At 61.3% G+C, this 57,671-nt stretch carries 44 protein-coding genes and 5 pseudogenes (2 of these 49 cut by a window edge); 24 read left to right on the top strand and 25 right to left on the bottom strand.

The genetic code is table 11. The annotated features are described in order from the left end of the window. On the bottom strand, positions 1-216 hold the 5' portion of the coding sequence (locus tag QFZ94_RS39690; protein ID WP_429463398.1) for a hypothetical protein. The gene continues 54 nt to the left of window position 1, outside the view; the window shows 216 of its 270 coding nt (coding positions 1-216); the start codon lies at positions 214-216; its stop codon lies off the left edge, out of view. A gap of 317 nt (positions 217-533) precedes the next feature. On the opposite strand from QFZ94_RS39690, the gene QFZ94_RS39695 reads away from it, so the two are divergent. Next, positions 534-851 carry a hypothetical protein gene (locus QFZ94_RS39695; protein WP_429463400.1) on the top strand — a complete coding sequence of 106 codons (318 nt, stop codon included), beginning with the start codon at positions 534-536 and terminating at the stop codon, positions 849-851. Between the two features lie 118 nt (positions 852-969). Here the strand turns inward: QFZ94_RS39695 and QFZ94_RS39700 are convergent, their stop codons facing one another. The 4 genes from QFZ94_RS39700 to QFZ94_RS39715 all read right to left on the bottom strand — a co-directional run bounded on the left by QFZ94_RS39700 (position 970) and on the right by QFZ94_RS39715 (position 4,637). Continuing rightward, positions 970-1,467, bottom strand: coding sequence for a ferritin-like domain-containing protein (locus QFZ94_RS39700; RefSeq protein ID WP_429463402.1), 498 nt, complete (start codon positions 1,465-1,467; stop codon positions 970-972). A 110-nt stretch (positions 1,468-1,577) separates the two neighbouring features. Further along, a complete protein-coding gene (locus tag QFZ94_RS39705; protein ID WP_429463404.1) occupies positions 1,578-1,808 on the bottom strand; it encodes a hypothetical protein in 231 nt (76 codons plus the stop codon). 564 nt (positions 1,809-2,372) lie between these two features. Next, on the bottom strand, positions 2,373-2,990 hold the full coding sequence (locus QFZ94_RS39710) for a TetR/AcrR family transcriptional regulator (RefSeq protein WP_429463406.1): 618 nt from the start codon (positions 2,988-2,990) through the stop codon (positions 2,373-2,375). Positions 2,991-3,173: 183 nt separating this feature from the next. After that, complete coding sequence (locus QFZ94_RS39715) at positions 3,174-4,637, bottom strand: efflux transporter outer membrane subunit (protein ID WP_429463408.1); 1,464 nt, start codon at positions 4,635-4,637, stop codon at positions 3,174-3,176. A 96-nt stretch (positions 4,638-4,733) separates the two neighbouring features. Between QFZ94_RS39715 and QFZ94_RS39720 the strand changes: the two genes are divergently transcribed. The 5 genes from QFZ94_RS39720 (at position 4,734) to QFZ94_RS39740 (ending at position 12,875) form a co-directional block, all read left to right on the top strand. Further along, positions 4,734-5,351 carry a TetR/AcrR family transcriptional regulator gene (locus tag QFZ94_RS39720; protein ID WP_368581472.1) on the top strand — a complete coding sequence of 206 codons (618 nt, stop codon included), beginning with the start codon at positions 4,734-4,736 and terminating at the stop codon, positions 5,349-5,351. Positions 5,352-5,432: 81 nt separating this feature from the next. Further along, complete coding sequence (locus QFZ94_RS39725) at positions 5,433-6,548, top strand: efflux RND transporter periplasmic adaptor subunit (RefSeq protein ID WP_429463411.1); 1,116 nt, start codon at positions 5,433-5,435, stop codon at positions 6,546-6,548. Next, entirely contained in the window at positions 6,545-9,685 is a 3,141-nt protein-coding gene (locus tag QFZ94_RS39730) for an efflux RND transporter permease subunit (RefSeq protein WP_429463413.1), read from the top strand. Before QFZ94_RS39725 ends, QFZ94_RS39730 begins: the two co-directional genes overlap by 4 nt. Before the next feature lie 74 nt (positions 9,686-9,759). Then, entirely contained in the window at positions 9,760-10,566 is an 807-nt protein-coding gene (locus QFZ94_RS39735; protein WP_429463415.1) for an oxidoreductase, read from the top strand. Positions 10,567-11,120: 554 nt separating this feature from the next. Then, a complete protein-coding gene (locus QFZ94_RS39740) occupies positions 11,121-12,875 on the top strand; it encodes a methyl-accepting chemotaxis protein (RefSeq protein ID WP_429463417.1) in 1,755 nt (584 codons plus the stop codon). A 246-nt stretch (positions 12,876-13,121) separates the two neighbouring features. On the opposite strand, the gene QFZ94_RS39745 is transcribed toward QFZ94_RS39740, so the two are convergent. The 5 genes from QFZ94_RS39745 to QFZ94_RS39765 all read right to left on the bottom strand — a co-directional run bounded on the left by QFZ94_RS39745 (position 13,122) and on the right by QFZ94_RS39765 (position 19,005). Further along, positions 13,122-14,219, bottom strand: coding sequence for a LacI family DNA-binding transcriptional regulator (locus QFZ94_RS39745; protein WP_429463419.1), 1,098 nt, complete (start codon positions 14,217-14,219; stop codon positions 13,122-13,124). A 59-nt stretch (positions 14,220-14,278) separates the two neighbouring features. Then, the gene (locus tag QFZ94_RS39750; protein WP_368581478.1) at positions 14,279-15,238 is read right to left on the bottom strand and encodes a dihydrodipicolinate synthase family protein; all 960 of its coding nucleotides are present in this window, start codon (positions 15,236-15,238) and stop codon (positions 14,279-14,281) included. Between the two features lie 38 nt (positions 15,239-15,276). Further along, complete coding sequence (locus QFZ94_RS39755) at positions 15,277-16,596, bottom strand: MFS transporter (protein WP_429463421.1); 1,320 nt, start codon at positions 16,594-16,596, stop codon at positions 15,277-15,279. Positions 16,597-16,649: 53 nt separating this feature from the next. Continuing rightward, entirely contained in the window at positions 16,650-17,570 is a 921-nt protein-coding gene (gene rbsK, locus QFZ94_RS39760; protein WP_429463689.1) for a ribokinase, read from the bottom strand. 496 nt (positions 17,571-18,066) lie between these two features. Then, positions 18,067-19,005: an alpha/beta fold hydrolase gene (locus tag QFZ94_RS39765; protein WP_429463423.1), complete on the bottom strand. Its 939-nt coding sequence runs from the start codon at positions 19,003-19,005 to the stop codon at positions 18,067-18,069. 147 nt (positions 19,006-19,152) lie between these two features. On the opposite strand from QFZ94_RS39765, the gene QFZ94_RS39770 reads away from it, so the two are divergent. After that, positions 19,153-19,806, top strand: coding sequence for a TetR/AcrR family transcriptional regulator (locus QFZ94_RS39770; protein ID WP_410848394.1), 654 nt, complete (start codon positions 19,153-19,155; stop codon positions 19,804-19,806). A gap of 245 nt (positions 19,807-20,051) precedes the next feature. Here the strand turns inward: QFZ94_RS39770 and QFZ94_RS39775 are convergent. Further along, a pseudogene (locus QFZ94_RS39775) lies at positions 20,052-20,174 on the bottom strand (CopG family transcriptional regulator); the annotation flags it as partial. Here QFZ94_RS39775 and QFZ94_RS39780 point away from each other — a divergent pair. Together QFZ94_RS39780 and QFZ94_RS39785 are read left to right on the top strand one after the other, a co-directional pair. Then, positions 20,175-20,933 (top strand): annotated as a pseudogene (locus tag QFZ94_RS39780) (extracellular catalytic domain type 1 short-chain-length polyhydroxyalkanoate depolymerase); the annotation flags it as partial. 248 nt (positions 20,934-21,181) lie between these two features. Beyond that, a complete protein-coding gene (locus tag QFZ94_RS39785) occupies positions 21,182-21,949 on the top strand; it encodes a DUF72 domain-containing protein (protein ID WP_410842393.1) in 768 nt (255 codons plus the stop codon). 390 nt (positions 21,950-22,339) lie between these two features. Here the strand turns inward: QFZ94_RS39785 and QFZ94_RS39790 are convergent, their stop codons facing one another. Further along, positions 22,340-22,810, bottom strand: coding sequence for a PRC-barrel domain-containing protein (locus QFZ94_RS39790; protein WP_368581687.1), 471 nt, complete (start codon positions 22,808-22,810; stop codon positions 22,340-22,342). After that, positions 22,810-23,043: a hypothetical protein gene (locus QFZ94_RS39795; protein WP_429463426.1), complete on the bottom strand. Its 234-nt coding sequence runs from the start codon at positions 23,041-23,043 to the stop codon at positions 22,810-22,812. The genes QFZ94_RS39790 and QFZ94_RS39795 overlap by 1 nt, the downstream gene beginning before the upstream one ends. A gap of 1,706 nt (positions 23,044-24,749) precedes the next feature. Between QFZ94_RS39795 and QFZ94_RS39800 the strand changes: the two genes are divergently transcribed. Together QFZ94_RS39800 and QFZ94_RS39805 are read left to right on the top strand one after the other, a co-directional pair. Further along, a complete protein-coding gene (locus QFZ94_RS39800; RefSeq protein WP_429463428.1) occupies positions 24,750-25,328 on the top strand; it encodes a hypothetical protein in 579 nt (192 codons plus the stop codon). Continuing rightward, positions 25,325-25,861 carry a hypothetical protein gene (locus QFZ94_RS39805; RefSeq protein WP_429463430.1) on the top strand — a complete coding sequence of 179 codons (537 nt, stop codon included), beginning with the start codon at positions 25,325-25,327 and terminating at the stop codon, positions 25,859-25,861. Before QFZ94_RS39800 ends, QFZ94_RS39805 begins: the two co-directional genes overlap by 4 nt. A 302-nt stretch (positions 25,862-26,163) precedes the next feature. Here the strand turns inward: QFZ94_RS39805 and QFZ94_RS39810 are convergent, their stop codons facing one another. Further along, positions 26,164-26,541, bottom strand: coding sequence for a hypothetical protein (locus tag QFZ94_RS39810; protein WP_429463432.1), 378 nt, complete (start codon positions 26,539-26,541; stop codon positions 26,164-26,166). Between the two features lie 332 nt (positions 26,542-26,873). On the opposite strand from QFZ94_RS39810, the gene QFZ94_RS39815 reads away from it, so the two are divergent. Then, positions 26,874-28,139, top strand: a complete 1,266-nt coding sequence (locus QFZ94_RS39815; RefSeq protein ID WP_429455097.1) for an IS256 family transposase — start codon at positions 26,874-26,876, stop codon at positions 28,137-28,139. Here the strand turns inward: QFZ94_RS39815 and QFZ94_RS39820 are convergent, their stop codons facing one another. Both QFZ94_RS39820 and QFZ94_RS39825 read right to left on the bottom strand, forming a co-directional pair. Further along, positions 28,140-28,835 (bottom strand): hypothetical protein, encoded by a 696-nt coding sequence (locus QFZ94_RS39820; RefSeq protein ID WP_429463434.1) that lies wholly within the window; start codon positions 28,833-28,835, stop codon positions 28,140-28,142. It abuts the gene before it with no gap. A 740-nt stretch (positions 28,836-29,575) separates the two neighbouring features. Further along, positions 29,576-29,957: pseudogene (locus tag QFZ94_RS39825) on the bottom strand (integrase); the annotation flags it as partial. A 32-nt stretch (positions 29,958-29,989) separates the two neighbouring features. Between QFZ94_RS39825 and QFZ94_RS39830 the strand changes: the two are divergent. Continuing rightward, positions 29,990-30,329: pseudogene (locus QFZ94_RS39830) on the top strand (3'-5' exonuclease); the annotation flags it as partial. A 36-nt stretch (positions 30,330-30,365) separates the two neighbouring features. Here QFZ94_RS39830 and QFZ94_RS39835 read toward each other — a convergent pair. Beyond that, on the bottom strand, positions 30,366-31,322 hold the full coding sequence (locus tag QFZ94_RS39835) for an EamA family transporter (RefSeq protein WP_429463436.1): 957 nt from the start codon (positions 31,320-31,322) through the stop codon (positions 30,366-30,368). Positions 31,323-31,392: 70 nt separating this feature from the next. Here QFZ94_RS39835 and QFZ94_RS39840 point away from each other — a divergent pair, with 70 nt between their 5' ends. After that, the gene (locus QFZ94_RS39840) at positions 31,393-32,025 is read left to right on the top strand and encodes a CGNR zinc finger domain-containing protein (protein ID WP_429463438.1); all 633 of its coding nucleotides are present in this window, start codon (positions 31,393-31,395) and stop codon (positions 32,023-32,025) included. 685 nt (positions 32,026-32,710) lie between these two features. Here the strand turns inward: QFZ94_RS39840 and QFZ94_RS39845 are convergent. Then, complete coding sequence (locus QFZ94_RS39845; protein ID WP_410848400.1) at positions 32,711-33,259, bottom strand: aspartate carbamoyltransferase; 549 nt, start codon at positions 33,257-33,259, stop codon at positions 32,711-32,713. A 764-nt stretch (positions 33,260-34,023) separates the two neighbouring features. Here QFZ94_RS39845 and QFZ94_RS39850 point away from each other — a divergent pair. Beyond that, entirely contained in the window at positions 34,024-36,516 is a 2,493-nt protein-coding gene (locus QFZ94_RS39850; RefSeq protein WP_429463441.1) for a glycogen/starch/alpha-glucan phosphorylase, read from the top strand. A 189-nt stretch (positions 36,517-36,705) separates the two neighbouring features. Here QFZ94_RS39850 and QFZ94_RS39855 read toward each other — a convergent pair whose 3' ends face one another. Beyond that, on the bottom strand, positions 36,706-37,410 hold the full coding sequence (locus QFZ94_RS39855; RefSeq protein ID WP_368581489.1) for a GntR family transcriptional regulator: 705 nt from the start codon (positions 37,408-37,410) through the stop codon (positions 36,706-36,708). 302 nt (positions 37,411-37,712) lie between these two features. Here QFZ94_RS39855 and QFZ94_RS39860 point away from each other — a divergent pair, with 302 nt between their 5' ends. From QFZ94_RS39860 to QFZ94_RS39870, 3 genes are all read left to right on the top strand, one after another. Next, entirely contained in the window at positions 37,713-38,174 is a 462-nt protein-coding gene (locus QFZ94_RS39860; protein ID WP_410848503.1) for a hypothetical protein, read from the top strand. Then, a complete protein-coding gene (locus tag QFZ94_RS39865; protein ID WP_368581491.1) occupies positions 38,164-38,529 on the top strand; it encodes a hypothetical protein in 366 nt (121 codons plus the stop codon). The genes QFZ94_RS39860 and QFZ94_RS39865 overlap by 11 nt, the downstream gene beginning before the upstream one ends. 247 nt (positions 38,530-38,776) lie before the next feature. Further along, a complete protein-coding gene (locus tag QFZ94_RS39870) occupies positions 38,777-39,898 on the top strand; it encodes a porin (protein ID WP_429463444.1) in 1,122 nt (373 codons plus the stop codon). A 235-nt stretch (positions 39,899-40,133) separates the two neighbouring features. Here the strand turns inward: QFZ94_RS39870 and QFZ94_RS39875 are convergent. Next, positions 40,134-41,503, bottom strand: a protein-coding gene (locus QFZ94_RS39875) for an IS3 family transposase (RefSeq protein WP_429463446.1) whose coding sequence is annotated in 2 segments (ribosomal slippage) — positions 40,134-41,035 and positions 41,035-41,503 — 1,371 coding nt in all. Because the reading frame shifts where the segments join, the coding sequence is not laid out codon by codon here. A 68-nt stretch (positions 41,504-41,571) separates the two neighbouring features. On the opposite strand from QFZ94_RS39875, the gene QFZ94_RS39880 reads away from it, so the two are divergent. The 6 genes and pseudogenes from QFZ94_RS39880 to QFZ94_RS39905 all read left to right on the top strand — a co-directional run bounded on the left by QFZ94_RS39880 (position 41,572) and on the right by QFZ94_RS39905 (position 50,426). Further along, positions 41,572-42,762 carry an MFS transporter gene (locus QFZ94_RS39880; protein WP_429463448.1) on the top strand — a complete coding sequence of 397 codons (1,191 nt, stop codon included), beginning with the start codon at positions 41,572-41,574 and terminating at the stop codon, positions 42,760-42,762. 616 nt (positions 42,763-43,378) lie between these two features. Then, positions 43,379-44,890: an aldehyde dehydrogenase family protein gene (locus QFZ94_RS39885; protein WP_429463450.1), complete on the top strand. Its 1,512-nt coding sequence runs from the start codon at positions 43,379-43,381 to the stop codon at positions 44,888-44,890. Between the two features lie 28 nt (positions 44,891-44,918). Beyond that, positions 44,919-46,559, top strand: a complete 1,641-nt coding sequence (locus QFZ94_RS39890; RefSeq protein ID WP_368581495.1) for a GMC family oxidoreductase — start codon at positions 44,919-44,921, stop codon at positions 46,557-46,559. A gap of 167 nt (positions 46,560-46,726) precedes the next feature. Next, positions 46,727-47,989: an MFS transporter gene (locus QFZ94_RS39895; RefSeq protein WP_368581496.1), complete on the top strand. Its 1,263-nt coding sequence runs from the start codon at positions 46,727-46,729 to the stop codon at positions 47,987-47,989. 73 nt (positions 47,990-48,062) lie between these two features. Further along, positions 48,063-49,351, top strand: a pseudogene (locus tag QFZ94_RS39900) (DUF3422 family protein). A gap of 175 nt (positions 49,352-49,526) precedes the next feature. After that, a complete protein-coding gene (locus tag QFZ94_RS39905) occupies positions 49,527-50,426 on the top strand; it encodes a LysR family transcriptional regulator (protein WP_368581498.1) in 900 nt (299 codons plus the stop codon). Between the two features lie 125 nt (positions 50,427-50,551). Here the strand turns inward: QFZ94_RS39905 and QFZ94_RS39910 are convergent, their stop codons facing one another. The 5 genes from QFZ94_RS39910 to QFZ94_RS39930 all read right to left on the bottom strand — a co-directional run. Beyond that, positions 50,552-51,877 (bottom strand): MFS transporter, encoded by a 1,326-nt coding sequence (locus QFZ94_RS39910; protein ID WP_410848408.1) that lies wholly within the window; start codon positions 51,875-51,877, stop codon positions 50,552-50,554. A 124-nt stretch (positions 51,878-52,001) separates the two neighbouring features. Further along, the gene (locus QFZ94_RS39915) at positions 52,002-55,583 is read right to left on the bottom strand and encodes an indolepyruvate ferredoxin oxidoreductase family protein (RefSeq protein WP_429463452.1); all 3,582 of its coding nucleotides are present in this window, start codon (positions 55,581-55,583) and stop codon (positions 52,002-52,004) included. A gap of 40 nt (positions 55,584-55,623) precedes the next feature. Further along, complete coding sequence (locus QFZ94_RS39920; protein ID WP_429463454.1) at positions 55,624-56,634, bottom strand: Ldh family oxidoreductase; 1,011 nt, start codon at positions 56,632-56,634, stop codon at positions 55,624-55,626. Beyond that, positions 56,631-57,335: a GntR family transcriptional regulator gene (locus QFZ94_RS39925; protein ID WP_429463456.1), complete on the bottom strand. Its 705-nt coding sequence runs from the start codon at positions 57,333-57,335 to the stop codon at positions 56,631-56,633. The genes QFZ94_RS39920 and QFZ94_RS39925 overlap by 4 nt, the downstream gene beginning before the upstream one ends. 6 nt (positions 57,336-57,341) lie before the next feature. Next, positions 57,342-57,671, bottom strand: the 3' portion of a protein-coding gene (locus QFZ94_RS39930) for a UxaA family hydrolase (protein ID WP_368581502.1). Its footprint extends 825 nt past the window's final position; only the last 330 of its 1,155 coding nucleotides appear in the window; its start codon lies beyond the right edge, outside the window — the gene reads right to left on this strand; its stop codon occupies positions 57,342-57,344.

The raw sequence follows: 57,671 nt of genomic DNA on the forward strand, positions 1-57,671 counted from the left end.
AAGCTGTCTGTTGACGAGTTCTCCGCATAACCATGTCACGTCGGACGAGCATGTGGCGAAAATGCACAGTTCAACGGTCTGGTCGTCGAACTGCCTGACGTCCCCCGCAAGTTGCGCATCGCCGTCGTGCAACGCCCGGAATAGCAGCAGAAGGCCTGACCTGTCCGCGAGGCGAATCGTCATGTGGATTAGCAGGTTCACCTGTTCGCTTGCCACGGGGAAGGGGCTCCCTTCCTCCCGGCGGCATCGGCCGGTCGATCTTTCCAATGCTCGCGCAGTGAGCAATCCGCGACATGACTCGTTCAATGCCGACGAATGTATCGCGATCGCGCATTCGGCATGCCACGGCACGACACAAGGGCATACCCCATTCGGATTTCTTTGCTGCAATCCCGGGAATAACCCCTGCTCATTCCAGTTGATGCTGCCGCGGGACTGACCTTCGGCAGTAGCGGGCTGTCGAAAGTGACGAAGCGACTACGGCGTTGCGCCCGACAGCTGGCGACATCGATCCAATGGAATGGAGGCGAACCATGAAGTTCATGACTAAAGCGATGCTGGTTTCTGCGCTGGTGACGGCACTGTCGGGCGGCGCCTACGCGCAGGGTGGCGGCGGAGGCGGAGCGGGCGGGGCCGGTGGCGGCGGCGGAACCGGTAACGGTGTGGCCGCTGACGGCGGCAATGCTGGGGGCGCTGGAGGGATGGCAACGGGTGCGACAGGAACCGGAACTGGCGCTGCGCCTGACAACCCGTCGAGGGATCGGTCGAGCGGGATGAACAATAGCACCCGTCCCAACACCGGCCACGGCACGAACGACAATACGGATGGCAAGCAGCAAAACGGCCAGTGATGCATGGAAGCATCACACCCACGGACGAATGTGGTTGGCATAAATCGAAGGTAAATCACAAGATGGCAAGCGCAGGCAGACCATTTCGACCGGTACGCCTGCGCTGTGTCCTCATGGTTTACTGTTGCGTCGCCTTCTTGTTACCGGCCCTTTCCGCAAACTCGGTAAGCTTGAGGTCCGTCGCCTTTTCTTCGTCCAGCGTCTTTGTCAGCAGTTTCACGGCTTCGGTGAAACCTAGTTGCTTGCCGATGGCGCAGAGACTACCGTAGGTGGCGATCTCGTAGTGTTCGACCTTCTGCGCGGCAGCCACGAGGCCCGCATCCAGGACCGGCCCTTTTTCAATCTCGTCGATCAGTTCCTGTCCTTCTTCTATCAATCCCTCCATCGCGATGCACTTCATTCTCTTCAGGCGGATGTCACAGGTTTCCACCACCTTGTCGATCCGTTCAACCTGTCCTTGCGTTTCTTCAAGATGAGTCTTGAATGCGTCGCTTAGCGCCGGGTCGGAAGCGGCGCGGGAGAGTTTCGCCAGCGCTCGTGTCAGTTGCTTCTCCGCGCTATAGATATCGGAAAGCATGTGCACGAACAGATCATCGACCGTCTTTCGCTGTGACATTTGTGAGCTCCTAAAAGGTTGTTCGGAGCCCTCACTGGCGCAACGAATATGCCCGAGACCGAGCGGCACGCATCCAGAGACTTGCGTGATGTGAGGGGAATCGCCAACGCTTAGAAGTTGACGTCGAGCCATGCCTTCGCCCAGGCCACACCGCGCTCATTTGCGGAGGCCTCGGTGTCGAAATAGCCGATGTCGATGAAGCGAAAGACCTGGCGATTGTCCACGTAGTCCTGAGGGCGGCGCTCAACCTCCACGCGAGCGTGGTAGTGAAAGCCTCTCTTGTCCGGTGACGAACGAATCACCCACTCCCGATGCGTCACCTGCAATGATACGTCGGTCATTCTGAGTTATATGGACGCCTCCCCGTTTGCCGGGTGCGACCAATCTCCGTAGTAAGTGGGTCTTCTACGCGGCGCAAACCGCGTAACCGGGTTGATACGTTCGACCATGAGCCATTAGCGCCCAGACGGTGCACTCGATCCTCTCTGGCTTCTACGCTTCGATGCATGTTTCCCAAGCAGTCCATGTGCCTCGGAGGTTTGCCTATGCCTGTCCGAAAGACGCGGTTAACGGCCCACACGCGTGCGCGGATTCGCTGCCTGCCTCGAAAATGGGGACGTTTGCGCGGGAGGCTTTTGCTGGCTACGGGGCGCAAAGATCTTTGCGCTTTCCACCTTGCGCCGCCACGTGCTAAATCGGCGCGTCTCTGCGATGAACGGGTAGTGGCCACAAGACACGTCGTTATGGGGCCGACGAACGCATCGACGATGCGATTCGCACCCAACGTGCGGAAGAGGTTACTGAAATCCAACTCGATCTCGTACGCGTAGACCGCTGCTTCGCGTCGTCGTCGGGTACGGATTGATCAGCCCGCTAGAACGGACCTTGCGCCAAGCAAGGTTCACTCAGGGTGATGAACTTGTGAACATTCTCGTCAGGATCTTGCTCACGACCGCTTCGGCTGAAGTCTTCGGCAGCTCGTTGGGCATGGTAATGGTGAAATAGAGGACGCCGTCCATCAATGCGATCGTGGCAAGTGCCTGGGCGGCACACGCGCCTGGGACTTGCATATTGACGTGCTTGCAGAACTGCTCGATGAGGGAGGCGATCATATCGCGCTCTTCTAGCCAAAGGACGTTCATCTGTTGTCGAAACTTCGCATCACGTATGGCATGCAGGCGGGCCTCGGCCCACATGACATAGTTGTCGTCGTCGCGATAGCGCTGCGCGTACAACATGGTGAGCTGCTTTCGCAGGTCCTGGCTGGACGAGCCGTCCTCTAACAGCTTCCGCAAGTTTTCCCGGGTGTTCTGGTGATCGCGACGGAGCAGTTCGACGAACAGGTCGCTTTTGCTGTCGAAGTTCGAGTAGAACGCACCACGGGTATAGCCGGCCCGGGCGGCGATATCCTCTACGCTCGTTGCGGCCAGCCCCTTCCTGGCAATGCTCGAGGCCGCTGCGTCGAGCAGGCGCCTGCGGGTCTGCTTGCGGGTTTCTTCCCGGCTCAATCGTTTGCGTGACATGCGATAAAGCGGCGCAGACGAAACGCTGCGCGTCCAATTCCTGATGGCAAGTGACTGCAGGGACTTTTCGACAGGTAGTCGCTCCGCTGCGAGGGCGAAGCGGAATCCTCGGCAACGGCCATCGACCAACAAAGATTGCGAGCTTCCCGACGCCGCTTTGCGTGCTTTCGGCGCGTGCGCCAGCTACCTGGTGGCTACCGTCGCCGCGGATTCGCCGGCTTGCCAACCACCCCCGAGCGCCTTGAAAGCAGCAACTGCTGCCCGGGCTGACTCCGTTTGTGCCTGCACTCGCGCATCGGAGGTGCGTAGCAGGCTGTCGTCGGCTTGCAGGACTTCGATCAGGCTGACCACGCCTTTTTGATAGGCTGCAAAAGAGGCAGCTCTTGCGCGGCCGAGCGAGTCCACGCCCTGGTTGAGCACAGCGGCCTGTTCCTCGCGCTTGACCAGTGCCGAAAAAGCGTTCTCCACGTCCTCAGTTGCATGTAGTGCGGCAAGCCGGTACGCAGCCAGCATCTCGGACTGCTGGCCCTTGGCCTGGTTGATCTGCGCATCGATCCGGCCGAAGTCGAACAGACGCCAGCGCAGACCGAGCACGCCGGCGGCCTGGCTGGCGCCGCTCGAGAACAGATTGCCGCTAGCCACGGATGTCGCGCTGCCGATCAGTCCGCTGAGGGAGACCTTGGGGTAGTACTCGGCGATCGCCACTCCAATACGTGCATTCGATGCGGCGAGGTGTCGCTCGGCCACGATCAGGTCGGGCCGGCGTCTGAGCAGCGCGCGGGGGGATCCGGTGGCTCCGATCTGTGGGGGGACGGGGATGTCGCCGGCTTCGAGCAACTCGGCCCGGTGTACGCCGGGCTGGGCGCCGAGCATCACATCCAGTGCATTCATGGCCGCGTCGAGGCCCGTCTCGAGGACCGGGACGGAGGCCCGGACCTGGGCAAGTGCCCCCTCCGCCTGTCTGACCTGAAGCTCGGCTGCCAACCCCTTGCCATACAGAAGGTTGATGGTGGAGAGCAGATCCTGCTGCGTCTGCACCTGCCGCCGCGCAACGTTCAGACGGGCTTGCAATCCGCGGATGCTGATGTAGATGTCGGCGGTCTGTGCCGCCACGGCCAGGCGTGTGGCCGCGGCGCCGGCTTCCGAAGCCTCGTACTCGGCGAGCGCCGCTTCCCGTCCACGACGCAGGCCTCCGAACACATCCAGTTCCCAGCTCGCGCTGAGATTGGCTTCGTAATCGTTGCCGTAGCGGTCGAAACTGGGCGTCGAGTTCAAAACTCGCCCGAGGGGCGTTTCAACCGACTGGTAGACCCTGGCTGCCTGGCCGCTGACATTGCCGGAAGGCAGCAGCGCGGCATTCGCCGCCCCAAGTGCCGCACGTGCCTGGGCGACACGAGCAGAAGCTTGCGCGAGGTCAAGGTTCTGCTCCAGCGCAAGCGCGACGAATCGCGTCAGTTGCGGATCGCCGAACCCCGTCCACCAGGTGTCGAGGTCCGCAGTGGCCGTCGCATGCCGCTGATCGACCGCGGCCTGGCCGATGAACCGCTCCGGCATCGGTACATCGGGCCGAACGTATTCGGGACCTACCGCGCAGCCTGCCGATAGGCTGGCGGCGATAAGCATGGCAAGGGTGCGTTTGGGCAGCATGAGCTTCTTCCGGGGCGAGGAGGGCGGATGAAAGTGACTATAATACAATTTAGTCACTTGTTGTCGATTTTCGCGAGCGGCGGTAAGCTAGGAACCATGAAAAATGCAGCCACCTATCCCATTTCGGCCCGCGGCCCAGCCGACCATGAGGTGCGCGATCAGATCGTTGCGGCGGCCACCGAGCACTTCAGCCGGTATGGCTACGAGAAAACGACCGTCTCTGATCTCGCCAAGTCCATCGGCTTTTCCAAGGCGTATATCTACAAGTTCTTCGAGTCCAAGCAGGCGATTGGCGAGATGATCTGCGCGAACTGCCTGCGTGAGATCGAAAGCGAGGTCAAAGCTGCCGTCGAAGAGGTCGACCGGCCGCCAGAGAAACTGCGGCGGATGTTCAAGGCGATCGTCGAGGCGAGCCTTCGCCTGTTCTCCCAGGACCGCAAGCTTTACGAGATTGCCGCGTCGGCCGCCACCGAGCAGTGGCAGGCGACGCTCGCCTATGAAGAGCGCATCCAGAAGCTGCTTCAGGACATCCTCCAGGAGGGGCGGCAAAGCGGGGACTTCGAGCGCAAGACGCCGCTGGATGAGACCGCGATGGCGATCTACCTGGTTTTGCGCCCGTACCTCAACCCTCTGATCCTGCAACACAGCTTCGATTACACCGATGAGGCGCCGGCGAAGCTGTCCAGTCTGGTGCTCCGAAGCCTCTCACCTTAACGCGCACGAATGGTGACTGTTGACTATATTGGTCACTAGAACCATAATCGGATCCATCATCTTTTCGTCGATGGGTCTTTCATGCTTGCGCGTCGCCTCGCCACCTCAGCCGTCGTCTTCTCCTTGCCGCTTGCGCTGGCCGCTTGCGGCGCAAAAGCACCGCCCGATCCGCGCACGGAGGCGCCGCTGGTGCGCTCCGCCGTCGTTCGGGACGCACCGCCTGCCTCGCGCTCATTTACCGGTACGGTAGCCGCCCGGGTGCAGAGCGACTTGGGGTTTCGGGTCTCCGGCAAGGTGCTGGAGCGGCTGGTCAATGCCGGGCAGAGCGTCAGGCGCGGCCAGCCGCTCATGCGCATCGATCCCGTCGATCTGAAGCTGGCCGCGCAGGCGCAGCAGCAGGCCGTCGCTGCCGCGCGGGCACGGGCGCAGCAGACTGCGGAAGATGAAGCGCGCTACCGCGATCTGCGCGGCACGGGCGCGATTTCCGCGTCGGCCTACGACCAGGTCAAGGCTGCGGCGGATGCTGCCAAAGCCCAGCTCAGCGCAGCCGAAGCCGAAGCCGACGTCGCGCTGAATGCGAGTCGCTATACGGAGCTGGTGGCCGACGCCGATGGTGTCGTCATGGAAACGCTGGCCGAGCCCGGCCAGGTCGTCAACGCCGGGCAGACCGTAGTGCGCCTGGCTCACGCCGGACGTCGCGAGGCCGTCATCCAGTTGCCGGAAACCCTGCGCCCTGAGGTCGGTTCCGTCGCGCAGGCAACGCTCTTCGGCAAGCAGGACGTCACGGTTCCCGCCGAATTGCGGCAACTGTCCGATGCTGCGGACCCGCTCACCCGCACCTTCGAGGCTCGATACGTGCTCGACGGCACGCTGTCCGATGCACCGCTAGGAGCAACGGTCACCATCCAGATCCCGGATGCGCATCGTTCCGCGCAAAGCGCGCTGAAGGTGCCGCTTGGCGCCCTTTTCGATGCGGGCAAGGGACCGGGAGTATGGGTCGTCGACGGTGAGCCGCCGAAGGTCTCATGGCGGCCGGTCACGGTCCAGCATGTGGATGACGACGACGTCCGCATCATCGGCCAGATCAAGCAAGGCGACCGGATCGTCGCGCTCGGCGCGCATCTGCTACGCGAAGGTGAACTGGTCCGTGTGGCGGGGCAGGCTCCCGTGACCGCGACCGAGGGAGCCCGTCCGTGAGCGAAGGTCGTTTCAACCTCTCCGCGCTCGCCGTGCGCGAGCGCTCCATTACCCTGTTCCTGATCTGCCTGATCTCGCTGGCCGGACTCGTTTCATTCTTCACGCTCGGCCGTGCCGAAGATCCCGCCTTCACGGTCAAAGTGATGACCATCATCACTGCCTGGCCGGGAGCCACCGCGCAGGAAATGCAGGACCAGGTCGCCGAAAAGATCGAAAAGCGCATGCAGGAACTGCGCTGGTATGACCGTACGGAGACCTACACGAGACCGGGCCTCGCCTTCACGACCTTGACCCTGCTCGACAGCACACCGCCTTCGGAAGTGCAGGAACAGTTCTACCAGGCCCGCAAGAAAATCAGCGACGAGGCAGGCAACCTGCCGCCTGGTGTGATCGGGCCGATGGTCAACGACGAATACGCGGATGTGACGTTTGCGCTTTTCGCGCTCAAGGCGAAGGGCGAACCGCAGCGCCTGCTGGTACGCGACGCCGAGACTCTGCGCCAGCGGCTGCTGCACGTGCCGGGGGTGAAGAAGGTCAACATCATTGGCGAGCAGGCGGAGCGGATCTATGTCGAGTTTTCGCATGATCGTCTGGCGACGCTGGGCGTCAGTCCGCAGGACGTGTTCGCCGCGCTGAACGGCCAGAATGCCCTGACGCCCGCCGGCTCTGTGCAGACGAGAGGCCCGGAGGTGTTCATACGCCTCGACGGCGCGTTCGACGCGTTGCAGAAGATCCGCGATACGCCCGTCGTGGCGCAGGGACGCACGCTGAAGCTATCGGACATTGCCACCGTCACGCGTGGCTATGAAGATCCGGCGACGTTCCTGATCCGCAACAACGGCGAACCTGCGCTGCTGCTGGGCGTCGTGATGCGCGACGGCTGGAACGGGCTCGATCTCGGTCACGCGCTCGACCGTGAGGTGGGCGCGATCAACGGCGGGCTGCCGCTCGGCATGAGCCTGACGAAGGTCACCGACCAGGCCGTCAACATCAGTTCGGCGGTCGATGAGTTCATGGTGAAGTTTTTCGCTGCCCTGCTGGTGGTCATGCTGGTGAGCTTCGTGAGCATGGGCTGGCGCGTGGGCCTGGTGGTTGCCGCGGCCGTGCCGCTAACACTGGCGGTGGTCTTCCTGGTGATGCTCGCGACCGGCAAGAACTTCGACCGCATCACGCTGGGGTCGCTGATCCTGGCGCTGGGCCTGCTGGTGGACGACGCCATCATCGCTATCGAAATGATGGTGGTGAAGATGGAAGAGGGCTACAGCCGCGTTGCCGCCTCCGCTTATGCGTGGAGTCATACCGCGGCGCCCATGCTCTCCGGCACGCTGGTCACGGCGGTCGGCTTCATGCCCAATGGCTTCGCCCGATCCACTGCGGGCGAGTACACCAGCAACATGTTCTGGATCGTTGGAATCGCGCTGATCGCATCGTGGGTGGTCGCCGTGGTGTTCACCCCCTACCTCGGCGTCAAGATGCTGCCCGACTTCAGGAAAGTCGAAGGTGGCCACGACGCGCTTTATGACACGCCGCGATACAACCGTTTCCGTCAGGTGCTGGAGCGCGTCATTGCGCGCAAGTGGCTGGTCGCCGGGTCGGTCGTGGGCCTCTTCGTGCTGGCCGTCCTCGGCATGGCGGTAGTCAAGAAACAGTTCTTCCCGATCTCCGACCGCCCTGAAGTGCTGATCGAGGTGCAGATGCCGTATGGCACGTCGATCGCCCAGACCAGCGCCGCCACAGCGAAGGTCGAAGGCTGGCTGGCCAGACAGAAGGAAGCGAGAATCGTCACAGCCTATGTCGGTCAGGGCGCCCCGCGGTTCTACTTCTCGATGGGACCGGAACTGCCCGATCCGTCATTTGCCAAGATCGTGGTGCGCACGGATAACCAGGACGAGCGCGAGGCACTCAAACAGCGGCTGCGCCAGGCCATTGCCGATGGGCTTGCGCCCGAGGCGCGCCTGCGCGTCACGCAGCTCATATTCGGCCCTTACTCGCCGTTCCCGGTCGCTTACCGGGTCACGGGTCCGGACCCGGACAAGCTCCGCGGTATCGCGGAGCAAGTTCAGCAGGTGATGGATGCGAGTCCGATGATGCGCACCGTCAACACCGACTGGGGCACGCGCACGCCCACGCTGCACTTCACCCTGCAGCAGGACCGGCTGCAGGCCGTGGGGCTGACATCGAGCGCGGTCGCACAACAACTGCAATTCCTGCTCACCGGTGTGCCTGTCACCGTCGTCCGCGAGGACATTCGCACGGTGCAGGTCATCGCGCGCTCGGCTGGCGAGGTCCGGCTCGACCCGGCGCGGATCGGCGACTTCACGCTCGCTGGCGCAAACGGCCAGCGCATCCCGCTGTCGCAGGTGGGCAAGGTCGATGTGCGCATGGAGGAACCGATCATGCGCCGGCGCGACCGGGTGCCGACGATTACCGTGCGCGGCGACATCGCGGAGAGTCTGCAGCCCCCAGACGTGTCAACGGCGATCACGAGGCGGCTTCAGCCCATCATGGACAAGCTGCCGGACGGCTACCGTATCGAGCAGGCCGGCTCGATCGAAGAATCAGGCAAGGCGACCACAGCCATGTTGCCGCTCTTTCCGATCATGCTCGCAGTCACGCTGCTCATCATCATCCTGCAGGTGCGCTCGATCTCCGCGATGGTCATGGTCTTTCTGACCAGCCCGCTGGGACTGATCGGTGTCGTGCCAACCTTGATCCTTTTCCGGCAGCCGTTCGGTATCAATGCGCTGGTCGGCCTCATTGCGCTATCGGGAATAGTGATGCGCAACACGCTGATTCTGATTGGCCAGATTCATCAGAACGAACAGGCCGGGCTGGATCCGTTCAATGCCGTGATCGAGGCAACCGTGCAGCGTGCGCGCCCCGTGATCCTGACCGCGCTGGCGGCGATCCTGGCGTTCATCCCGCTGACTCATTCGGTGTTCTGGGGGACGCTCGCTTATACGCTGATCGGTGGCACTTTTGCAGGGACGATCCTGACCCTGGTGTTCCTGCCGGCCATGTATTCCATCTGGTTCAGGATCCGGCCGGGCGATACCACTGAACTGCACGGAGGCAGGCATAAGCAGGCGCAGGCTGCGAAAGACCTGCCGCAAGACGTACTCGCTGCCAGGCAATGAACCTTGGCTGCAAGATCAATCGGAGCGGCTGATCCGCCTTTTATTCCCATTCACGTGCATTGAAGGAAACTGTCATGTCCAATTCCAAAGTCGTCGTGGTTACCGGTGTGTCGTCGGGGATCGGACGAGCCACCGCGGAGAAGTTTGCCAGGCAGGGTTGCCGGGTATTCGGCACCGTACGCAACGCTACAACCACACAATCGATCCCCGGTGTGGTGCTGGTCGAGATGGATGTCTGTAACGACGCCTCAGTGCAACGGGCAGTCCAGAGCGTCATCGCAGAAGCCGGGCGCATCGACGTGCTTGTCAATAGCGCGGGCGTGACGCTGCTCGGCGCGACGGAAGAAACGTCGATTGCCGAGGCTCAGTCGCTATTCGATACCAACGTTTTTGGTATCTTGCGCACAACACAAGCGGTACTGCCGCACATGCGCTCGCAACGTTCGGGAAGAATCGTCAATGTGAGCTCAGTGCTCGGCTTCCTTCCGGCTCCGTACATGGGGCTCTATTCAGCATCCAAGCATGCCGTCGAGGGAATGTCTGAAACCTTGGATCATGAGGTGCGCAAGTTAGGAATCCGCGTGGTGCTTGTCGAGCCTTCCTATACCAGAACCAATCTGGATCTCAATGCACCGCATGCGGCTTCCAGAATCGCAGCTTATGACGATGAGCGCGCCATCGTGTCCCGCGCGATTCAAAAGAACGTCGATGAGGCGCCAGCGCCTGATGGCGTTGCAACCACGATTGTCGATGCCGCGTTGGGCGCATGGAGAATGAGGCGCACTCCTAAAGGCCAGGCTTCTCTGCTAAGCAAATTGCGTCGCTTCATGCCTGCCGGACCCGTCGACGCAAACCTGAGAAAGACATTTGGACTCTCGTGATGTTGCCTACCGACTTCACGTCACAACCAGAATTTAAATGAGCTTTCTGCGAAAAGATCCGGCGCACCTAATTGCCGGACGAGCCCTATGACCGTAATTCCGATCACTGACTGGAACGCTCGGTAAGAACCTTCGCGGGAACGGTTTGGTTGCACGGGGCGGTAAGCGTGGTCTCGCGCGAATGGCGCCGTTCCCTCGCAAACTCATGTCGGGACTGCCAACCGAATTTAAAAATCGCTTTCGCGAAGATCACGATTTATTTGCAACGCCAGAGAAAATTGGTGTGATCTCCTATATTAGCCGATCCTATTTCGTCTGATAAAAACGCGCTTAAACAATACCTAAACCGCGATAGTACAAATCAATGCCGCGCCAACGTTTGCGCAATTGATCGGCGGGTCAATCCTGGCTTCAGTTCATTAAGTCCGCCGCCGTAAATACATATGCGAGGCGCATCAGTTTCCACGGGCGCGGCCGCATACCGGTGCGTGACTCGGGCATCAACAACGGTCGCCCGCATTTACGTATCTTTCCGTCGAAAATGGAAGCGAAAAATGATCCTGAATAACTTGTCCGTGAAGACAAAGCTTACGGTTGCTTTCGGAGCATTGGCCGTTGTTGTACTGATTGTTTCAGGACTCGCCTTGAAGGAGCTGAACGACGCGAATGACCGCTTTTCCGGCTACATCAATGGTATTAACGCACGAGCCACAGTGGCTGAAGCTGTCCGCACTGCAGTGGATGATCGGGCCGTGGCGGTGCGCAATCTGGTGCTGGTCACCACGCCTGCCGACATCGAACTTGAAAAGGCCGCCGTCATCGACGCTGAACGCAGAGTCGAGGCTAACCTGGAAAAGTTCAATACCATGGTAGCGGGCGCTTCCGACATGACCGACAAGGCACGCGGACTCGCGGCTGAACTTCCCAGGATCGAGGCGCTTTACCGTCCCGTGGCCCTGGAAATCAACAGGCTGGCGGTGAGCAATCAGCGCGACGCGGCGATTGCGGCAATCGATACCCAATGCAGGCCACTGCTTTCGGCCCTGATCAAGGCGTCCAACGAGTACGAGAACTTCACCCGTGAACGCGCCCAACAACTGGTCCGCGAATCGAGCGATCAATTCGCGACTCAGCGGAATCTGTTGATTGCAATCTGTCTGGTTGCGCTCGTGCTGGCGGTCGTGGCAGGCGCAGTCATCACCCGCAGCCTGCTACGCGCTTTGGGCGCCGAGCCCACGGCACTGGTCGAAGTGACGCAGCGCGTGGCCGGCGGCGACCTGAGCCCGGTGCCGGGGGCGAACAGTGCGCCGACCGGAAGCGTGCTCGCCTCGATGGGCAAGATGCAGGTCAGCCTCGTTCACCTGATCGGTCAGGTTCGTACTTCGGCTGACAATATCGCGACGGGTTCGAGCCAAATCGCGTCGGGCAACGTGGATCTTTCCACGCGTACGGAACAGCAGGCTGCGTCACTGCAGGAAACCGCCGCAAGCATGGAGGAGCTGACGTCGACGGTGAAGCAGAATGCCGAAAACGCGCAGCAGGCGAGCTCGCTCTCGGCCAACGCATCCGAAGTGGCGGGACGGGGCAATCAGGTCGTTGGCGAGGTGGTCGATACGATGAGCGAAATCAGGACGAGTTCTACCAGGATCGCGGATATCACCGGGATCATCGAGGGGATCGCCTTCCAGACCAACATCCTCGCGCTGAATGCCGCGGTGGAGGCCGCCCGTGCAGGCGAGCAGGGACGTGGGTTCGCGGTGGTCGCGAGCGAAGTGCGCAACCTCGCTCAGCGCTCGTCCAGTGCCGCGAAGGAGATCAAGGATCTGATCAACGCGTCCGTGCAGAAGATCCAGAATGGGTCGTCGCTTGCCAACGAGGCGGGGAAGACGATGGCGGAGGTGACACAGGCCGTGGCGCGGGTGACCGACATCATGGGGGAAATCGCAGCCGCGTCGACCGAGCAGAGCCGCGGGATCGAGCAGGTCAATCAGGCGATTACGCAGATGGACGAAGTGACGCAGCAGAATGCCGCGCTGGTGGAAGAAGCGGCGGCGGCGTCGAAATCGCTCGAGGATCAGGGCCGGCAGCTGAACCAGGCCGTGTCGTTCTTCCGTCTGGATTCCCAGGCCGCTGCGCACGCACCGGGCAGACCCGTTGCCCCGGCAAGCGTCCCGGTGGCACGGGTGCGGACTGCGCCGCGAGCACCCCGGAATACCTCAGCCAACACGAGGCCGGTCGCGCTGACGGCTAATGCGACACGCGCCGCTGCAGCCACCACAGTCAACGGAGAAAGCTGGGACACGTTCTGACGCGCGCAGTGGCGACACCCCAGGCCGCGTGGATCGCCCGCGCCGGCGTCAGGCCATTTGATCGCGTGTATTGCGAAAGCGCATGAGCAAGAGTGCGAACAGCACGCTGCCGATCGCTGCGGGCCTCAGTGGGATGTTGCCGCCCGAGCGCATCGGCGGCGGCAATAGATGTTGGCTAGATGCGGCGCGCGTGCGCAACCTTCGAAGGGCAGACCTTCGTGCCCCAGGCAGCAACATCAACAACGGTCATCCCACGCACGGCCCGGTTGACCCGCGCACTTTCAATTCCGCCGGCACGGCGTACCCTTGCCGCGTCGGTCGTCCATCCAGCGCATCGAGCAGATGCTTCGCGGCGACCGTGCCGATCTCGCGCGTGTCCACGTGCATCGTCGTCAGAGGCGGCCGCGCTTCGCGCGCGATCGCGAGATCGTCGAAGCCGGTGACCGAAAGCTGCTCAGGAATCGCGATGCCGAGTTCTTCCGCCTCGCGCAAGACGCCCAGCGCAATATGATCGTTGCCGCAGATCACCGCGGTTGGACGCGGCCCCGGTTGTTGCCAGAGCGCACGCAACGCCCGCCTTCCAAAATCGAGTGTGGATTCGCCTTCGATCAGATGCTCAGGCCGAACCGCGAGACCATGACGTTCGAGCGCGACGCGAATTCCCGCGAGTCGCGCCTGCACGCGGTCGTTATCCCGCGTCGGCTGGATGCAGACCGCGAATGACCGGTGTCCGAGCCCGACGAGATGTTCGGTGATCTGCTCATAGGCCGCACGGTTGTCGAAGCCGATGCAATCGTGGGTGCTTCCCTCGCGCCACGCATAGAGCACGACGTAAGGCACGCGCCACACGCGCAGCGCTTCGAAGAGTTCCGGCGGATGCGCTTCGCCCACGACCGCGATCGCCTCCACGCCACGCGCGAGCATCGCGTGAACCTGCGAGAGCGCTTCATTGGGGTTGTAGTTCGAACAGCCGAGAAAAAGCGTGATGCCGCGCGCGGCGAACTCCGCCTGCATGCCGCTCACCTGCGAGGCGAACACCTGATCGTCGAGCGTCGGAATCACGATGCCCGCGATGTGACTGCGGGTGGACGCGAGCGCGCGCCCGGCCGCATTCGGAAACCAGTTCAGCTCCAGTGCGGCCTGTTCGACGCGCTCGCGCACGCTGTCGGACACCTTGCTGGGCTCGTTGTAGACGCGCGATACCGTCGCCGTTGACACGCCCGCGCGTTTTGCGACATCCGACAGGACAGGGCGGCCCGCGCCGCGGCGGGCGCGCCCGCCGGCCGAACGTCCGGTCGGCGACGGTTCTTCGAGAGTGGAGGCGGAGTCAGAGGAGCGAGCCATCAACGGTGTGATTCGAAAAGAACGCCCGTCATCTTACCCGCGGCGGGGTGACTGATGGGTCAAATCCCCGCGGCGATGCGCGAACGGAAATGCTCGGTGCCTTCGACGATCCTGTCGAGCACCGCGTCGAGCGCCCAGAAGCGCTCGCGCACGTCGTAGTCGATCGCGCGGCAACGAATCGACTGAAACGTGCCGATCCGCTGGTGATACATCTTCGCGAGCGCCGGATAGCCGAGCGCCTCCGATACCGCCGCGAGTACGAGAAAGATCGAAAGCTCCTGTGCGAGCGCCGGGTTCTCGTCGGCGCGGTTGCGCAACCAGTTGTACAGGTCCGGATGAAAGTTCGTGAACACACCGTTGAAACCTGCCGAGCCGGCTTTCATCGCGTCCCAAGCGATCGCGGCATTCGCGTTCAGGATCTTCATCGGCGAGCCCTTCGCCAGCGCGACGCGGCGCTTCACGGTGTCGAGATCGCAGCTGACGTCCTTCAGCATCACGAAGCGGCCGGTATCGATGCACATCTTGAGTTCGTCGTCGGACAGCAGGCGCCGATAAGGGGCGGGGCACTCGTACAGCCCCAGCGGGATGTCCGAGGGCAGGCGGCTCATCAGGCGGTGAAGGTTCGCCGAGAACGCTTCGGTGCCTTCGCGGCGCGGATCGAGCCGGTTCGTCACCAGCACGATGCCGTCCGCGCCCGTCGCGGCGGCCGCGTTCAGCTCCTCGGCTTGCGCGTCCGGATCGTCGCTGATATGGCCTGAGACCACGACCGGCACGCGGCCGGCCACGCGCTCGACCACGAAGCGGCCGAGCGCGGCGCGTTCGGCGAGGCTCAGGAATTGCATTTCGCTCGACTGGGCGACCGCGAAGAGCGCGTCCGAGCCATGCGCGAGATACCACTCGATCAATCGTTCGAGCCCGGCATAGTCGATGGTCCCGGCGTCGTCGAAAGGCGTCAGCATGACGGGAACGATGCCTTCGATCGAGGGCGTCGAGCGCGGCAGGGAAGTGGGGAGGGTCATGTCGGTGTTGTCCTCTTGAGAATTGAATATGACGCTTCTCAGGCGTGAGCGCGCGCCGGCGTACCCGGTTCGACCTCGACCTCGATCGGCTTGCGCACGAGGAAGAGATAGCTCATTGCGCCGACGAAGGCGATTCCCGCAGCCGTCAGCAATGCCGGCACGAAGGACCACGCCTGCGCGATATAGCCCGTGAGAATGGGCGCGAGTGCGCCGCCGAGAAAGCCGCCGAAGTTCTGGATGGCGCCGAGCGAGCCGACGCGGTTGGCGGGTGCTGCCGCGGTTGCCAGTGCCCATGAGCAGGCTGATGCCGCATTGGCGAGAAAGATTACGACCGAGATGCAGACGATGGCGATCGTGTTGCTTTCGACGAGTGCAGCCGGCACGGTGAACGCCACCATGCCGAGCATCGCGATGACGACCGCGTTGCGTCGGCTAGCCACCGGCGAGGCGCTCTTCTTGGTGATGAAGTCCGAGAACCAGCCTGCGCAAAGCGCGCCGAGAAAGCCGCAGAAGAAGGGTATCGAGGCCGCGATCCCCGTGTGCATCAGGGTCATGTGGCGCTCTGTCGTCAGGTAGCCGGGCAGCCAGGTCAGATAAACCCAGTTCAGATAGACCGAGCCGAAGAAGCCGATCAGCATCCCCCAAGTCGTGACGTTCGAGAACAGCGCGCGCCAGTCGGCGAAGCTGAGCTGCTCGGCAGGCTTCGTCTCCACGGCGTCGCCTTTGAGGTAGCGCAGTTCCTCCGCAGTGAGCGCAGCGGGGTTCGGGTCACGATAGATGGCGAGCCAGATCACCGCGACCACGAGACCGAGCGCGCCGGTAACGATGAAGGCCCAGCGCCAGTGAAATTCGACGACGAGCACCGACAGGCACAGCGGTGCGAGCGCCGTGCCGAGCGGCGACGCGGAATTGAAGATGCCGGTCGGCTTGCCTCGCGCGCGCAGCGGAAACCAGTTGCTCACGACGCGCGCCGCCGACGGAAACTGCGGCGACTCGCCGATGCCGAGCACGATGCGCGCGACGACGAACCAGCCGAAGGTGGACACGATGCCGCCCGCGGCTTGCGCGAGCGACCAGATGATCAGGCCGACGCCGAGCAGCCTGCGCGGTCCGATGCGATCGACGAGGCCGCCGACCGGCAGTTGAAAGAGCGCGTAGCTCCAGGAGAACGCCGACAGCAGCAACCCCATTTCGCCGAGCGACAGACCAAGATCCTTGCGGATCAGCGGATTCGCGACCGCGAGCGTGCCGCGATCGAGATAGTTCACGATGCCACTCACCATCAGCAGCGTCAGCGCCACGATCTGGGCGCGGCGCACGCGCGGCGGTGCCTGCTCGGACACGGGGGTTGGGTTCATGCTGTCGTCTCCATGTTGTGTTGTGGATCGGCTGCGATCTCGCGTAGCCGGGTCTATCGAACCGTTGCCGGGAAGGCGGGTTGTGCCCGCACTTCGGCCTGCGTCGGAATGGATGCCTGCGCGCCTTGACGCGTGACGCTGAGCGCTGCGGCCCGCTGTCCGAAGTCGATCGCATCGCGGATGCTGGCGCCGCGCACGCGCTCGGCTGCGAAGCCGCCGACGAAGGTGTCGCCGGCCGCGGTGGTGTCGATCGCATCGACGCGCGGCGCGGGCAGGTGACCTTCTTCTCCGCTTGTCGCGTACCAGACGCCCTCGGCGCCGAGGGTGACGATCACCGTCTCCACGCCTTTCGCGCGCAGGTGTGCTGCGGCTTCGCGCGCGGACGCCGGGCCATCGACGGGCACGTCCGTCAGCAAGTGGGCCTCGGTCTCGTTGAGCACGATAAAAGCCACCTGGCGATACAGCGTGTCCGGAAGCGGCTGCGCCGGAGCCGGGTTCAATAGCACGGGCGTGCCGAGCCTTGCTGCGACCGAAATTGCGTGCCGCACCGTGTCGAGCGGCACCTCGAGTTGGCAAATCAGCATGCCGGCGGCCCCGATGGCGTCTTGCGCCGCATCGACGTGGGCGGGCGTAAGCGCGGCGTTGGCGCCCGGCGAGACGACGATCGTATTCGCACCGTCCGCGGCCACCGTGATGGCGGCGATGCCGGTCGACATGTCGTCCACCGTGTGCAGCTGCGCCGTATCGATGTGCTCGCCGTCCATACGCGCGCGGAGATGCGCGCCGAAGTCGTCGTCTCCGATGCAGCCGAGCATCGCCACGGAAGCGCCGAGACGCGCCGCCGCGACGGCCTGATTGGCGCCCTTGCCGCCGGCGAATGTAGCGAACGCGCCGCCGAGCAAGGTTTCCCCCCGCGCGGGCAGACGCTCCGCGTGCACCACCAGATCCATGTTCGCGCTACCTGCGACGATGATCCGGACCGAAGAGGATGCTTCGGTAGAACGCGTGTTAGCGCTTACATTTTCGGCTGTTTTTAGGGATGACATGCAATGAGGACCGGTGAACGTTGCAATAGGGAACGTGTTAGCGCTTACATTACTCGCCAAGGCACGCCGACGCAATCGAAAAGGCGCGACCTTCGGGAAGTCCCTTAAAAGCTGATGAAGCGCTGTGTCACCACCGGCCAGTCGGCAGTGTGTACTGCCGACCCACTTCTGTCGTTGACAAGTTCCCCGCTCGAACGGCCGCAAGCTGGAGGCGGACATTCAAAGGGGCAAGCAACACGTCTAGTTCGTCAGCTGTTCACCTTAGTGACGAAATCCGGGGCGGAAGAAGATGACGGACCATCGGCGTCATCAGATTCTTAACGAGAAGTCTCGTCGACAAGCAAAGGTAACACTTGAAGCAAGCGCAGATCAGAACTGCGCCACGTAAGTGAAGAACTGCTGACGCACATACGGAAAATATCTTTCAGACTGCCGGCCGGACGTTCCAAGGCTCTGCAGATGGGTCTCGTAATCGCGCTATCCGAGCGGCCAGAAAAGCGTCGATCGCTGCATTGACGGCCACGGGGTTCTCCCGCGCAGCAAGATGGCCAGTCTCCGGCAGCAGCACGAATTCGCTGCCGGCGATCGCATCGACCAGCCTTTGCGTCTGAGCGACATCGAAAATTCGATCCTCACTGCCCGCGATGACGAGGACCGGCACGTCACGAATCCGCCGCATCGTGGCGTGCAAATCTTCGCGGGCGAGCAATATGCCTTTGATGGCGAACGCGATCGACACGGGATCTTCCTGCATTATTCGGCCGAGGTAGGCCAGAAATTCAGGGTGACGAGCCTCGGCCGTTTGCCCGCCGAACCCTTGCCGTACGGCGGGCAGCAGCCAGTCAGGGGCGGTCTCGCAGTCTTCTAGCGCGTCGGCTATGCTGCTCATCTGCTCGATGAGTTCCGGCGTCGATGCAGAAGCGGTGCCATTGGTGATGACTGCTGCCTCTACGCGCTCCCGCAGATCTGCAGCTGCAACGCCTGCGACCAAAGATCCCCAAGAATTGCCGACGAGGATGCAGCATTTCACTTTGAGTGCGTCGAGTATCTCTTTCAGACACGCAACGGAATCCTCAACGGTAATCGGACGGCGCAACGCATCCGATCCGCCGATCCCCGGCGGATCGATAAGCACAATGCGATAGTCGGCCGCGAAGTGATCGAACTGATAACTCCACATGGAGGCGTCTAGCATAAGGCTCGGCCAGAAAACCATCGTGCGGCCGTCCTGACTGCCACCGGTACGAACGTTGATCTTGCCAAACGCAGTCAGGACTTTCCGCTCCTGTGTCTGTGTTTTCGAGTTATCGGTCGGTGGTAAGTACGTTAAATGACTTGTACTACTTATCGTTGAATTCAGCATTTGCAAATCTCACTCGGTCGCGACGACGTTGGCGAAAGCCGTTCAGACTTCCAAGGTTCGCAGCCCGCATAAAACACCAAAGACCTAGCGATTCCATCTGAACGACGGTAAGATGGAATCTTATGCACCCATCTTAACCCCGTCAAGATGCTTTCCGATCAAAATTCATCCGCTCCGACCAAATCGTCATATCACCACGGCGATCTGCGCTCTGCCCTGATCAAAACGGGCGAAGCGCTGCTTGAGGAGCAAGGTGTGGCCGGCTTTACGCTGGCCGAATGTGCGCGGCGAGCCGGCGTTTCTAAAGCCGCGCCCGCGCATCATTTTTCGAATATGAACGGCCTGTTGGCCGCGATTGCCAAGAAAGGCGTGGAAGAATTGGCAGAGCGCTTGGAAACGGCGCTGGCCAGGATCGAGGGCGGCCCTGCAGAGCGCTTACGCTGTGTCGCGCGTGTCTATGTCGATTTCGCATTGGACCGGCCGGAGCGCTTTCGTGTCATGTTCGGGCCGCCGCTGCCGGCCGACCAGCACGGCAAAACGCCGTCAGCCCCCAACGACTGCGCGCTGTATGTTCTGGAACGTGAAATCGCCGCTATTCAACTCGATGGGGCGAGCCAGCGCTCGATCGCGGTCTTCGTCTGGTCTTTCGTGCATGGCCTGTCGATGCTGCTTCTCGATCATCGACTCGTACGGCTGATGAAAAACGGAGAGTCCGACCGCAATAGCCTGATCGAGGACACAGTGCGGCTGCTGTCGTTTTCGCCTCTGGGCCAAAACTTGAATACTGCCAAAGCATCGTGAGGATTTACGGGGCAGTCGAGCTCTCTAAGATTCGGATCGCGTTGCATGTGAGTCCAGCGTCGAGCCGCTGAAAATGCGGCGTCACGAGGTCCAAGTGATTTTCAGCTTCTGTGGCACGAAGTTCGGCGTTTTCCAAGAATGCTGGCATCGCCGAATGCCGTGGATTGCCTGACCAACCGGCCGGTCCTCCACTTCAGGTTTCATTCTGTTGGTCCGTTAGCGATTGAGTGCCAGACGTTGCGCTGCTAGCGGATTCTGTCGGCGAGCGCCGTCTTGACCGCAGTCGAGGCGTGAAAGGCCCCCAACTCCACGACGCTTTCGATGGTCGCGAGTGCGAGTTCCGGGGTGACGTCGCCGGCGATGCTGGCGTGATGCTGCACGGCTGCACACAGAACGCCGACGATTTCGCAGCAGGCACGCAGATGAATGCGCTGGCCGAGCGGCACCGATTTCTTGTCGCCTATCCGGAGCAACCGCAGCAGACGAATCCGTCGAAGTGCTGGAACTGGTTCAAACCCGATGATCAGCATTGCGAACGCGGTGAACCGTCATTGATCGCAGGCATAACACGGGAAATTATCGCAGCCCACAACGTCGATCCTGAACGCGTGTACGTCGCAGGTCTGTCCGCGGGTGGCGCAACGGCGGCGATCATGATTGACACGTATCCCGAACTGTATGCGGCGGCGGGGGTGCATTCCGGTCTTCCGGCTCGATGCGCTCACGATCTTCCATCCGCGCTCGCGGCGATGAAGGGCGGCAGGCGTTCCAGACAGGCGCGGCATGCCATGGACGCTGTCACTTCATCGCCGAAACGGCCAGTCATCGTCTTCCACGGATATGCGGACGCCACTGTTCACGTACAAAATGCCATGCAGCTTGTTCATGGTTTCGTCGCACGACCGCATGGCGGCCGCGAACAGCGTCGGAACGATACAGGTCGACGTGCCTGCACCGTATCCCAGCTGGTTTCAGCGGACGGTATCGATGCCGAACTGTGGACTATTCACGGAGGGCCGCACGCGTGGGCAGGCGGCAATGCGAGGGGCAGCTACACCGACCCCGTCGGTCCTGACGCAAGTGCGGAAATGCTGCGATTCTTTCTTGCGCACCCTCAGCGGCGATGAGCCGATGACGCGGGCAGCGAAATGGACCCGGGCTGTTATTGTCACCACGCCGATTGCTGAGCAAACCCGCCTCTGAACCGCTAAACGTGCAGACCGATCAAAAACTCACCGCGAGGATGCCCGGGCATGGCCCCCACGGCAGGGGCAGCGAGAACGGCAGGTTCGCCGCGATCAGTAGAATCTGTCGGTAACGCTGCGGACCGACGAACCCAACATTGGCGCCGACCTTGCTGAATCGAAACCCCCCGATCCATGTGAAGCATTGCGAGAGTCCTTCCACTGCATCGCCGATACGAATCGGATGTGCCGGATGGGGACTGTCAGCCAACGTGGCGGCCCGCTTTCCCGCGCGGGGTAGCCATCTCGAACGATATGCGCAAATCTTTTCTTCGGTTGAAATCAATTCGTCGTTCTATCGTTCGCACCGGCCGGAAACCTATGCCCGATGGGCTGCAAGCGTACCCGATGCATTCCGGTTCTCTGTCAAGGTTCCGCGGAGGATTACGCACGAGCTCAGGTTGCGCGACGCGGATGCGCCCGTCAGCGATTTCGTGCAGGAGGTCACACCGTTGGGCAGAAAATTGGGGTGCCTGTTGCTGCAACTGCCACCCAGCCTGGCGTTCGATGAAGTCGCGACACGAGATTTTTTTACCCTGATGCGTAGCCTCACGGCAGCGCATATCGTCTGCGAACCGCGCCATGCCACATGGTTTACCGAGGAGGGCGCGCAAACACTGAAAAGCGCTGGGATCGCCTGCGTGCGCGCGCATCCTTCGCCGATCGCCGGCGTCGAACCGGTGGGTGATCCGGGGACGCTGTACGTCCGTCTGCATGGCTCGCCAGAGATCTATTATTCGGCATACGACGAGGCGTTCATCGAAGCGGTGGCTGCGCGGCTCTTGGAGGCTCGATCCTCTGCGTCCGAGGTCTGGTGTATTTTCGACAATACCGCGCGCGGCCAGGCGGTTCCTAACGCTCTAACACTGATGGAGAAGCTGGAGGGGGCCGCTTGCTGAGATAGCCCGTCGAAGAGATCCTGGCGCCCACGTCTCTTCAAGAGTCCATCAGGATGCCAAAGGTCGGTTGATAGACGACTGGGCCAAAAATGCCCGTGCGATCAGCCACGAGAGCGCGCGGGATTTAGCCCGCGTATCGATCCAGTCGCGCACAGCCACCCCGGTCGCGGCACCGCCATTAGAAAATATCTGCCGCGGTCGAACCGTTCGCCAAGCTCGGCGAAGCAGCGAAGGGAGGCAGCGAAACCATCCTGGTTGCAGGGGACGTTTTTCCGCGCGTCTGGTACTTCAAGCAATGCGCCTAGGCCACCAAAGCAGGTCACGGCGGCATAGGCGCTGAGTGGCAGATAAGGCATTTACCGCGGACGGCTAACGCCATAGTCTTTTAATTTAATGCTCGCTCGGCCGGAACGTTGGGTCGCTTTCTACGACCTCCTGGGTTGCGGACCAGTACGGCTTCCTGTTGTAGTAGCTGTAGGTTGTCTCTCCCCACTTCGCATCTGCCATCGCCGGCCAGTGGTCCTTGTCGAAGCCGGGATCGTCCTTGAGGCGCTGCGCCGCAATATCAACAAAAAAGCACTTCTGGTCCGTATCGAGAGTGAGCGCGCTCCACGGGATGGCGTGAAGGTTCGAACCCATGCCAAGGAAGCCGCCCTCGGAGAGCACCGCGTAGGCGATGCGACCGTTGCGGACATCGAGCATGATGTCTGAAATCTTCCCGACGTGTTCGCCGTCAGAAGACATCACCTTGGTGCCGTCGAGCGTCGCTGCAGCCATGACCTCCGGCCCCGGGCCTTCGCCGACGCCTCCGCCGACGATGTTGGCTCCGCTTTGAGTGCCTTGCGGGTTGATTGAGCCCATCATTCACCTCCATCAAAAAATAGTGCTCTGTTGGTGCGCAAGGCGCGTGCCCAAAGGAAGTTAGTATCTGTTTCGCAACCGAAGAAACGGTCGTCGAGGGGCTGGGACGAACGGTGAGATTTGTGCAGTTCAGGTCGTGCCAGCAGGCTCAGAATGCCTATCACTTCAGAATGTGAACGCGGCAAACGTTCGCGGCAACGACCAAGCCTGAGACCTCTATTGAGGTTTGTCATGTGTTGTACAGGGGAATGGACCCGCGGAAATGACGAAGCAGTTCTTACGAAGCACACGCCAATCCATGCCAAAGAGCCGCGAGAAACGGGAGTCCACGAGCGGCCCGCTGCAAGGCAGGACGCTGCCCAGCGCCGGCCATTGCGACGGACAGACGTCATAGTGGCATTCTCGAGACATTACGCGCTGCCTACGGTCTGCTGTTGATTTCATGGCCAACTTGCATTGGCAACGGCGACTAGTCAGCGACAGAAGGCACGCGGCTTGCGGCGCCTCATTCACGGGAACCGCAGACGCTGACATGAGATATCTTCTTTTGAGTGAGCCATGAAACATCCAGCTAACACGTTTTTCGCTTCGGCTCTAGTGATGGCACTGTCGGCAACTACATATGCACAAGGCGGCAGAGCAGAAGCGGCGGCAACATCCCATGGCGGCGCCGGTTGGATGAAGACCCCCAGTGGGAGGGAATCCGATTCACCGAATGTCATGGGCAGTGGAGCGGCCAGTGGCCCTGCGACGGTGCCTTCCAGGCGCGGCAAGGCCAATGGTCTGAATATGGGTACCCGTGACGGCGCGAACAGCGACGTCAATAAACCACGGAACAGCCCAAGGCAAGATGGCCGGTAGCGATAACAGCGGGTTGCACGCGGCGTCAACATCGCGCGAGGCTGACGTCCACGCGACACAGCCCGCCTTTCGACTACGCAGCTAGCGATTCGCTGCCGCAATGCAAACTGACAGACTTGCCCCGACACCGGTCGCCGTACGTTGTTGCGCGGTCCATGTCGACCGCGTGATCGGGCCAAGCGAAAAGCTAACAGCCCGTGGGAATTGATGCGTTGGCGGATCGCCAGCTACGCGACACAGCGCAATGACTGATGCGACGCTCCAAGAAAGCAGAAGAAATGTCTACTCTCCTAAATATCCCGATGCATGGCGGTGATGCTCGACTGAACGTCAAAGTGGCGACCGTCCTCGTCGGCCATTCGCCGCGACCGTGATCGTAGGCAAGCACTGGCGCAACGAGTACGGCATCGCTCTCCGCTTCGCCCATCACTCGATAACTGCCCATCTCTATCTGGTATGGCACGCCCGACGCTTGCCGAACGCAGCCAGGTGAGAGCACCGTCTTACAGTCGCCGTTCCAGGTCCCAAGTTCGCCGTCGACATCATAGCGCTCCTGTCGCAACCATCTTGTTTGCAACGGGCGGTGAGGCGACGTAGCCGGCAATCAGGCAGCAGCCCGGCATCGGAGCGCGCGGTTGGCATTTGTGCGCGCCGTTTCCAGTAGTCGCGATCGAGCAGCGCACGTGATGAAGACGGTGTTGAATCCCGAAGTGACAGGAGCAGAGGATGGCGAGAGGTAATTGTAGCGACACCGTTCCATGCCAGCGCAAGATTAGTGCGGTGCGCACAGAAGCCGCCGAAAAGGCGGACTCCGTTTGCATTGTCGGTTCGGTTGTCGGGATTCGATAGTTCCGTCTCAGCGACCGGAGGCCGACGAGCACAGATCACTCTCCGAGAATGGGAACATTGTTTGCTCAAGTGTCTCCGTCGGCGGTGGCACACTGCGCTCGCGCGTGGAAAGCCTCGAGTGCACGGGTCGATCTTCTGTCGTGGACGCGATCGCATATGAGCCTCATCGCCGCAGACTGTTACGCGTGTGGCCTTGATCGACGGCACTGGTAGGGCAGGGACGGTAGAAATGCAGAAGAACTTGGTGTGGGCTGACAACGCGAAGTCCGTTGTCACAGGCAAACGCCCCCACGTAGCAGCGCTGATCGCGCTGGCGCTGGCCGTGTCGTCGGCATTGAGCGGCTGCAGCTCGTTGTACTCGGAAGGCGCGGTCGCGGGCGCCGGTATCGCGGGTGCCGCGGTCGCGGGCAAGGTCACCAGCAATGCGGCGGTCGCGACCGGTATCGGTCTTGGCGCGGTCGCCGCCGCGCGCGCCGGCGTGCAGTATTCGGAGCGCGTGGTCCACACGAATACGCAGAACAGCATCGCGCAGGCGGCCGGTCCGCTCGAAGTCGGGGCGGTCGCTCCCTGGAGCATCATCCACTCTTTCCCGATCGAAGACGACGAGCACGGTCGCGTGACCGTCAGCCGCCTGATCAGCACCGGCGCGCTCGACTGCAAGGAAATCGTTTTTTCCGTCGATCAGACCGCAACGCGCGACAAGCCCGCGAGCAGCGCGTTCTATATCGCATCGGTTTGCCGTGACGGTAAGGACTGGCGTTGGGCGTCGGCCGAACCCGCCACAGAGCGCTGGGGTGCGCTGCAATGAAATTGCGTTCGCCAGGCGTTCCGTGGGGTGATCGGCTTCGGCTCATCGCGGCCGGCGCGCTATGCGTCGGCGCGAGCCTGCTGGCGAGCGGCTGCGCGTCGATCGGCGCCGCGAGCGGCGCGGCGGCGGGTGTCGCTTCGGGCATCGTGACCAGCAATCCGGCCGTCGCGCTCGGCGTCGGCGTGGCGGTGCAGGCCGCCACCGACGAAGCGGTCGCGCGCTACATGCGCAGCATGCACAAGGACCAGCAGGATCTGATGGCGGCGCTGGTCGGCACGATGCCGGTCGGTGAAACGAAACCATGGTCGGTCAAGCACACGTTGCCGATCGAGAACGGTCACGGCCAGGTGCGCGTGACGCGCGCGGTCAACTCGGCGCTCGCGCTGTGCAAAGACTTCGTGTTCTCGGTGCAGGACGGAGACGGCCCGAACGCGCCCGAGAGGTGGTTCACGGCCAGCGCGTGCCAGCAGGACAAGGGCTGGAAGTGGGCGACGGCCGAGCCGGCAGTCGCACGCTGGGGCAACCTGCAATAAAAAAGCGGCGAGTGTTTCTCGCTGCTTCTCGCCTCCGTCATTAACGACGGCAGGCCCCATCGTAAGCCGTTCCCGGAGGACGCAGTCCACCTTGCGCGCGCAGGGCAGCCCCCGATGACCAGGATGCAGTCCTGATGGGGCTGCATCGTTGAGCACAGCCCCGCGTGATAGATCGCACGCTAGCAGGAGTGATTTAACGTCGCTCTGTACATCCGAGAAGCGGCGACGTCTTCCAATCAATGGTCACGCTAGAGCACACGGGTCGACAGGTCCCGCAAAGCGGAAGCGGGTGTGGATCGACGCTACCTTGCGGCGAACACCGAGACCCCGCCATTGACGAATCCATTTGCGGCGCAACTCGGGCATCCTGCTGGCGATGTCGCCGAAGAGTAGGGAACGAAAATCAGCCCTGTCGCCGGGTCGATTGCAACCGAATGCGCATTGTTACCAGTGTTCAGGCGAGTGACAACGCTGCGGGAACCGGCGTCGACAATGGTCAGTACTGGCGTACACGGCGATGCTGCCGAGCAGGCGCCATTCGTCGAGGCATTGCCGGAAGAAGTCCAACGGCTTGCCGCGTTGTAGTAGCGATTGGTGGACACATCGTATTCAAGCTGATCACCTCCACCCGCGTTGAGGGACGCCAGGAGGGCGCCGTTTGAACGATCGATAATCTGCATGAGCAACGGCGCGCCAGTCGTCCCTTCTCGGCAACCGACCGCAATATCGTTCCCAGGCCCGAGCGCCAACCCAGTAGGATCGCAGTTACCTTCCCCATACATCGCGACGCCCGCAAGGGTTGTATAGTTCTGCGTGCCGCCGTTTGGTATTGCCCGAACAGATGCTCCCGGCAGTTTTACGAGTTCACCATGAGGATTCGTCGTGCTGAGCTATTGTCGAATCTGGTGTACAGCGGGAGCGGCGGGAATTTGAGAAGGCGGTGGCGGTCTAGCGAGAATGTTGCTTGTCAAAGGCACAACCAGCGAACCCGAGAAGGCCGGACCCGACCACCATGAAGAAGATTACGCAAGAAGCGAACAGCAGTAAAGCGCAAACGAAAAGCGTGCTAGATGAGCTGATCCAGCAAGGCGCGCGGCAGATCATTCAGCAGGCAGTCGAGGTGGAACTGGCGACCATGCTCGAACAGTACAGCAACGTGAAGTCGATCGACGGCCGGCGTGCCGTGGTGCGCAACGGCTACCTGCCCGAGCGCGAGGTCGTCACAGCGATCGGTCCGGTGACGGTTCAGGTGCCGAAGGTGCGGGATCGTTCGGGCTCGGGCATCCGGTTCAATTCGACGATCGTGCCGCCGTACGTGCGCAAGTCCGCGCGCGTGTCGGCAGCGCTGCCGTGGCTGTACCTGCGAGGCATCTCGACGGGCGACATGAGCGAAGCCATGGGCATCATGCTGGGCGGCCAGGTCAGCGGCATGTCGCCGAACGTCGTGAGCCGGCTGAAGGCCCAATGGGCCGATGAGCATGAGCAGTGGAATCGGCGTGAGCTGTCGTCGGCGCGCTGGGTCTACTGGTGGGCCGACGGCATTCACACCGGTGTGCGCAGCGACGATTCCGACGGCCAGTGCCTGCTGGTGATCGTTGGCGTCAAACCGGACGGGACGAAGGAACGTGTGGCCATCGGTGACGGCTACCGGGAATCGAAGGCATCGTGGAGCGAACTGCTGCTCGATCTGAAGAAGCGCGGCCTGCCGTCGGGGCCACTGCTGGCCTGCGGCGATGGCGCGATGGGATTCTGGGCCGCGATGGAGGAAGTGTTCCCGCAGACGAAGCATCAGCGCTGCTGGTTTCACAAGATGGGTAACGTGCTCAATGCGCTGCCGAAATCGCAGCAGGCTCGAGGCAAGAAGGCGATGCAGGACATCTGGATGGCGGCCACGCGCGCTGATGCACTGGCCGCATTCAATCACTTCGTCGACGCGTACTCGGCAAAGTACCCGAAGGTCGCCGAAAAGCTGACGGAAGATCGTGACGAGCTGCTCGCGTTTTACGATTTCCCGGCTGAACACTGGCAGCATCTGCGCACCACGAACCCGATTGAATCGACCTTTGCGACGGTGCGCCATCGCACGAAACGCACGCGCAACTGTGTATCGCGCGCGACGTTCCTCGGGCTGGCGTTCAAGCTGATCGAGTCGGCCGAAGAATCGTGGCGGCGCATCCGCGCCCCGGAAAAGCTCACTTCGATGCTTGACGGGATGACGTTCAAGGATGGAGAACCGGTGACCGACAGCACACCGGCTCAGCAATCGCTAGCCGCCTGATTACGCCGAGACCGCATACACCAGATTTGACTTTAACTCCGTCGTGCTGCCGTCTACGTTCACGTAGAAGTTGTCGCTCGTGGCGTCGTACCGGCAGGCTTCGAGTCCGGCAGTGGGTTTACCCGCGTTGTCAGTGAATGTGACCTTTGCCACGACGGTCTGAGTTGCCGTGTTGATGAATGTCGCGAAGGGCGGGTTCTCTTCCGGACTCGAGATCATGAAGATGCCATGGGTCGAATCGAGACAACCTTCATCTGCGCGCACGCCGGTTGTGCTGACCACTATCTTGCTTATCACTGCCCCTGCTGCAGGGTCGACGATCTTCACGGAATTCACGTCCCCCGCATAGATGAGGCTGCCGACAGGCGTCGCGCCGTCCGGACCGGCCTGCGAATTTGGACCGGGTCCAAGTCCCGTAAACGCGAGCGGACCGCTCCCCTGGATTGCCTTGACGAACGACTTCGACGGAATGTCGATCTGATCCAGCGAAGCGTTATTTCTGTCGGTAAAAAAGTAATGGCTACCGGAAACGACGCCGATATCAAACGAAAAGTTGACGCCGGTCTTGATGTTCGGCACGGCAATGTCCGATACATAATGCGGCCCGCTTGTAAGGTTGTCCCCGCCGCCACAGCCCGCAATAACGACCGCCACCGACGCAACCGCCATTGCAATTGCCAAAATGTACCTTCGCATCGCCCACCTCCTCTGATCGTTGAAATATGTCGAGCTTCGTCAATGCGTCCGCAACAGTGGAATCCGCCGCTACAGCATACGCTTTCCATTAAGTAGTCGTCCGTATCGTATTCACCAGGTATCAAACGTGATTTGCTTCAGTTTTTCATAAGGTTTCCGTCGAGCGTTGCCGCTGCCGCTACCCTGAACAAGGCGACTCCGCAATGCAGAGCGGAACTTTTAGCCATTCAATGTCGCGAAGTTCGCCATACCACCATGCTCGGGCTTCGCGTCAAAAACAGCTGACGAAAGGGTGCCCGTCGCGGCGAGATGCAATCGGTTAGCACCGGTTTGCACTTGAACACGTCGCTCAGCTAACTGCAGACTGATAAGACGCGCGCCGTCGGAGTCGATTCTGGAATGTGAGCTGAAGGATGCACCGGGCCATTGTCCGGATCAAATCTTATGGGACGACGCCGCACGGGACGTAGCACAGCTGGCGACCATGGTTGACGGATGTCGGGTGGTGTTTTCGATGAACAAACTCCAGCCGTCGGTCGGTGCACTGCTTGGGGCTCAATTGTGCGGCATCTTCGCACTACTGGCCGTCGGCATCGGGTGTGCGAGCTAAAAGCGCTCCACGCGACGCGTCGGCCGACGCGCCACGAAGTCGAGTGAGGCATCAGGGCTGATGCTCCTTCTTCACGCGTGGTTGCATGCAGCATACCGCGGCGCTGGAAGTGCGCCTGTTTGTTCCGCCTTTCAAGTGCGTCATCTACCTCGATGCCAAGGTAGCGGACTGTACTTTCAAGTTTCGTGTTGCCGAGCAACAACTGGACAGCGCGGAGATTCTTCGTGCGACGATAGATCAACGACGCCTTGGTCCGGTGCATCGTATGCGCACCGTCAGCGGTGTCGTCGAGGCCCCAGCCGCGCATATTGTCGCGTTGACAAGTGAGGAGACTCGTGAATTCGGCTCGGGAACAGGAAGCCGGTTCCATGCAGCCCCGCGTGCCGTATCTATGCCATCACGCTGTCGCGGGTTTGCTCGGTAATCTCAAACTGTACCGGCCGTTGTGTCTTCTGCTGCATGATCGTCGCCCGGCTGGCGATGTGCTCCTCATGACAGACGTCTCGCACCCGGGATGCTCAAGCACACCAAAAAGGAAAACGGCATCCGCACCATCCAGGCGACGTGTGACGTCATCTCACGCTTGAACGACACCTTTGCCGAGCGGCTGCTGTCCTTTCGCCAGGACAACAACGAGCCGGCACCGACGTGCTCATGCTCACGACGATGAACAGTTCGAAGGAGCTTGAGTGGGACCAAGTCTGGATCACACGCTCCGAAGAGACCATCGTTCCGGTCCCAAATCAACCGAGCCAGAAGAGCGGCGACTGTTCTACGTAGCAATGACCCGCGCGCGACGCTGATGTTTTCCGGCACCTCAAAAGAACTTCGCTTCGCGATTCGTAACTGAGGCACAGGTCGAGCAGCCGGCGCGAGCCGCCTGAAGGTGGAAATGCCCATCTGCTCGGCGGTCGCGACGATTAGCGATCGCAGTCCTGCCCGCCTTGCGAAAGTGACGATGCGACAAGATCGCGGCGCTTCTGCGTCCGCCGGGTGGGGTTTCTTTGTTCCAGCCGCCATGCGACACATACCGCGCCGATCGTCAACGGCGCGCCAATGAGCATCCCCATGCTCGGCTGCTCGTCCAGAAAAAGCCACCCTAGCACGACCGCCACCACAGGATTGACAAACGTGTACGTTGCGACCAACGTCGGTTGAACACGGTCGAGCAGCCACACGTACACCGAAAATGCAACGACAGTACCCGCTATCGTCAGGTAAGCCAACGCGACGAGCGAGGATCCTGAGATTCGATCCGGTCGGAAAAGCTGCGCTTCGCCGGCTCCTGCGCTCAGCGCTGCAAGCACGACGCCGCCTGAGAGCAGTTCAATCCCCGAAAGTCTCAGGCCTTGTTTCGTGCCGCCGAAGTTTTGCACGGCGACGGTTGCGAGCGCCCACGAAAGACTCGAGCCTAACAGCGCGGCGAGCCAAAACGCGTCGATAGCCCCCGACGAAGAGGGAGCCCAGGCAATGACGCCTACCCCCGCAAAGCCCGCGCCGAGCGCGAGCCATACGGACCGCGAAGGCGCGCGTCGACCCGGTAGCAGGAGGCGCAGCAGGGCGATCCAGAACGGGATCGTGGCGAGCATGACCGCGGCAAGTCCGGACGGCACATGCCGCTGCGCGAGCGCCAATACCCCATGGCAACCTACGAAAAACAGGAGTCCGCAAACAATTGCCAGCAGCAGCGTTCGCGGCGTCAGTGGGTCGCGTTCGCGCAAGGCACCCCAAAGGAGCAGTATGGTCCCGCCGGCCAGACAGCGGATGCACATCAGCATCAGTGGCGGGAACGAGCGCAACGCGATGGCGACGCAAAGATACGTCGACCCCCAGACGACGTAGATGATTGAAAACGCGATGAGCAAGCGTACACGCATTGGCGCTTTCCACTAATACATAACCGGTTAACAGGTTAGACTACGGTCGGTATTTTGCAAGGAGTCGGCTATGAGCATGGTCAACACCGCGTCACAGGCGAGCAGCGCATTCATCGTCACCGAGGACCCTTGCATACCGTTCGTGAATACGGTCGCATGGAGACTAACCGGGGAGCCTCAGGAGCGGCTCGAGTCCGCCCGCTCATTGCTGGTTGTGCTGAGGGAGCAGCGGCTGGTCGACGATGGCCTGCTGCGTGCGTACCGCGCCCATTGGAAGAGCGATCCCAGGGCGGCTGACAACGCATACCGGCTTGCGATCGAAGCCCGCGAGGCGATGTATGCCGCCCTCTACGGAGCCGCGAGGGAAAAGAAGACGCCCGCGGACCTGTCGTTGCTGTTTCGATTGCTCAGCGTCGAGACGCCGGGCGCAACGCTGCTGCACAGAAACGGTAGGTACGTCTGGTCATGGGACGCGAACGCGTTGCGCGCCGCGGCGTTGATAAGGCCATTCGTCGTCTCGGCGTTGGGGCTCCTGACGGGGCCACGCGCGAAACGGATCAAGCAGTGCGAAGACGCGCGCGGCTGCGGATGGCTTTTCGTCGATGAGAGCCGTGCGCAAAACAGGCGCTGGTGTTCGATGGGGGATTGCGGCAATTGCGCGAAAGCAAGGCGTAACTATGCGCGGGGGCGTGAATCCTCCTGAGCGTCTACAACGATGGCATGCGTCGCAGGTATCTGTGAAGAAATGTGTTGCTCAAAACAATCGGCGGCTAGGGCGAAGCGATTCCGGTGTGACGTGTCGTCTGGCATCGTCTGCCGGTTGATGAAGCGGCCGTCGCTGAGCATGCAGAAGCAGAGTCCGTTGAAGGCGGCTGGGCGAAGGTGACAAGAACGCGGTGAACAGCTTCTTCGAAAGGCAGAGTGTCCGTTCGCTTCCGCGAGAAGAAGGAGGCTGAGCTTCGCTAGGCCGGCGAGTTCGAATTCCACCTTCGATCCCGTTGCCGGCGCTGGATATCAACGTCGAAGTCTATACACGGTTTTCCATGCGTGTCGTGTCGGTGATCATCAAGTTCGACAAGGTGATGGATCAGTCGACCTCATGGTCTGGAACGGTATTCGTGACCAGATAACCTTGTCGGCGTAGGCGTCGTCACCGGACTTTCCAACGCAACGCGAGCGCAGTTCTGCCAACTTGTTTCCAGAGCTGACTATGGAATTTTCAATGGTTGCTTTCCGGCGACGGGGATGAATGCGTGCTGCCGGCCACGAGCGGCCCTTCGGCGCTTACTTCTGACTTCGTAACAAGTCAAAGGTCCGGCGCTGACCCGCCACTGACCGAGCGGGAAATCGGACCGGCCAATCATTGGCATCCTGATCGTGTGCGCTATCTATTCCGCTGTCGAGGCGTCTGCCGGATGATGGTGCGTCATGCTTGGATCGTGCCCTGCCATCGCGTCGTGGCCATGATCGAACAACTGGGCGTCGAACCATTCGTGCAGCGCCATGACGAGGCGAGGCTCGTCCGCGTGATATACGATTTTGCCTCCATCGGGCAAGTCGTGATAGTGGATCGTCAGTTCGCCCGGCTTCGCGGTACGTAGCACGGCTAGGCCCGGCATGTCGTTGCCGTGGATTAGCTCCGGCGCATTGAAATCTCCCTCCGAAAAATGCCGGGCGATCATGGCCAAGTGTCCGCGGATCATGGCGGCCTGCTTCGGATCATGATGCTTCGTGACGACCTGCTGGATTCCGCCGTCGGCCGTCTTCGTAAAGATGTGTGTGGTGGCCGCAAGGGAGAACGGCATCACCTCCGTGCCGTGTTGCTCCACTTCCCTCTGGCGTGCCGTAACGTCGGCGATAGCGGGCGACGAAAGAACAGCTATTCCGAGAAGGACCGCGGTTGAGAGCGCGACAACAGCCGCCGACGGGCGTGACATGAGTTGCTCCAATCGAAATAGAGAACGCATAGTCTAGCGTTCAATGTCCGTTTCCGGTATTGGCGAACGTCCCTTCGGGCTTGCAACCGGCCATAGCCCTTGCATTGGCGCGAAAGGCGGCGGTGGGTCGACATGACCCCGACGTATCCGGCAGGGAGCGACGCCTGTCCGCAGGCGCCGCGACACGCTCACAGCAATGTGAATGAAGGCAGGCGTCGAATAACCCTAAACGTTAGCAGCCCTTGAGTGGGGCGACCGTACGATTCGCCGTAGTGGGTGGACTTGAAGCACCGCAGTGACGCGCGTACGCATACCAAATGTCGCGGCTGATCGCGCCATCGACTGATCGGCCTTGTTTTGGATCGACTCAACCAAGACTCGCGATCGCGAGTGCATGTGCCATACGCGTGAACGTAAAATACCGTTGATACCTATGAGCGGATAAGTTGAACCGAACCACAGCGCGCTCCGGCGCTGCGCACTGGACTTTGGGCGTTCGCCATACACGTTTGGCCTCCTCTGCCAGGCAGAAGCGAAGGTCGAAACTCAAATCCGCGCACTAGATTTGGCGGTAATAGGCCGCTGGTCTGGACTTCTGGGACTGTCGCTAGCGACCGCTGCACGCGGGCTCTCGTTTTCAGGTCAGAAACGCCGTCCGGTTACCTGACCCACTGCGTGAGTTAAATGGGACGCCATTGAAATGCCCGTGCGGCTGATGCAGCTTCGCAGATCGCGAACCGACCGCAACTCGCGGAGGAAGCAACATGAGCACTCTTGAAGGATTCGGCATAAAAGAGAGAGCTGGCGACGCGCGCAGTGGGCTGGATGTCGATGCGCTGCGGCATGGCGTTGTCGAGAACGTCATCTGTCTGCAAGGCCGCCATCCTGCCTTGGCCACCGCGCATGATTGGTATATGGCCCTTGCACATACCGTGCGCGACCGCATGTTGGGGCGCTGGGCGGCAACCGTCGAGGGCTACACCGCCCGGGAACTAAGGGTTGCCTGTTATCTTTCCGCTGAATTCCTGATTGGACCGCAACTCGGCAATAACCTCGTCAACCTCGGGATCGAAGCCAACACGCGCGCCGCCATGCAGGCGCTCGGCCAGGAGCTTGATACGCTGCTGGCGATCGAGGAAGAGCCCGGGCTCGGCAATGGGGGGCTTGGGCGGCTGGCTGCCTGCTATCTGGATTCGCTCGCGACGCTCGAAATTCCGGCAATCGGATATGGCATTCGATACGAGTTTGGCATCTTCAAACAGGAAATCTGTGATGGATGGCAGGCAGAAGTGACCGACAAGTGGCTTCAGCGTGGCAATCCATGGGAGTTCGTGCGCCCCGACGTCAACTTTTATGTCTCTTTCGGCGGCCATACAGAATATGAGTTCGATGCGCAGGGCGGCTTTCGCGTGCGCTGGATACCGGCGCACCAGGTGAAGGGCGTGGCCTGCGATATGCCAATGCTTGGATACCGGGTCAACACGTGCAACGCGTTGCGGCTTTGGAAGAGTGAGGCTGTCGAGTCCTTCGACCTGCACGACTTCAATGCTGGCGACTATTACCAGGCCGTGCAGGAAAAGGTAAATTCCGAAACGCTGTCCAAGGTGCTTTATCCCAACGACGAACCCGACGCCGGCAAGCGCCTGCGCCTTGCACAGCAATACTTTTTCGTTTCGTGCTCGCTGCAGGACATGCTGCGCCTGCTCGACCGCAGGCGCGAGCCGGTCGAACGCTTCGCGGAAATGTTCACCGTGCAGTTGAACGATACGCATCCGTCGATCGCGGTCGCCGAACTGATGCGTCTGCTCGTGGACGAGCGACGCCTGCCCTGGGAGCAGGCGTGGAACATCACACAGCGCACGTTTGCCTACACCAACCATACGCTGCTGCCCGAGGCCCTGGAAACATGGGGTTTGCCGCTCTTTCGCAACCTGTTGCCGCGCCCGCTCGAGATCATTTTCGAGATCAATAGTCGGTTTCTCGCTGAGGTCCGGCAACGCTATCCCGGCGACGAAGCGCGTATTGCGAGAATGTCGCTGATCGACGAAACCGGCGAGAAGAAGATCCGCATGGCCCATCTGGCGACAATCGGCAGTCACGCGATCAACGGTGTGGCCGCACTGCATTCGACGCTCCTGAGACAGACAGTGCTGCGCGACTTTGCCGAATTGTGGCCTGAGAGGTTCGACAACGTAACCAACGGCGTCACACCGCGCCGGTTCATGCTGCTGGGCAATCCGCGTCTCGCGCGCCTGCTCGACCAGACGGTGGGCGAGGGATGGGTAACCGACCTGGCGCGTCTTCGCACACTCGAGTCCCACGTCGACGACACGGCTTTCCAGGACGACTGGCGTCGCGTCAGGCGATGCAATAAGGCGGATCTTGCGCAGCTCGTACGGAACAGCACGGGCATCGTTGTCGATCCCGATGCATTGTTTGACATCCAGGTCAAGCGCATCCATGAATACAAGCGGCAACACCTGAATCTGCTTTACATCATTACGCTCTATCAGCGTATTCGCCGCCACCGGGAGCAAGACGTGGTGCCGCGTTGTTTCATCTTTGGCGGCAAGGCGGCACCGAGCTACACGATGGCCAAGCTGATGATTCGTCTGATGACAGGTCTGGCCGAAGTAGTCAACAACGACCCGGCAATGGAGGGGCGGCTCAAGGTCGTGTTTTTCCCAAATTTCAACGTCAAAAATGCCCATTTCATCTATCCGGCTGCCGACCTGTCAGAGCAGATTTCACTGGCTGGCAAGGAGGCATCCGGAACCGGCAACATGAAGTTCATGATGAATGGCGCAATCACGATCGGAACATTGGACGGTGCGAATATCGAGATCCGTGAGGAGGTGGGCGAGGAAAACTTCTTCCTTTTCGGTTTGTCCGCTGAAGAGGTGACGAGTATCAAACGCGAGGGCTATCACCCTCAAGTTCACGTTGAGGGCAATGCGGAGTTGCGCGAAGCGCTGGACCTGATCTCGTCAGGATACTTCTCGCGCGGCGACCGGGAGGTGTTCCGTCCGCTCGTGGACAACCTGCGCAACTTCGATCCGTTTTTGGTGTTGGCCGACTACGCTGGATATGTGGCGTGCCAGGAACTTGTAAGCGTCGCCTGGCAGAATCCGGGACGTTGGACGCGGATGTCGATCCTCAACACAGCACGCTCGGGGAAATTTTCGTCCGATCGCGCGATCGGCGAGTATTGTGAGCGGATCTGGAATATTTCTCCGGTCAGGATCGCGCTTGACTAACCTTAATTGCGACCGGCTCATGCCGCCATCAAGCATTTCCGCAGGGCCTTCGCCGGGCGCTCCGACAAAATGCCGGGCCATGATGCAATCATTCGATATTTCGGCGCGTTCTCATCGCGAACTTCATTTGCGAGGCGGCCGAGGGCAATTCCCCTGGTTCGGTCGAACTCGCGCCAAAACCAAGCGGGCTCATTGGCCGCTCTCCCGCATAACGACCAGCCGGTCGGAGAACGGTCCTGAATAGACTGTCTGGAAATAAAGCGGACGGTTACGCAGCGTATATCCGCGCAATTCCATGATGAACCCTGGCTGGCCACTTGCAATTTTCAACTCTTTCGCGGCAACGTCAGGCAGCGGATCAAACCTGATCCACTGGTCGACATGCTGCGTCGGCAATGACAGACGCTGGGCGACCAGTTCTCGCAAGTTTCGTTCGAGCGCAGCGCGATCGAGTCCGCCCAGTTCCGAGAAATCCTCATCACGCATCCAGAACTCGGTATACAGATCGAACCGGCCAGCCACGCTGATGACACGATCGATGCGGACGTAGCCTTCGCCTCCGAGGAAGTCGGACCAGGGCCCCTTGCGCTTAAGGCGTTTCACTGAACGCGGATGAACATAGGAGGGCAAGTCATTACCGTCGGCATCGCGAAAGCGGAGATAGCGAACGTCCGCGGGTGCCACGCGCGCGCCCGACACGAATGTTCCGCGGCCCTGTTCGCGTGTAATGAGTCCCGAATGCACGAGTTGCATGAGCGCCTTCTGGACGGTGCCCACGCTCACGCCGTGCGTGGCCGCCAGTTCGCCCTCTGAGGGCAGCCGGTCGCCCTCGCGAAGGTCGCCAGTTTCGATGTGCCGGATGATCGATTCCGACACCATGGATAGTTTTGTCATTTTTTTCCAAACACTGCGTTGAAATCCCCGTGAACGAACTCCCTAACCGCGGGAAATGTACTCGGGGACCTGCCGCTGGAGCATCGAACTCCTCACGCGCCGTATCAGGCGCCAGTCCTATGCATGAATGTAATGCTTAATTTTATCTAAATCAAGAGTTTTTGCCGTCTGATCATAATGTCCTATATAGGAGTTTCCCTTAACTCCTATATAGAAGTGTTGACTCGCCTGTGCGACGCGCCGTATCTTGCAGACATTGGAGACGCAATGTGCTGGGCCACGCGGAAGGAGGTTTTGAGCAAATGAATGTGAAGTCCCACCTGGAGAAGATCGCGAGACTGGAGTTGCTGCGCAATCGCTTTGACCCGCTCGTCGACTTCGAACTTTGGTTTTGGGCCGGCATGACCGCAGGCACCCATGCGGTCAATGCCGCGCTCCATTGCGCGGGGGTTACCGCGAGCGACGACATCCATCCGACACAACCGGGGGTTTATCTCGTGCCTCGCGCCGACGGCTCGCTGACGACCGAATTTCGACCGCTCGGCGACATCCTGCATGTAGGTCGCCCGGTAATCGAGGCTGCGATACCGGAAGACATCGAATCGATGATGCACCTGATGGAGACTGTAGAACGATACCGCGATCCATGCGTGCGTGAAGGCGTGGTACCGACGGCAGCCATCGTCGCCGAATGCGACGCAGCGCTTGCGCGGTGCCAGCGGCTTTTGAATGAGCGCCTGCAAGGAGACGCGCATGGACATTGAAAAACATCTCGAAGCTGCGCGGCGCATCGAGCGATCCCTGAAGAAGTGCGCCGACGACGACTGCGAAATGAAGATCGAGGGGGCGATGCTGGCAGGCACGCATTGGCTGAACGCAGTTCTGCATGGAACGGGTGCGACGGGTCCTGGCGCCGACGTATTTCATACTTATCTGCTGACGGTGAACGAGTACCGGCGTCTATGTGTTGCTGACGAAGAGATGGTCAAGGCGCTTTCCGAAATCGAAGATCTGCGTCCGCCATACGTGCGCGGAAACCGGCCGGGCGCCAAGGCTGCGGCGGATCGAGCGCTCGAATTGCTGTCGGTCATTCGTCGCAAGGCAGAAAACGTCGTTTGATGCGTCATTTTCGCGGCCACACGCGATGGAGAAAACGCCATCGACACGGGTGGTCCCGTTATCGCTGGACGTAGTTCAGCCGCGAGGTAAATCAGTAAATACCAATCAATTGATTCGGCGTACTACGGATGCGTTAGGAGGGCATCGCGATGTATGGACTCCGTTCCGTACGCGTGATCCCCGGCGCACCCGCAAATTCATGATCATTGGTGAAAGGTGATTTGCCTTCCACAGAAAAGGAGATGAAATGAGGAAGACAAAGATAGCCGCCCTTGCGGCTTGCGCGATGACATCGGTACCGGTGTTTGCTCAAAACTCGGTCACGTTGTACGGGCTTGTCGATACCGGTGTCGAATACATCACGCATGCAACGCCGACCGGAGGGACTGTTGTGCGTATGCCGGTGATTGGCGGTGGTGACGCGGCGTCGCGCTGGGGCATCAAAGGTTCGGAGGACCTCGGCAACGGGTTGAAGGCCATTTTCACCTTGGAGAGCGGATTCTCGATGTCCAACGGCTCGTTGCAGCAGGGTGGCCGGTTGTTCGGCCGGCAGGCTTACACCGGCCTGGCTGGACCTTGGGGGCAACTCTCCTTCGGGCGCCAGTACAGCATGACGACCTGGGGAATGTATGATTCGAATATCCTTGGCTCAGGCGGGATGGGTGGTCTGGCTTCGTTCGATCCTTACCTGCTGGCGGCACGCTTCGATAGCGACGTGGTGTATCTGGGCACATTCGCTGGCTTGACCGTGGGGGCGAGCTATTCGTTCGGTCGTGATTCGAGTCCGGCAGGCAACTGCCCGGGCCAGAGCGGCAATGACTTTCTGGCCTGTCGCGCTGTGTCCGCCATGCTCAAGTATGACGCTAACGCTTGGGGCATCGCGACAACCTATGACGAGCAGCGCGGTGGAGCGGGAGCGGCACCCGTCACAGTAGTTCCCGGCTTGCCGGGCATCGCTTTCACGAAGTCATCGGATACTGATCGGCGGTACCAGGTTGCCGCCAAGCTCTTCGTCGGGCCTGTGCAACTGGGCGCCGGGTGGCTGCACCGGCGCATTCAGGGGGACGTGAAATCGGCCACTACCGACCTCGAATATCTTGGCGCGACCTACCCCTATCAGGCCTGGACGTTCGAAGCGCAGATTTCTCGGATCGATAACACTGCGTTCGATGCCGACGGCACCCTTGGTACGGTTCGCGTCAACTACAACTTCAGCAAACGCACCGCGGTATACAGCGTGCTCTCCTACCTGAAGAACAACGGCAAAGGCGGCATCTATTCCGTCTCCGCGGCGAGCACGGTGCCTGCCGCGCCGGCTCCTGGCGGCAATCAGTTCGGTGCGGAGATCGGCATTCGTCACATGTTTTGAGGCCCCAGGCTACAGGCGCCGGGCGACGGGAGTGGTGCTGCCGGGCGTTCTCGTGGCGCGTGACCACCTGTGCAAGCCGCAACCGGCGCAATATAAGGGCAGTCGATTCACGCCGAATGTAATAGACGCTTATTGCGTCGCTGAAACGTTGGTTTGGATCCAGGAGGAATGGCATGGATCGCGAGGGTATCCGCTCCATCGTGGACTGACCCCCAGAAGTTGGACGGTTAAATGACTACGCCTGACCGAATCGAGCCCGATATTTGACGGGGCTCATGCCCTGCAATTTTAGCTTGATACGGTCATGGTTGTAGTATCGGATATAGTCCTTTATGCCGGTCTCCAGCTCGTTAAGGTTGTCGAATTTGTTCAAGCGAAAGAACTCCGCTTTGAGCGTTCCGAAGAAGCTCTCCATGGCGGCATTGTCGTAGCAGTTGCCCTTGCGCGACATGCTTTGTGTGATCGAGCGGGCCTCAAGAAGGCGCCGGTAGACCGGCATCTGGTATTGCCAGCCTTGGTCGGAATGTAAGATAACTTTGTCGCCCTGCTTGAGCCGACCAAACGCTTTCTTCAGCATCGTGCCTACCATGTCAAACAAAGGACGCCGGGCCATCTGGTACGCAATGATCTCGCCGTTATACAGGTCAAGCACTGGGGAGAGATAGAGCTTCTCTCCCCGAACGTTGAATTCGGTCACGTCTGTGACCCACTTCTGGTTAGGCAAATGCGCGTCAAACTGACGTTCAAGGATATTGGGCGCGATCTTGCCAACCTCGCCCTTATAGGCGCGGTATTTCTTGATCCGTACGCAGGACTTCAGACGCAGATCACCCATGAGACGCTGGATCGTTTTGTGGTTGACGGTCTGGCCCTCTTGTCGGATCGCAGCGGTGATTCGCCGGTAGCCGTATCGCCCTTTATGTCTGTCGAAGATAGCCTTGATCCGGGCCTTAAGGTCAGCATATTTGTCGACTAGCTGCAGCGCCTTCTGTTGATAATAGAAAGTGCTGCGCGCCAAGCCTGCCAGCTTGAGCAGACCGGCAAGAGGGTATTGGTGCCTTAGCTCGATCACGATTTGCGCTTTTTGCGCTGCGCTTGCGGCGCGGTCGTTTGAACCAAGGCATTGAGCTTTTTTAGATAGGCATTCTCCATGCGGAGGTTGTCCAGTTCCTTCATTAATTCGTCGCGAGTGCGCCCAGCGTCGCCCTTTGATGATCTCGGAGATTCTGTGGTCTGATGCTTTGTCATCTTCTTGCGGCGTAAGGAAGCGTGCGGAGACAAGGCCTCCAGTCCGCCTTGATCGTAGTTGCGCTCCCACGTAGCGATAATATTGAAGTTGCGAATATCAAACAGCGCGGCCGTTTGCCGATAGGAGAGGCTCTCGTCACGCATGCGTCGCAACACCGACAGCTTGAATTTTAAGCTATAGGTGGCCCGCGCCTTTTCCCTTACGCCAGCAGCACCATGCGAACGATAACCTGCCACCCATTTGCGTAGCGACGTAACATCCACATCATGGCGGCGAGCAACGACTTTGAGCCCCGCCGTTCCCGAACAATAATCCTTGACGACCGCGAGCTTGGTCTCTTCCGAATACTTGCCCACAAGACTCCCTGCAGAAGTGTCCAACTTCTCGGGGTCAGTTCATCGGGTGGTGGACTTATGTTTCGATCGTGATCGGCGCGGCAATCGGCATGTTTGCCGGCGTGACGTCGTTTAACTCGGTACCGGGCATCTTCGCCCGGCCACTCGCGGCGGAGTTCGGGTGGGGCCGGATGGAAATGTCGCTGTCGTTCTCGGCTACGCTGCTTGGCATGGCTATAGGCAGTCCACTCATCGGCATGCTGATGGACAGGTTCGGAATTCGGCGCGTCATCTTCTGGTCTGGCGTCGCTTTCGGCCTCGCCGTCATCTGCATGTCGAAGCAGGACGGCAGCAAGATCATGTGGATCGGACTCTCCGGGCTGATCGGAGTCGTCGGCGCGGCGGTCTCAGTATTGGGCTACCTCGCGGTATTTCCACAATGGTTCGATCGTCGTCTCGGCCTCGCGCTCGCACTGGCTATGTGCGGTCTCGGCGTTGGGTCGATGGTCATGCCGACTTTCGCGCAATATCTGGTGACCCATTTCGGGTGGCGTTCGGCCTATGTCATCCTCGGAGGCGCGTCGCTGCCCTTGATGCTGGTGGCCTGTTCGCTACTGAGGGAGCGCAGGATCGACGCGCCAGATCAGCGCTCAACCGTACCAGTGTGTGCGGAAGGACTGACGCTCGGGCGCGCGATGAAGAGTTACCGGTTGTGGGCGATCTGGCTGACTTTCATGCTGGGGTCGATCTGTACGCTCGCACTGGTGCCGCACCTTCCCAGCATGTTCATCGATCGGGGCCTCAACGTGGAAGACGCTGCACGCGGTGCTTCGATGCTCGGAGTGGGCCTGTTGGCGGGCCGACTCCTCACCGGGGTATTGCTCGATCATGTGCATGCTCCTCTGGTCGCTGTGCTGTTCTTTCTGGGGGGCGCCGCCGGCATCCTGTTGTTTCATATCTCTCGAGACTATCAGGTGCTGTTGCTGGCCGCGGCGCTGATCGGCTTGACGATTGGCGCCGAGGGCGACCTGATTTCCTACCTCGTGCGCGCGTATCTTGGAATGCGCCTGTTTGGCACCCTGTACGGAATCGCTTTCTCGGGATATTGCCTGGGCTCCGTCGTCGGCCCGCTTGGCATCGGCGCCTATTTCGACAGGCACGGTAGTTACGATCTGCTCCTGGTCGTGCTCCCGTGCGTCCTCGTTGGTGCGTGTGCGCTGATATTGACGCTCGGACGTTATCCGGGGACCAGCGGCCGCATCGAGGCGGTTGCGTCGTAACGCAAGGCGATGCGTCGGCGCCCCTACGTCAAACGCATCGCAAGCCCGATCGGCTGCATGATTCGGAGCGTCACATACGAAACTTCGGCCAGATCGCGGCGCTGATTCAACGGTGCCTCGTACCTGACAAAACTCCTTCGCAAAGGGAGTCGCCGCTTCTTTGCTATTCAAAATCCATCTGCTGCCGATCCTTTCCGGCTCGCAGATGCGACAGCGCCATCCGTTCTGCTCGCATTCCTTGTCCCCGCGCCGTTGAAATTCAGTGCGCGGGCGACGTTCACCCCACCGAGCAAATTCCAGGCTGATAGCACCCGTTCACGGAGCACACGCGGATGCCTCGCGTCCGCCTGAAACTCCGCGGACACCTGCAGTCAGCGCGCAGTGCCGCGGCCACCTGCCGACGTTAGAGCGCGCCGCCGCGTGGGGCTCTAGCAGAGGTGTTCTCTTTGTTAGAACACGATTGCTCAACCTGTCTAATTGATCGACACCCCTCTTCAAAACATACTGCTTCGGCATTCAACGCAAACAGTGACTGGCAGCGTTCGATAGCAGCGGTCGAACGACCAACGCAGCCTGTGAGCGAGAGATTCAACCCACATCTGATCGGAGCGTACTGATGGAGCAGTCAACGGTAGAAGGTTTGTTCGAAGCATTTGCTGAGTTTTTCCCCGGCGCGACGGAGATCGGATCCTATGTAGGCGGCAGACTCATTCCGGGCACCGGCGACGAGATCCAGATATACGATCCAGCCAGCGGGGAAAAATCGGTCAGCTATCGGGACGGCGGCGCGGCATGCGCGCAGCAGGCGTGCGTCGCCGCGCAGGAAGCGCAGAAGAAATGGTGGGGGATGACGCATGCCGCGCGCGGTCGAATCCTTTACGCCGTCGCGGCCAAAGTGCGGGAGCACAACGAGCCGCTCGCTCGCCTTGAAGCGATCTCGACCGGCAAGCCGATTCGCGATAGCCGCCGCGAAGCCGAGATGGTGGCGGAGATGTTCGAATTCTATGCAGGGTGGGCCGACAAGTTTTATGGCCACGTGATCCCTGTGCCGACCACGCATCTGAACTACACTCGCCGCGAGCCGTACGGCACGATTCTGCACGTCGCACCGTGGAATATCCCGATGCTGTCGTTTGGGTGGCAAGTGGCGCCGACCATCGCCGTCGGCAACGCCGTGCTGCTCAAACCGTCCGAGCTGACCCCGTTCACGTCGCTCGCGATCGCGATGCTGGCGGAACGAGCCGGGGTGCCGGTGGGCCTGATCAACGTTCTGGCAGGGTACGGTCACACCACCGCTCAAGCGGCGATCGCAGACCATGCCGTGAAGAAGGTCGTTTTCGTCGGATCGCCCGCAACCGGCGTGAGAATCGCCGAAGCTGCGGCAAAGCGCGTCATTCCGTGCATCCTGGAGCTCGGCGGCAAGTCAGCCAACATCGTGTTCGATGACGCCAACCTCGATCAGGCGGCGGCGGGCGCACAAGTGGCGGTCTTTTCGGGCGCAGGGCAGAGCTGCACGGCGGGATCACGCTTGCTGGTGCATCGCAAAGTCTATGACGAGGTGGTCGGCAAGGTCGCCGACGGTGCGCGCAAGCTGCGCGTTGGGCATCCCCTTGAAAACACCACTGAGATCGGCCCCATCAACAACCGGAATCAGTTCGAGCACATCAAGCGAATGATCGCCAGAGGCGTCGAGGAAGGCGCGCACCTTGCCGCTGGGACGACGAAGTTCGGCGACGAAGGATACTTCGTACCCCCAACGCTATTCACGGGCGTCTCGAACGACATGGACATCGCGCGCACCGAGGTATTCGGTCCCGTCATCGCGGCGATTCCGTTCGAAACCGAGGAAGAGGCGATCGCCATCGCCAACGACAACGAGTTTGGTCTGGCGGGCGCCGTGTGGACCAATGACGTCGCACGAGCACACCGTGTGGCGGCACAGGTGGACGCGGGAACCTTCTGGATCAACAGCTACCGCTCGATTCACGTGGGTTCGCCGTTTGGCGGCTACAAGAACAGCGGCTATGGACGCACGAGCGGCATCGAGGCGCTCTACGAGTACACGCAGACCAAGAGTGTCTGGGTTCAGACGGCCGCCTCGGCAGTCACCCCGTTCGGTCGCGCCTGAGCGAAGGAAAAGGAGAATCAAGCCGATCATGAATACGGTACACACTGAGACTTTCGACTATGTGGTGATCGGCGCCGGATCGTCTGGTGCCACGCTCGCTACGCGATTGGCCGAGCGCAACGCAGGGACGGTCCTGTTGCTCGAAGCCGGCGCACCTCGCGATCGGGACTTCTGGGTGAAGGTTCCGATCGGTGTCGCCAAGCTTTTGCAGAACGACAAATACGTGTGGCAGTTTTCCACCGAACCGCAGAAAGATCTGGCCGACCAGAAGGTCTATTGGCCGCGCGGACGCATGCCCGGCGGATCGAGCTCGGTCAACGGCATGATCTATGTGCGCGGTGAGCCGGCGGAATTCGATCACTGGGCCGAACTCGGCAATCGAGGGTGGGACTATGCGTCGCTGCTGCCTTACTTCAGGCGGCTCGAGGCGGTCGCGTTCGGCGAGGACGCTTACCGTGGCAGAAGCGGACCGATTCAGGTGTCGTCGGTGGCTCAGGTCAGCCCGAACCCGCTCAGTGATGGGTTCATCAGCGCATGCCGGAGCGCTGGCATCCCCGCTACCGAGGACTACAACGGCGCATCCTATGAAGGCGTCAGCTACCTGCAACTGTCGACCGGCAGCGGCAGACGTTGCAGCACGGCAGCGGGCTATCTGCGTGGTCGCCCGCATCGAAACCTGCACCTCGTCACCGAGGCGCTTGCCACGCATTTGTTGTTCGACGGCAAACGGACGACAGGCGTCGAATACACGCAGGGCGGGCAGACACGTCGCGCCCTCGCAAGGCGCGAGGTGATCGTCAGTGCTGGCCCGATCAAGTCGCCGCAATTGCTGGAACTATCCGGCATCGGCGACGCGGAACGGCTCCGCGCTCTGGGAATTGCGGTTCAACAGCATTTGCCCGGTGTCGGAGAGAACCTGATCGATCACTTGCAGTCACGCCTTACCTATGCGTGCACGCAGCCGGTTACGTTGAACGAGATCATGCACAGCCGCTGGCGCCAGGGCCGGATGGGACTGGCTTACCTGCTGACCCGCCGCGGAATCATGGGAACGCCGTCCGTTTCCGCCCATGCGCTTGCGCGTTCGGGACCTCATGATGCCCGGCCGAGCGTGAAGATTCAGATCGGCCACCTCAGCGGCGCCGATCGGTACGCCGGCAAGGGATTCGGACTCGATTCCTTCCCGGGCTTCAATGTCGGCTTTTTCCAGCTACGCCCTGAATCCCGCGGGCATTTGCACGTGCGCAGCCGGAATCCGCTGGATGCGCCCGTCATCGAGCCACGCTACCTAAGCAACGAGGCGGACAAGCGGGTCATGCTGGAAGCGTTGCGGATGTCGCGCGAAATCGTCAGGCAGCCCGGCATGGCGGAGTTCGTCGCGCGGGAAACGCGCCCGGGAATCGATGTCCAGGATGACGACGCGCTACTGCAGTACATCCGTCAGTCTGGTCAGACGAGCTGGCATCCAATCGGCACCTGCAAGATGGGCACGGACGCAATGGCCGTAGTCGATCCAGAATTGAGAGTCAGGGGCGTCATCGGTTTGCGCGTCGTCGATTCCTCGGTGATGCCGACGATGTGTTCGCCCAATACCAATGCTGCGTCGATCATGATCGGTGAAAAGGCCGCTGATCTCGTGATGGCAGCACATAGATCGGGAGCAGTCTGATCCCGGTAAGCATGCAATGCGCTGAAGCCCGTCACACGTCGAACTGCCCGATATGGGAGGCGTTCAGACGGAGCGAACCTGACGATTGACATTCCATTCACATCGTAACTGATGCTGCGAGCCACAGCCGCCACCAAGGCCGGCGGGCCGCCCACAGAGGAGACACCATGGATCGGAAAAATGACCGCCCAATCGGGAGGTGGACGTATTGTGCGGTTGTGCTAGGTGCTGCACTGGGCATGTTCGCCGGCTTGACGCCGTCGTTTCATGCGGCTGGAGGTATTTTCGCGCGAGCAGTGGGAGGAGAGTTCGGATGGGGTCGTTCGATGGCGTCCCTGTCGTACTCTGCTTCGATGATGGGGCTCACCGTCGGCAGTCCGCTGGTTGGCATGCTGATGGATCGATTCGGGGTGCGTCGGGTGGTGGCATCGCTCGGCGTTGCCTACGGTTTCGCCGTCATCTGCATGGCCTTGCAGAATGGCGACAAGATGCTTTGGGTCGGGCTGTCCGCTTTGGTCGGCATCTTCGGGGCCGCGGTCTCGGTTGTCGGCTATCTTGCCGTACTGCCGCAGTGGTTCGACCGTCGCCTCGGGCTGGCACTTGCGTTGGCCATGTGCGGTCTCGGCATCGGTACGACGCTGATGCCTTCACTCGCGCAAATGCTGGTATCGGAATTCGGTTGGCGAGCCGCCTACGTCGCGCTTGGGGCCGGCTCGATTCCGCTCACGCTGCTGGCATGCCTGCTGATCAGGGAGCGTAGACGCGCGCCGCGCGGCTTGCGGCGGGTTGATGTCGAACCTGCGGACGGTCTGTCGCTCGTCCAGGCGGCGAAGACTTATCGACTGTGGGCGATCTGGCTGATTTTTCTGGTCGGGTCCTCGTGCACGCTGGCCCTGGTCCCGCACCTGCCGACCATGCTCGCCGATCGCGGCTTCAGCCCGGCCGATGCCGCACGCGGTGCGTCGATGCTCGGAACCGGCTTGCTCGCGGGGCGCCTTCTGACCGGTCTGATGCTCGACCGTATGCATGCGCCGTTCGTCACTTGCGTGTTCTTCGTGTCCGGCGCGATTGGTCTTCTCATGCTGCGTGGTTCGCACGAACTTCCGACGCTGATGATGGCGGCGGCCCTGGTCGGACTGACGATCGGTGCGGAGGGCGATCTGATCTCGTACCTGGTGCGCTCCTATTTCGGTCTGCGTTCGTTCGGGACGCTATACGGCATCTGCTTCTGCGGGTATGGCCTTGGTGCTGTGGTCGGCCCGGTGGCGATCGGCCGCTACTTCGACCGGCACGGCAACTACGATTTGCCGCTCCTGATCTTGCCGTGCATCTTGCTGGTTGCGTGTGTGCTGACTCTTACGCTTGGGCGTTATCGGCGTGCAGGACAACCCGCTACGGGCGAGGTCGCGAGTTCCCTTTCGAAAGCCTGATCACGGTCTTGCCTGCTTGCACCGCGCTCGGCGTGCCGTCCAGCTCATGATTGACGAAGTATGCGAGTTGCCCATGGATCATCCCTTACGAGCCACGCTGGCCGACGAGCTGCACGCACGGCCATTTCTGCGGATCAGTGGGTCGGTGTCATTGACGCATATAGCGGTCTATGCCGACGGCGAAGCGACGATTCACGAAGCGCTTTTAAGGCACCTGTGCCGGCTCACCGGCATTGCCGAGCCCATTGCCGATACCAACACTATTCGTTCCGGTGGAGCGACGACAAGCAGCTGAAATGGGAACGACACACCGAGTTCTCTACCTTCACCTTCGTCGCCCGCCGGGATGATACCGATTACTTCTCGGACCTTGCGACGGAACACGTGCCGTCTGCGTGGTTCGAAGCAATCAAGGGGAAGCAATTCGTCGCCGTCAGGACCGAACTGGTGTCGGGCGAGGCCGCCGTTTACGCGTCCGACAATGCAAACAGATGGATCGATGGGTCTGGGATGGTGGGTAGTCATGTGCTCGGAAGCGCGCAGGTGTTTTGCGACTGGACCATCAAGAGCGACGGGTTTTCACGCTTCCTGGTGATCGACAAAGGCTTGCGTGAAGTTCAGAGCGGACGGCTCCTTCAACGTCTCTACGAAATAGAGACCTACAGGATGATGGCCTTGCTCGCGTTGCCGGTCGCTCGCGATATGAGCATGGCGCTGGACGAACTCCAGTATTCACTCGTGCCGATCATGAGAACCATGGATCAGAGCGAAAGGGGATACCGCGATTCGGAACTTTTGGTGAGCCTGACGCATCTCGCTGTGCGAGTCGAGACGCTCGCCGGGTCGGCGCCACGCTTTAGCGCGTCGCGGGCCTATGAGGGTCTCGTGCAAGCCCGCATTCATGAGTTGCGGGAGGAACGGATAGAGGGTATGCCGACGATCGCCGAGTTCATGGAACGCCGTTTCGGCCCGGCGATGCAAACGTGCAACGCGGTCTGGACCCGGCAGGAGCAGTTCGCGGCGCGTGTTGCGAGGGTGGTCGCGCTGCTGCGCACGCGCGTCAATGTCGCGCAGGAGGAGGATACGACGCGGCTTCTCGAAGGCATGAATCAGACGGCACGCAGTCAGCTAAGGCTCCAGCACGCGGTCGAAGGGCTGTCGGTCGCAGCTGTTTCATACTATGTGCTGTCGCTCGCGGGTGCGGCGCTCAAGTCACTCCACGCGGCCGCGCTGCCGCTCGATCCCGAGCTGGTCGAAGGGCTGTTGATCGTCCCGGTCGTATTGTCGGTGTTGATGGTCACGAGGCATAAGAAGCGCGGCGATCGAAAGCCCATGGCCGTGGGTCGCCAGGTTTCGGAATGACGCCATGAGCTTCCCGTCGTTCGCCGACGCAAAGCGACGAGCTTCATTTCGGAAGGTGGATGAAGCTGACGCAAGCGCCCCACCTGCGCCGGAACACGCGTTGCATTGTGACGGCCCAGAATGCGACAATGAATCGCAAGCCCGAAAGCCTTTGTCCAATGCGCGAGGACACAGAATGGACGGTGCAATCAACGAAAGCCGCATTGGATACCTGTACGAAGCCGTACGGCGCGGCACGGTACGGGCGGCTGCCGAGCATCTCGACCTGGCGCCCTCGGCCGTCAGCAGGCAGATCGCCTTGCTGGAACAGGAACTCGCGATGCAGCTGGTGGAGCGAGACAAGCGTGGCGTCAAGGCCACCGAGGCCGGTGCGCTGCTCGTCGAGTATTTTCGCCAGCAGCGTTCCAATCAGGCTGATCTCGTGTCGAAGCTTCAGGAAATCAGGGGGCTGCGTCGAGGACTGGTTACCGTCGTCATGGGTGAAGGGTTTGCCTCCACCATGGTCGATGGACCGATCAAGCAGTTCTGCGAGACCTATCCGGACATTTCAATCACGCTGGATCTTTGCAGCACCAACGAGGTGATGCGCCGGGTGTCGGAGGACGAAGCGGATGTCGGTTTGGTGTTCAACCCGACGCCGGACGCCCGAATCGTGACCCGCGTGAAGTCGCGTCAGCCGATGCATGCGATCGTTTCCCCGACGTTTTCTCTGGTGGGAAAAGTCGAGTCGGTCACGCTTCACGATCTTCTTTCATATCCGGTCGCGTTGACACACCCGGAGCATGGCACGCGGCGGTTGGTCGATGCGGCGATGCTGGTCGACAAGGTCCGGCTTACGCCAGTGATCACGACGAATTCAGTCGCCGTTCTCAAGCTGTTCGCAAAGAGCAATCTCGGCTTCACCTTTCTCACGCCGATTTCCATTGCACCCGAAATCGCCGCCGGTGAGTTAGTGGCCTTGCCAGTGGAGAACCGCTTGCTTCAGAGTCCTGAGGCTCATCTGATCACGCGTGCTGGGCGGCAGCTTTCCCCTGCCGCCAATCGATTGGTTCAGCGACTAAGTTCGCACATTTGAGAAGGCGGATAGCTGAAAACCGCCACCGCCCGTTGGCTTGTTCAACACAAGCGGGGTGGTGGCGGTTTTGCGGGCAGCTTCGCCTGTGTCGGTATGCGAGCAGACAAGCGCTAGTTCGTCGCAAACTATGCGAGCCGGCGTCCCTTCGTTTCGTGGACCATCGCAAGACCGATGAGCGATATCAATCCACAGCCGATCACATAGTAAGCGGGGGCGTTGGCGTCCTTCGTCAAATGGATCAGCAAGGTCGAGAAGAATTGCGAGAAGCTCCCGAAGATCACGACGGCAACGTAATAGCTGACCGACAATCCCGTTGCGCGCAGCCGCTGCGGCAGCACTTCGCTGACCAGCACCAGGGTCGAGGCGGAAGTCATGGCCATTGGGACGGCAAGGCAGCCGGCGACGATCAGCAGGCAAGTCAGAGAGTGCAGATTATTCAGCGCGTAAAACGCCGGATAGATCATCGCCAGCATCGCGACGCGCGACCACCACACGACCTTTCTACGGCCGATGCGATCGCTGAGCCAGCCGGCGAACGGTGAGAGCAGGGTGAGCGCCACCGAGCCCACGAAGCCCGCCCAGATCGATTGCGAAAGCGGCAGATGAAGCTGGATCGCGCCGTAGTTGGGAAGATAGAAAACAACGATATGCACGGCCGATGCCAGTCCAATCATCAGCAGCACACTGGCGAGCAGCTCCCGCCGGTGTTCTTTCACGAGGCGGCGGTGCGAGATCGCATCGCTTTCGCCCCACTTGGTCGGAACCAGAGTCTCGTCCAGACGTGACCGGATCATCACGCTGAGCGGAATCACCAGAATGCCGATCACGAACGAGACGCGCCAACCCCAGGATGACAGCGCGGACTGCGGCAGGAAATTGGTCAACGAAAGGGCGACGAGCGCCGCGAAGATCGCCGCGAGCCCCTGGCTGAACGGCTGCCAGCTCGTATAGAACCCACGTGACTTATCGTCGGCGTATTCGAGCAGCATCGCGCTGGCCGGTCCCATCTCGCCGCCAATCGCAAAGCCCTGAAGCAGACGTGCAATCGTCATGATGACCGGCGCGGCCAGACCGATCTGGGCGTAGGTTGGTGCCAGCACTAGCATCGTGGCGCTCAACGCCATCAGCCACAGGGTAAGCACCACGGCAGGCTTGCGGCCGACGCGGTCGGCGTAGGCGCCGATCACCAATCCGCCGATCGGTCGCATCAGATAGCCGACGCCGAAGGCGGCAAAAGAGAACAGTAACTGGCCGAGAGGGTCGGTCAGTGGAAAGTATTGTGGGCCGATCAGCGTGGCAAAGAAGTTGTAGACGACCGAGTCGTAGAGTTCGAGACCGCTGCCAACCGTGATTGCACCAATGGCCCACGGTTTCGACAACGGTTTGCCGGATGAGACGGCTGAAGTCATCGACGGCGAAGACGTGCTGATGACGGAACGATGATGAGGCATGGTGTCTCCTGGGTTTTTGTCAGGTGTCAGCCAGCATCTGTGTGATGGCTGAAGGGACCGGCGAAGCCGCGTCCCAGCGGGCCGCGGCCCGATGAGCGCATCAGGCCGCGGCAGGTTGCTTCACTCAATTGGCGCTTTGTTCGAGCGCGACGGACGTTCGTTGCGGAGCGCGTTCGCCATCGCGCCACTGGCACATCAAAGCTGCCCAGCGAACCCGTGCGGCATCGAGGTTGCGGGCCTTGACGTGGCCGTAACCGCGGATGATCTCGGGAAGGGCCGCGATCTCCAGCGCCAGTTCGAGCTTGTCCTCCGAAAGCGTCCGCAGAAGTTCCTCGATACAGGCGCGGTATTCGCCGATCAGCGCACGTTCGGTGCGTCGTTCGGCGCTGTATCCGAATGGGTCGACGACGGTTCCGCGCAAGCCCCTGAACGCTGCCACGCCGCGGAACGCGCTACGAACCCAGGGTCCGAAGGCTCGCTTGACATGCTCGCCCTTCGCATTGCGCTTCGACAGGAGCGGGGGTGCGAGGTGATGCACGAGCTTGTAGTCGCCCTCGAACATCTCCGCGATCTTGATCGTGAATGCCGCGTCGGTATGCAGGCGCGCCACCTCGTACTCGTCCTTGTAGGCCATCAGTTTGAACAGGTAACGCGCGACGGTTCTGCTGAGCCGATCGCTGCCAAAGCGGCTCTCGGCCTCCTGCACTCTTGCGACGAACGCTTCGTAACGAGCGGCATAAGCGCGGCTCTGATAGCCGACCAGAAACGCCGATCGCTTCTCGATGAACTCGGCGAGCGACGGCTTCTTCGCGAACTGAATCACCTGGGCGTCAGCGGAGCGCACCGGCACCCTGTTGAGGTCGTGCGCGCAATGACGGCCCCACTCGAAGGCAGCCTTGTTGCTTTCGACCTGCACGCCATTGAGCTCGATCGCACGCATCAGCGCGGCCCGCGTAAGCGGCACTTGGCCCTTCTGCCACGCGTAGCCCAGCAGCATCAGGTTCGAGTAGATCGACTGGCCGAGCAGTTGCGTGGCCATGCGCTCGGCGTCGAAAACGCCGACTTGACCAGGGCCTGCCCCGTTCAGGATTGCCGCGATGGACTGGTCGGTGCCGGCTTGCCAGTCGGGATTGCGCACGAAAGCCGCGGTTGGCGTCACGTGGCTATTGAGCACGACATAAGTGCGCCCCGGATGCATGGTGGACAGGGTGAATTTGTTCGCGCCCACCACCGTGTCGCAAGCCAGCACGAGATCGGCCGACGCGGTATCGACCCGCGTCGCGTGCAGGGCATTGTCGTCACTCGCGATCTGGATGTGGCTCCAGGTGGCGCCGCCCATCTGCGCCATGCCGGTTGCATCCTGCGTGGTCACGTACTTGCCTTCGAGGTGCGCCGCCATGCCGAGCACCTGGCCGATCGTGACGATGCCCGTACCGCCCACGCCGGCCACCAGGATGCGCCGCGCGATGGCAGCGTCGGGCAGCGTCGGCTCGGGCAGGGCCGGCATCTCGGTGAGCTTCGCGCTGCGCGCTGCCGCGGGCTTCTTGAGCTGACCGCCTTCGACCGTGACGAAGCTCGGGCAGAAACCCTTGACGCAGGAAAAGTCCTTGTTGCACGTGTTCTGATTGATCTGGCGTTTGCGGCCGAACTCGGTCTCGAGCGGTTGAACGGCGACGCAGTTGCTTTCGACCGAACAATCACCGCAGCCTTCGCACACGAGCTCGTTGATGATCACCCGCTTTTCCGGATCGGGCATCGTGCCGCGTTTGCGTTCGCGACGCTTCTTGGTGGCGCAGACCTGGTCGTAGATGATCGCGGTGGCGCCCTCGAGCTCGCGCAGCTCGCGCTGCACGTCATCGAGCGCATCGCGATGGCGTACCGTGACGCCGGGCGCGAGATCCGTCACGCCCGCGTACTTCTCCGGCTCATCGGTTACCACTACGGTGCGCTTCACGCCCTCAGCGGCAAGCTCGCGGGTCATGCCAGGCACGTCGAGCTGACCGTCGACCGGTTGGCCGCCCGTCATCGCCACGGCGCTATTGAACAGGATCTTGTAGGTGATGTTGACCCCGGCATTGACCGACTGTCGGATGGCGAGCAGCCCGGAGTGGTTATACGTGCCGTCGCCCAGATTGGCGAACATGTGGGAGCGCTTGCTGAACGGCGCCTGTCCCATCCAGGACACGCCTTCGCCGCCCATCTGGGACCAGGACGTGGTCGAGCGGTCCATCCACACCGCCATGCCGTGACAACCGATCCCTGCGGTGGCGAGCGATCCCTCCGGAACTCGGGTGCTGGTGTTGTGCGGGCAGCCGGGGCAGAACCATGGCAGGCGGTCCGCGCCGCCGCTCGCGCCTTCGGCGGCGGTACGTTCGGCCGCGTCGATCTGCGCGAGGCGCTGGTCCATGCGGGCGACCACGTCCGGTGGCACGCCGAGCTTCTTCAGGCGCCCGGAGATCGCCCTGGCGACCATCGCGGGCGTGAGATCGGCCTTCGCGCGCAGCAGCCAGTCGTCGCCCGGCCTGCCGTGGCTCCATTCGCCGCCGATGTCTTCACCGTCGGCGCGACCGTACTTGCCGAGCACGACAGGCCGTGTATCCGGGTTGCAGTGATAAAGCTCGTCCTTCAACTGCTGTTCGATCAGCGAGCGCTTTTCCTCGACGACGAGGATTTCACGCAGGCCGCGCGCGAACTCGCGCACACCCTGAGGCTCGAGCGGCCATACCACGCTGACCTTGTGCAGCCGGATGCCGAGCTCGCGGCACAGCTCTTCGGTGAGCCCAAGGTCGATCAGCGCCTGGCGCGTGTCGTTGTAGGCCTTGCCGCTCGCGATGATGCCGAGCCGATCGTTCGGACCTTCGATGACGTTGTGGTTGAGCCGGTTCGCGCGGATATAGGCGAGCGCGGCCGGCCACTTGTACTCCATCATCCGGGCTTCCTGGGTGAGCGGGTCGTCCGGCCAGCGGATGTGCAGGCCGCCTTGGGGCACCGCGAAGTCTTCAGGCAGCAGGATGCCCACCCGGTCGACAGCAGTCAGCACCGACGAGCCGGACTCGACCACTTCCTGCACGGTCTTCATGCCCGCCCACAAGCCGCTGAAGCGGCTCATCGCGAAGGCATGAACGCCGAGGTCCAGGATGTCCTGCACGTTCGCGGGAAAGAACACCGGCAGTCCGGCAGCGATGAACGTGTGGTCACTCTGATGCGCGAGCGTGCTGCTCTTGGAGACGTGGTCGTCTCCGGCTAGCGCGATCACGCCACCGAGGGGCGCGGTGCCCGCGAGGTTGGCGTGCTTGAGCGCGTCGCCGCTGCGGTCCACACCGGGGCCTTTGCCGTACCAGATGCCGAACACGCCATCGTATTTTTTGCTCGCCGGGTCGAACTCGAGCTGCTGCGAGCCCCAAACCGCCGTGACGCCGAGTTCTTCGTTGACGCCTGGTTTGAACACGACATGGTTGTTCGCAAGGTGCTTCTTGGCCTGCCACAGCGCCTGGTCATAGGTGCCGAGCGGTGAGCCCCGGTAGCCGGAGATGAACGCGGCGGTATTGTGGCCGCCTTGCGCATCGCGTGCGCGCTGCACGAGCGGCAGGCGCACGAGCGCCTGGACGCCGCTCATGAAGGCACGCCCGGAATCCAGCGCGTACTTGTCGTCGAGGGTGACGGCCTCCATGGCCTCACGGTTTGCTTCTGAGAGTGGGGCATTCATTGCTGTTACTCGTCAATTGATGTTGTCAGGGGCAGGGCGATTACGCAGGAAAGCGCACGCCAAGCTGCTCGCCAAGTGCGGCCAGTTCGTCGGCGATCGCGGTGGGCAGCGTCATGCCGCGTTCGCGGGCTTCGCGCTCGAGCACGTCGCCACGCGCACCCGGCAGCCGGGCGTCGCCGCCTGCTGTCACGTAGGTCTCGGTCCACTGGCGCATGTACTCGTCGAAGGCCTCACGCCCCGTATAGGATTCGGGACGCACGAGCCAGAGGAACGCGTCCTGCATCGCATCGCCGCGCGGCGAGTTGAGTGAACCCGCGGTAGCGGCGAGCGCGCCCGCCAGGCACTCGACCATCATCGCGATGCCCATGCCCTTGTGTCCGCTCATCGGCATCAGCGAGCCTTCGAGCGCGCACTGCGGATCCGTGGTGGGCCGGCCTTGTGAGTCGAGCGCCCAGCCTTCGGGAATGGACTTGCCTTCGCGGGCGGCGAGCAGAATGTGGCCTCTCGCCGCCACGCTGCAGGCCACGTCGAAGACGATCGGCGCTTGTCCCGGCAAAGGGCAGCCGAAGGAGATCGGGTTGTGTCCGATCGCCGGGCCGCGAAAGCCTTCGAGCGCGAGCGCCGGCGGCGTGTGCTGCCCCATCACGCTGAAGGCGCCTGCTTCGGCGGCCAGCAGCGTGTGGATGCCGAGCGCCCCGAGATGGCCGCACGACTGCATCACGACGAGCACGGAGGCGCTCGTGTTCAGCGCTTCGAGCGCAAGGCGCACGGCGTGAGGGCCGGCAATCTGTCCCATTGCGCCGTCGGCGTTCAGCACGATGCCGCCCGGGAAAGCCCGATGCGACATCGTGGGCTTCGGATTGAACTCCCTGTTCTTCAGCCGGTTCACGTAGGACGAAAGGCGCGTCATGCCATGCGTCTTGTAACCCCGCAGCTCGCTGCGAACGAGGATCGACGCAGCTTCCGCGGCGTGATCCCGTGGTACGCCGCAGGTTTCGAAAATCCGCGCGGTCCAATGCCCGATGGTGTCAGGTGACCAATGCGTACTCATTGCCCGTTCTCCCGCTCGATGACAAGACGCTCCTGAAACGGCCCGGCATAGACGGACTGGTAGTAGAGCGGCCGATTGCGCAGTGTGTAGCCGCGCAATTCCTTGATTAAGCCTGCCTGGCCCGTTGCGATCATCAGTTCTTCAGCGACGGCCGAGGGCAGTTCGCCAAACCGGATCCACTGGTCCACGCGCAAGGTGGGCAGCGAAAGCCGTTGACCCACGAGTTCGCGGAGGTTTTTTTCGAGTGCGGAGCGGTCGAGGCCACCCAGCTCCGCGAAGTCTTCCTCTCGCAGCCAGAATTCGCTGTAGAGATCGAACCGCCCTCCGACGTTGATCATGCGCTCGATTCGCACGAAGCCGTCGCCGCCCAGAAACTCCGACCACGGCCCCTTGCGTGTCGTGCGCTTGACGGAGCGCGCGTGGACATAGCAAGGCAGATCGTTGCCGTCTGCGCCGCGAAAGCGCAGGTAGCGAACGTCCGCGGGAGCCACGCGCGTGCCCGACACGAAGGTGCCGCGACCCTGCTCGCGCGTGATGAGTCCGGAGTGCGAGAGCTGGGTGAGCGCCTTCTGGATCGTGCCGACGCTTACATGGTGCCGTGCCGCCAGCTCGCCTTCGGAAGGAAGGCGATCACCCTCGCGCAATGACCCCGATTCGATATCGCGGATGATGGCATCCGACACCATGGACAGTTTTGTCATCTTGCTTCAGAGGCTGCGTTCGAAACGGCTGACCGCTGTTTCGCGGACATCGAGCACTTCGCTCGCGAGGCAGGTGCCAGACGCGACGTCCAGCGCGTATTCGTACAGCCGGTCACCGATATCGGAAATCTTCATGGCCTGTTCGAGCACGCCGCTCGCATCGAAATCGATGTTGTCGCGCATCGTCCTGACGGTATTGATGTTTCCGCACACCTTCACCGTCGGCGCAACCATGTTGCCGATCGGATTGCCGACGCCAGTGCCGAAGAACGTAAGCTGACAACCACCCGCGGCAAGCGCTGTGAGGTTTTCGACCGCCGCCGCAGGGGCATCCAT

The sequence above is a fragment of the Paraburkholderia sp. JPY465 genome, from assembly GCF_050436725.1.
Classification (GTDB): domain Bacteria; phylum Pseudomonadota; class Gammaproteobacteria; order Burkholderiales; family Burkholderiaceae; genus Paraburkholderia; species Paraburkholderia youngii.

Bases quoted from the DNA above. Each gene is read 5' to 3' on its own strand.
- QFZ94_RS39695 (WP_429463400.1), top strand. From the start codon at position 534: ATGAAGTTCATGACTAAAGCGATGCTGGTTTCTGCGCTGGTGACGGCA.
- QFZ94_RS39700 (WP_429463402.1), bottom strand. From the start codon at position 1,467: ATGTCACAGCGAAAGACGGTCGATGATCTGTTCGTGCACATGCTTTCC.
- QFZ94_RS39705 (WP_429463404.1), bottom strand. From the start codon at position 1,808: ATGACCGACGTATCATTGCAGGTGACGCATCGGGAGTGGGTGATTCGT.
- QFZ94_RS39710 (WP_429463406.1), bottom strand. From the start codon at position 2,990: ATGTCACGCAAACGATTGAGCCGGGAAGAAACCCGCAAGCAGACCCGC.
- QFZ94_RS39715 (WP_429463408.1), bottom strand. From the start codon at position 4,637: ATGCTGCCCAAACGCACCCTTGCCATGCTTATCGCCGCCAGCCTATCG.
- QFZ94_RS39720 (WP_368581472.1), top strand. From the start codon at position 4,734: ATGAAAAATGCAGCCACCTATCCCATTTCGGCCCGCGGCCCAGCCGAC.
- QFZ94_RS39725 (WP_429463411.1), top strand. From the start codon at position 5,433: ATGCTTGCGCGTCGCCTCGCCACCTCAGCCGTCGTCTTCTCCTTGCCG.
- QFZ94_RS39735 (WP_429463415.1), top strand. From the start codon at position 9,760: ATGTCCAATTCCAAAGTCGTCGTGGTTACCGGTGTGTCGTCGGGGATC.
- QFZ94_RS39740 (WP_429463417.1), top strand. From the start codon at position 11,121: ATGATCCTGAATAACTTGTCCGTGAAGACAAAGCTTACGGTTGCTTTC.
- QFZ94_RS39745 (WP_429463419.1), bottom strand. From the start codon at position 14,219: ATGGCTCGCTCCTCTGACTCCGCCTCCACTCTCGAAGAACCGTCGCCG.
- QFZ94_RS39750 (WP_368581478.1), bottom strand. From the start codon at position 15,238: ATGACCCTCCCCACTTCCCTGCCGCGCTCGACGCCCTCGATCGAAGGC.
- QFZ94_RS39755 (WP_429463421.1), bottom strand. From the start codon at position 16,596: ATGAACCCAACCCCCGTGTCCGAGCAGGCACCGCCGCGCGTGCGCCGC.
- QFZ94_RS39765 (WP_429463423.1), bottom strand. From the start codon at position 19,005: ATGCTGAATTCAACGATAAGTAGTACAAGTCATTTAACGTACTTACCA.
- QFZ94_RS39770 (WP_410848394.1), top strand. From the start codon at position 19,153: ATGCTTTCCGATCAAAATTCATCCGCTCCGACCAAATCGTCATATCAC.
- QFZ94_RS39790 (WP_368581687.1), bottom strand. From the start codon at position 22,810: ATGGGCTCAATCAACCCGCAAGGCACTCAAAGCGGAGCCAACATCGTC.
- QFZ94_RS39795 (WP_429463426.1), bottom strand. From the start codon at position 23,043: ATGACAAACCTCAATAGAGGTCTCAGGCTTGGTCGTTGCCGCGAACGT.
- QFZ94_RS39800 (WP_429463428.1), top strand. From the start codon at position 24,750: ATGCAGAAGAACTTGGTGTGGGCTGACAACGCGAAGTCCGTTGTCACA.
- QFZ94_RS39805 (WP_429463430.1), top strand. From the start codon at position 25,325: ATGAAATTGCGTTCGCCAGGCGTTCCGTGGGGTGATCGGCTTCGGCTC.
- QFZ94_RS39810 (WP_429463432.1), bottom strand. From the start codon at position 26,541: ATGCAGATTATCGATCGTTCAAACGGCGCCCTCCTGGCGTCCCTCAAC.
- QFZ94_RS39815 (WP_429455097.1), top strand. From the start codon at position 26,874: ATGAAGAAGATTACGCAAGAAGCGAACAGCAGTAAAGCGCAAACGAAA.
- QFZ94_RS39820 (WP_429463434.1), bottom strand. From the start codon at position 28,835: ATGCGAAGGTACATTTTGGCAATTGCAATGGCGGTTGCGTCGGTGGCG.
- QFZ94_RS39835 (WP_429463436.1), bottom strand. From the start codon at position 31,322: ATGCGTGTACGCTTGCTCATCGCGTTTTCAATCATCTACGTCGTCTGG.
- QFZ94_RS39840 (WP_429463438.1), top strand. From the start codon at position 31,393: ATGAGCATGGTCAACACCGCGTCACAGGCGAGCAGCGCATTCATCGTC.
- QFZ94_RS39845 (WP_410848400.1), bottom strand. From the start codon at position 33,259: ATGTCACGCCCGTCGGCGGCTGTTGTCGCGCTCTCAACCGCGGTCCTT.
- QFZ94_RS39850 (WP_429463441.1), top strand. From the start codon at position 34,024: ATGAGCACTCTTGAAGGATTCGGCATAAAAGAGAGAGCTGGCGACGCG.
- QFZ94_RS39855 (WP_368581489.1), bottom strand. From the start codon at position 37,410: ATGACAAAACTATCCATGGTGTCGGAATCGATCATCCGGCACATCGAA.
- QFZ94_RS39860 (WP_410848503.1), top strand. From the start codon at position 37,713: ATGAATGTGAAGTCCCACCTGGAGAAGATCGCGAGACTGGAGTTGCTG.
- QFZ94_RS39865 (WP_368581491.1), top strand. From the start codon at position 38,164: ATGGACATTGAAAAACATCTCGAAGCTGCGCGGCGCATCGAGCGATCC.
- QFZ94_RS39870 (WP_429463444.1), top strand. From the start codon at position 38,777: ATGAGGAAGACAAAGATAGCCGCCCTTGCGGCTTGCGCGATGACATCG.
- QFZ94_RS39885 (WP_429463450.1), top strand. From the start codon at position 43,379: ATGGAGCAGTCAACGGTAGAAGGTTTGTTCGAAGCATTTGCTGAGTTT.
- QFZ94_RS39890 (WP_368581495.1), top strand. From the start codon at position 44,919: ATGAATACGGTACACACTGAGACTTTCGACTATGTGGTGATCGGCGCC.
- QFZ94_RS39895 (WP_368581496.1), top strand. From the start codon at position 46,727: ATGGATCGGAAAAATGACCGCCCAATCGGGAGGTGGACGTATTGTGCG.
- QFZ94_RS39905 (WP_368581498.1), top strand. From the start codon at position 49,527: ATGGACGGTGCAATCAACGAAAGCCGCATTGGATACCTGTACGAAGCC.
- QFZ94_RS39910 (WP_410848408.1), bottom strand. From the start codon at position 51,877: ATGCCTCATCATCGTTCCGTCATCAGCACGTCTTCGCCGTCGATGACT.
- QFZ94_RS39915 (WP_429463452.1), bottom strand. From the start codon at position 55,583: ATGAATGCCCCACTCTCAGAAGCAAACCGTGAGGCCATGGAGGCCGTC.
- QFZ94_RS39920 (WP_429463454.1), bottom strand. From the start codon at position 56,634: ATGAGTACGCATTGGTCACCTGACACCATCGGGCATTGGACCGCGCGG.
- QFZ94_RS39925 (WP_429463456.1), bottom strand. From the start codon at position 57,335: ATGACAAAACTGTCCATGGTGTCGGATGCCATCATCCGCGATATCGAA.